We start from the raw sequence: 50704 nt of genomic DNA, 5'->3' as shown, positions 1-50704 counted from the left end.
GAGCATCAGCCGAAGAAGACCTCGGCCTCCTCGAAACGCTCGGCCGGGACCGTCTTGAGCGTGTCGGTGGCCTCGGCCAGGTCCACTCGGACGATGTCGGTGCCCTGGAGGCCCACCATCTTGCCGAAGGCCTTGTCGTGCACGGACTCGATGGCGTTCACACCCAGACGGGTGGCGAGTACCCGGTCGAAGGCGCTGGGGGTACCGCCGCGCTGGATGTGGCCCAGCACCACCGAACGGGCCTCCTTGCCGGTGCGCCGCTCGATCTCCTCGGCCAGGTTCTGGCCGATGCCGCCCAGGCGCACGTGCCCGAAGGAGTCCTTCTCGCCGGTGGCGAGCTCCATCTGGCCTTCCTTGGGGTGAGCACCCTCGGCGACCACGAGTATGGGGGCGTACTGCGTCTCGAAACGGCTCTGGACGTGCTTGACGACCTCCTCCATGTCGAAGGGCCGCTCGGGGATGAGGATGACGTTGGCGCCCGCCGCCATGCCCGAGTGCAGGGCGATCCACCCGGCGTGCCGACCCATGACCTCCACCACCAGGGCGCGGTGGTGGGACTCGGCGGTGGTGTGCAGCCGGTCGATCGCCTCCGTGGCGATGTTGACGGCGGTGTCGAACCCGAACGTGTAGTCCGTGGCGTTGAGGTCGTTGTCGATGGTCTTGGGAACGCCCACGACGTTGACGCCGCGGTCGTGCAGCTGACGCGCCACCCCGAGGGTGTCCTCGCCGCCGATGGCGATGAGGGCGTCCACGCCCAGCCCCGCCATGTTGTCCTTGACGCGCTCGACGCCGCCCTCGATCTTCATCAGGTTGGTGCGCGAGGAGCCCAGGATGGTCCCGCCGCGGGGCAGGATGCCGCGCACGGCGCTGACGTCCAGCGGCATGGTGTCGCCCTCCAAGGGCCCACGCCAGCCGTCCCGGAAGCCGATGAACTCGTAGCCGTAGTCCTTGATGCCCTTACGGACCACGGCGCGGATGACAGCGTTCAGACCAGGGCAGTCTCCGCCACCGGTCAGGACCCCGACTCGCATTCGACTTCTCCTCGACGTTGGATGTGTTCTGGTGCTCGGCACCATATGGTCTAGACCATAGTGGGAGCGGGGAGTCCGGGCCAACCCCGGAGGGTGATGGCCTTTCCGAAATCCACGGCCTATCAGGGACAGATGATGTCCGAAAGAGCCGGACGCCCCGGACGGTGGGAACCGACCGGGGCGTGCTCAGTCGTCCAGCCCCTGGTCAATGGCGTAACGCACCAGCTCCACGCGGTTGTGGAGCTGTAGTTTGGTCAGGGTGTTCTGCACGTGGTTCTGCACCGTGCGGTGGGAGATGGTCAGCCGCCGCGCGATCTGCTTGTAGGCCAGCCCCTTGGCCACCAGACGCAACACCTCGGTCTCGCGGGGCGTGAGCCGCGGCGTGCCGTCGTCCTCCTCCCGTGAACGATCGTGTTCGCTCGACAGTCTGCGGTACTCGCCGAGGACCAGACCGGCCAACCCGGGGGTGTAGACCGCGTCCCCGGCATCGACACGGCGCACCGCGTCCAGGAGTTCCTCGCGCCCGGCCGACTTCACGAGATAGCCCGTGGCGCCGGCCTTGACCGCGGCCAGGACGTCCTCGCTCTCCCCGCTCGCGGACAGCACCAGCACCCTCGGGGGTTCGGGCAGGGCGACCAGTGCGGCGGTGAGCTCCACCCCGGTGGTGTCGGGCAGGTGCAGGTCCACCACCGCCAAGGTGGGACGGGCCGCGGGTGCGATGCGCATCGCCTTGGCGCCGTCGCCCGCGGTGCCCACGACCGTCATCCCCGCCTCACCGAGGTCTCGGGCGACCGCGTCGAGCCACATGGGGTGGTCGTCGACCACCAGTACCCGGATGTTCTCGCCGTCCATGCCGCCGAGCGTAGCGGGAGCGGGCCCGTGAGCACAGCGGGCCGGCCGCCTCGGTCCGAACACCGGAAGAAGGGGCGGGGAGCGCGCGCTCCCCGCCCCTCCCGGCGATGGTGGACCCACCCCGGCGGTCAGTCGTCGTCTTCGTCGTCCTCGTCGATGACCACACCGCCGGGGGTCGCCGTGATCGTGATCTCGGTGCCCTCCGGGGCCTCACCGGAGTGCGACTGGTGACCGATGGTACGGCCGCCCAGGATGCGCTTCACCTCGACCTTGAAGCCGGCGTCCTCCAGGGTCTCGCGGGCGTCCTTGATCTTCTCGCCGAGCACGTCGGGGATCTCCACGTCCGGCGGGCCGGTGGACACGGTCAGGGTGACGGTGGACCCGGGGCCCACGTTGGTGCCGGTGTCGGGGGTCTGGTCGATGACCTGCCCCTCCTTGACGTTCTCGCTGTCCTCCTCGACGATCTCGACCGTCAGGCCCAGCTCCTCCAGGGTGGACTCGGCGTCCGCGCGTTCCTCACCGGCCAGGCTCGGCACGGGGATGCCCTTGCTGACGGTGAGCGTCACCGTCTCCTCACGATCGGCGGTCGCCCCCGCCTCGGGTTCGCTGGAGATGACCTGCCCCGGATCGTCATCGGGCGACTCGACCTCCTCCTGCTCGATCCGGTCGGCGACGAAGCCCAGGTCCTCCAGGTCCTTGAGGGCGTCGGCGATGTTCTGCCCGGCGATGTCGGGCATCTCCACCTCCTGCGGCCCCTTGGAGACGTACACGGTCACCGGGTCGCCGGGGGAGAGCCGCTCGCCCACCTCGGGGTCGGTGGAACCCACCTCGCCCACGGCGACATCGCTGTAGACCTGGTCCTCGGACAGGTCGTAGATCAGTCCGGCCGACCGGATCTCGTCCCGGGCGACCTCGGGCGTGGCGCCGACCACGTCGGGGACGGGTTCGTAGCGGCCCAGCAGGAACCACCAGCCGACCACGCCCATGAGCAGCGCCATGGCGGCCGCGCCCACCGCCGGCAGGCGATTGCGCGAGAACCAGGAGCCGCCCTCGTCGTCCGGGCCGTAGTCGTCGTAGTCGGCGGCGGCGTCCATGTCGACGACCATGGTGGCGTTCTCGGTACCCGGTCCCGCGCCGCCCGCGATCAGCTGGGGCGCGGTCATGGTGACGCCCGCCGCGCCGGTGGGCGCGACCGGGGCCATGCGCTCCTGGGCGCCCGAGGGCGACTCGGGCAGAGTGCTCAGGACCTCCAGCACCTTGGCCAGGTACTGACCGGCGTTGCCGGGCCGATACCTGGGGTCGCGCTCGGTGGCCTTGGTGACCAGGGCGTCCACATCGGGCGAGAGCCCCGGCAAGAAGTGCGAAGGCCTCGGCACGTCCTCGTTCACGTGCTGGTAGGCGATGGCGATGGGGGTCTCACCGGTGTGCGGCTGACCGCCGGTGAGCAATTCGTAGAACATGATGCCCGCGGCGTAGACGTCGCTGCGGGCGTCGGCGACGCCCTTCTCGATCTGTTCGGGTGCCAGGTAGGCGGCGGTCCCCATCAGGGTTCCGGTGCGGGTCAGTCCCTGGTTGGACTGCTCGACCGCGCGCGCCAGACCGAAGTCGGCGACCTTGACACGACCGTCCTCGGTGATGAGGACGTTCTCGGGTTTGACGTCACGGTGCACCATGCCGGCCTGGTGGGCGGCGCCCAGGGCGGCCAGCACCGGGGCCATGAAGTTCAGCGCCTGACGGGAGGGAAGCCGACCGCGCTCCTTGAGCAGGTCGCGCAGAGTGCGTCCCGGTACGTATTCCATGGCCAGGAACACGTGTCCCTGGTCCTCGCCCTGGTCGAAGACCTGGACCACGTTGGGGTGCGAGAGCTTGGCGACGGAGTGCGCCTCGTTGATGAATCGCTGGACGAAGGAGGGGTCCTGGGCCAGGGACGGGTGCATGACCTTCAGGGCGAGTCTGCGGTCCAGCCTGAGGTCGTGGGCGACGTAGACCGTCGCCATACCACCACCGGCGATCCTGGACTCGACGAAGTAGCGACGGTCCAGCGTCGCGCCTACAAGCGGGTCGGAAGTCGTCATGTCCACGGCGGAGTTGTGTCCTTGCTGCGGGGAGCGCGGGAGATCGCGGCCGATGGCGCGTACCCGACACCAGATGTCGAACCGACACGATAGCGGAATCCGGAGTCGGTTCTGCCCCGCGGTTCATGGTCGCGGCGGCCCCGCACCATGCGACACACGGGCCGTCCGTGTGCGCTCGGGGGGTGCGCGCGCCTGGGCTGTCTCGGTGGGTGCGGTGCCCTCTCACGGCACGCACATTCCATCCAAGGTAGGGGACGACACCAAACCTTCGCTTGGCGCCGCACCGGTCGACTCTTGACCGAAGGCCGAGACGACCGCTCCGACCTGCCCGGACACGGATCCCGGCCGGGCGGGGCGGGTGGTACTTCGCTCAGACCACGTCGGGGCTGGAGGCCAGGGCGTGTCGTCGGATCGGGATGCGCCCGGCACGGCGGGCGCCTCGGCCGGCCCGAACCGCGTCGCGCATGGCACGCGCCATCAGGACCGGGTCCTGCGCACGGGTCACGGCAGTGGCCAACAACACCGCGTCGCACCCCAGTTCCATGGCCAGGGCCGCGTCGCTGGCGGTGCCGATGCCGGCGTCGACGATGACCGGCACGCCGGCCTGTTCGACGATCAGCTCCAGGTTGTGCGGGTTGCGGATGCCCAGGCCGGAACCGATCGGAGCGGCCAGCGGCATGACGGCGGCGCAGCCGAGCTGCTCCAGACGTCGGGCCAGGACCGGGTCGTCGTTGGTGTAGGGCAGCACCGTGAAACCGTCGTCCACGAGTGTCTCCGCGGCCTCCAACAGCTCCACCGGGTCGGGAAGCAGCGTGTGTTCGTCGGCGACGACCTCCAGCTTCACCCAGTCGGTCTCCAAGGCCTCGCGCCCCAGCCGGGCGGTGCGCACGGCCTCCACGGCGGTGAAGCAGCCCGCGGTGTTGGGCAGCGGGCGGATGCCGTTGCGGGACAGGACGTCCCACACCGATCCCTGTGTGCCCGGGGCGACCCGGCGCATGGCCACGGTGGTCAGCTCCGTCCCCGAGGCCAACAGGGCCTCTTCCAGCACATCCAGGGAGGGCGCGCCGCCGGTCCCGGTGATGAGGCGGGAACCGAAGGGGACACCGGCGATGACCACGGGGTCCTCGACGGTGTCGACGTCGGGGCGGGTGTCGAGGGTGTCGGTCATGGTTCAGCCTCCCTGTACGGCGGTCAGGACGTCCACGCGGTCGCCCGGGGCCAGGTCCGTGTCGGCCCACGCGGTGCGCCGCACCACCTCGTCGTTGATCGCCACCGCGATCCCGCCGGGGATCGCACCGTCGCCGGCCGAGGTGAGGTCGCGTACGACCGCCTCGACCGTGGTGGCCGTGCTCTGGCGACTCTCGCCGTTGATGATCAGTTCCACAGTCACTCCCATGTCGTCGACTCGTCTCACGCGCCGCCACCGGACAACGGCCGGTCGGCGGCGAATCCATGCGCGTATTCGGGCAGGGCCCCGGTCGTGAGCGCCCGCACCATGACCTCTCCGGTCACGGGGGCCAACAGCACCCCGTGTCGGAAGTGGCCCACGGCAAGGTGCAGACCCGGCACCCGGGTGGGGCCCAGCAGGGGTCGATTGTCGGGGGACCCGGGGCGCAGACCCACGCAGGTCTCGGTGATCTCCAGTTCGGTGACCCCGGGGACGAGTTCACGCGCGTCCCGCAGGACTTGCCAGAGCCCGCCCGCGGTCAGGGCGGTGTCGTACCCCGATTCCTCCTGGGTGGCGCCCACGACGACCTCGCCGTCGGCGCGGGGCACCAGGTAGACCGGGAAGCCGCGGACCAGGCCGCGCACCGTCCGCTCCACGAGCGGGGGTTCACCCTCGCGTACCCGGGCGCGCAACAGCTGTCCCTTGACCGGCCGGATCGGCGGCAGCACCGGCGCGGGCAGGATGATCCGGCCGCTCAGGCAACCCGCGGCGAGGACGACCTGGTGGGTCGGCAGAACGGTGCCGTCGGACAGGTGTACTCCCAGTCGGGCCCCGTCGGGGCCGGGAGAGGAGACCTCGGTCACGGACCCGGCCACCTCGCGCGCGCCCGCGCGCTCGGCGGCCCGGGCCAGGGCCGGCAGCAGGCGGCGAGGGTCGACGGAGTGATCCTCGGGGGCCAGTACCCCGCCCCGCACCGAAGGGGCCAGGTGGGGTTCCAACCGGCGGCACTCTCGACTGTTCAGCCGCTCGGTGGCGATGCCCAGACGTCGTTGCAGGTCATGGAGTTCGTCGAGGACGGCCAGGTCGTCCCGGTCGAAGGCGACCAGGAGCGTTCCGGTGCGATGGTGACCCACCGACAGGTCGGAGTCCGCCTCCACCTCGGCGACGAAGGAGTCGTACATCCGCGCGGAGCGGACGCCGAGTCCCATGAGTTCCTCCTCACCGAAGACCGCCTCGGTGGCGGGCGTGAGCATGCCCGCCGCGACGACGGAGGAGGAACGCGCGTCGGCGGGTTCGGTGACGGGATCGGGTTCGACCAGGGTGACGTCCAGACCGTGTCGGGCCGCCCGCCAGGCGACGACCCTCCCGATGACGCCGCCACCGACAACGACCACGCCATCGGTGTGGGAACCGGCCCCGTAGTGGGAATCCTCGAAGTCGCGCATGGTGCGCGCTCCCCTCCCTTCGCCGGCATGATCCGGATCAGGTTCGTGCGGTCGGAGACTGTTCGGTCTCCCTCTCAGCCGGGTCCACCCGGCTCCCGCGGGACATGTCTGTTCGTTTCCCACCATCCTAGGCCAGACGACCCTTCACGGGTTCGGGCGGTCCTCGGTGGCCGGTGGGATGTGGCAGATTGGGAGGGTGACACACAAAGACCTCGACATCGACGAACTGGTCGGCGACTGGCTGACCCTGCGCGAGGCGGCCGAGCCGCTGGGCGTCAGCCCGAACCGGATCAAGACGTTCATCCGCGAGAACCGCCTCATGGGCGTGGTCCGCGGTGGAGAACTCTCCATCCCCGCCGCCTTCCTGGACGGTGACGACCTCCTCAAGGGGCTGCCCGGCACCATCGTGTTGCTCTCCGACGCGGGTTTCTCCACCGAGGAGGCCCTGCGCTGGCTCTTCACCCCGGACGACACCCTTCCGGGAACCCCGATCCAGGCCATGCACGAGAACCGGGGTACTGAGGTGCGCCGCCGCGCCCAGGCCATGGCCTTCTGAGCGGTCTGAGCGGTCGGTGCTCGCTCGGCGGGGCGAAGCGGGGGTGGGTCCTTGGGCCTCTCATCGTCCAGGGCCTAGTGTGTCGGGTGTGAGGACCAACCACGGAACCAGCCTGCGCGAGCGCCTGGACGCATCCCTTCTGTACCTGTGCACCGACGCCCGTACCGAGCGCGGTGACCTCGCCGAGTTCACGGACGCGGCCCTTGCCGGAGGTGTGGACATCGTCCAGCTCCGGGACAAGGGGCTGGAGGCCCGAGAGGAGCTCGCCGCGCTGGAGGTCATGCGTGAGGCGTGCGAACGCCACGGCGCGCTGCTCGCCGTCAACGATCGCGCCGACATCGCTCGCGCTGTGCGCGCCGACGTCCTGCATCTGGGTCAGCGCGATCTGCCCGTGTCCATGGCCAGGGACATCATCGGCGCGGACCCCGTCATCGGGCGATCCAACAACGACATCGAAGCCGCCATGGCCTCCGCCGAGGAAACCGGAAGCGACTACTTCTGCGTCGGACCGACCTGGGCCACCCCCACCAAGCCGGGACGCCCGGCCGCCGGCCCGGCCTTGGTGGAGAGGGCCGCCGCTCTGGGAACCGAACGACCCTGGTTCGCCATCGGCGGCATCGACCTGACCACCATCGACGAGGTGCTCGACGCCGGCGCCTCGCGTGTCGTCGTGGTGCGCGCCATCACCGAGGCGGAGGACCCCCGCGCCGCGGCGGTCGCCCTCAAGGAACGGCTCACCGCGCGGCTCTAAGGACCTGAACCGACCCGCCGGTTCAGGACGCCAGGAACACCTTGCCGACCACAGGCCGCTCGGAGAGCGCCAGGTGGGCCTCCACTCCATCGCCTGTGTCGACGAGCCTCCTACCTCGATCAAGGTCGAGGTCAGGTGTTCGGGGCGGGGAGGACGAGACCGCCGCGCACGCCGCACGGCGGTGCTCGGGAAGAGGCCGTCGAGGTCAGACCGCGACGTGCGCCAACGCGCTCGGATGACGGCGCAGGAAACCCTCGATGGATTGCGCCGGGTGCCCGGTCAGACTCGGCACGGTATCGGCCACCACGTCCATCTCCCCGTTCGCGATCGCCGCGTACGACGACGCCCACCCCTCGATCTCCCACTCCGCGGCTCCGGTGGGACGGCGTGACTCCAGTGCTTCCTCCCACGTCTGGGGCACGTAGTGGATGGTGCGGCCGGTGAGCCTGCCCAGCTTCTCCACCGTGGCGCCCACCGACAACGCCTCCGGGCCGGTCACGTCGTGGGTGGCCCCCTCGGACGCGGCGATCACCACCGGGTCGGTAAGGACGGCGGTGGCCACGTCCGCCACGTCGTCCCGGGACACCCACGCGACCCGACCGTCACCGGCCGGGCCGCGCACCACCCCCTCGTCATCCACCCAATGGGGCAGCAGGTCCAGGTACAGGCTCGGTCTCAGGAACGTGTGGGACACGCCGGTGGATCTGATGTGCGCCTCGGTGAAGAAGTGCGTCCGGGCGAAGGTGAAGGTCGAGGCGGGGCCCGCCCCGAGGAACGACAGGTACACGATCCGGGAGACCCCCGCCTCGACCGCCGCATCCACCGCGCTGACGTGGTTCTCCATCCGTTCCTCGGACTCGGTGGCCGAGACCAGGAACAGGGTGTCCACACCCCGGCAGGCCCGCGCGAACCCGACGCCGTCCTCGTAGTCGGCCATCGACGCGCTGCTGCCCGGGTACTCCGGGGCGCGGTTGATGTCGCGCACGATGAATCGCTGTGTCGACCCGAGGCGGGCGATCCGGGCGGCCACGCGCCCGCCCACCGCTCCCGTGGCTCCGGTCACCCCTATGGTGTGGTTTGTCATGTGATCGTCACCCATGACAGCCATCCTGGAGTATGGGGGCGTGCCGGCAGCTCATCGGCACGCCCCTTTTTGAGCTCATCGGTCAGCGGGTGGTGTGCTCTTGGGGAGCTTCCTCGTTCCCATCCGTGACAGGGGCGACCGTACGGGTGGTGCGCCGGTAGGCCAGGCGGCGCAACAGTACCTCGGCCGGGCCACGACGCCCCGCGCGCTCCAGGGTGTAGGCGCCCACCACGGTGAGCAGCCACACCCCGACCGCGTACAGGAACATCGTCCACGAGGACATGTGCGCGGCCAGCCCCAGACCCCAGGCGGTCAGCAGCGGCGCACACAGCACGGACTGGGCCAGGTAGGCGCTGAGGGAACGCTTCCCCGTGGCGCTCAGCGCGGTCACCAGGACGCCCCGGGTCCGTCCCCGCCCCTGGATCCGGTACGCCACCAGGGCGATCAGCGCGACGTACCCGAGCCCGCAGAACAAGCCGGTCAACATGTGCGGAATGACCAGCGCCTGCCCCTGGACCGGGGACAGGCCCCACACACCGGTCTGGGCCGACACCAGGGGGAGACCGCCGAGCCAGCCGACGGTGACGCCCACGATCGCGACCCCGCGCAGCAGGGGCAGGTTCCGCTCCGGCTCCTCCAGGATTCGGCGGCGCGCGGCCCAGAACCCGAGCAGGACCGCGGCGGGCAAGGCCGGGATCAGCAGCCCCTGCCCGACGCTGAGGGGCCAGGCCAGCATGCGCATGACCGCGGCGGACAGGATGGACGTCTCGACGACGTCGGTGGTCGTGATCAGAACGTCCTGATCGTCCATACCGACCTCGCCGAGGATGGGCAGGAGGAGGAGGGTGATCACGGACAGGAGCGCCAGCAGGCCGGTCAGCACGGCGCCCCACACGAGCAGTGTCCCGCTCCTGCGCCGGAAGAACAGCCATCCCAGGATCAGCCCGACCATGCCATAGGCGCCGAGGACGTCGCCCATCCACAGCAGCAGTGCGTGGAGGAAACCGAAGACGAGGAGCCACAGGTTGCGGCGGCGCAGCAGGGCGTCGGCGCTCTTGGCGTCGGCACCCGCCGCCTCCTGGCGCCCGGCCAGCTGCACCATGCCGTACCCGAACAGGAAGGCGAACATCGGATAGCTGCGCATGTCCACGGCCATGACCGTGAAGAACTGCACGACGTGGTCCAGTGCGCCTTGGGGGGTGGGATGCTCGGTGATGCCGGTGTTCGGCGCGGCCTCCAGGTACCAGACCGTGTTGGCCAGGGCGATGAAGAGCAGCATGAAGCCGCGGGCGAGGTCCGGGGCGAGTGCCCGTTCGACCGTGGTGGTCGGCCCGAGCGGGGCGGTGTTTCTGGCCATGGGAGGGAAGACTCCGGGTTCAAGATCTATCGTGGATTCCGATTCATGTCGGAATCGGGCTGTGGTCGTAAACGGGAAAAGGGTATAAAAAACCCCGAAGTCCCCGGAATCAATCCTTCGGGGCTTCGGGGTCGGTGCTCGGGTGGACCGCCGATCAGTGGGAGCGGCGGGTGGCCGCAACGACCAACTCGCGCAGCGGGCCACGCGCGCTCTCGTCCAGTTCCGGGTCCTCCAGCGCGGCGAGCGCCTGTTCGGAGTACTCCTCGACCAGCGACTCACAGGCGGTCAGGGCGCCGCTGGACTCCACCAGGGAACACATCCACTCCACCGAGTCCGTCGACAGGTCGGGGGCGCCCAGCAGTGAGCGGAAGCGCTCGGCGTCGGTCTCACCGGACCGCGCCAGGGTCTCGGCCACCACCAGGGTCCGCTTGCCCTCGCGCAGGTCGTCACCGGCCGGCTTGCCCATGGTGGTCGGGTCGCCGAACACGCCCAGCAGGTCGTCGCGCAGCTGGAAGGCGAGCCCCAGCGGGACGCCGTAGTCGGTGTAGACCCGGGCGAGTTCGTCGCCCCGTCCGGCCAACGCGGCCCCCAGGTGCAGCGGACGCTCCACCGTGTACGCGGCGGTCTTGTACCGCATCACCCGAAGGGCGGCCTCACGGGTATCGACGCCGCGGACCTGCTCCAAGGTGTCCAGGTACTGTCCGGCCATGACCTCGGTGCGCATCGCGTCGAAGGGGCCGCGCCCGTCCTGTAGCGTCCGCGGCACGAACCCACAGGCCTGGTACATCTCGTCGGACCAGGTCAGGCACAGGTCACCGATGAGGATCGCGGCGCCACGACCGAATCCGTCGCTGTCGCCGCTCCAGCCCTCGTCGGCGTGCAGCCGGGCCATGCGCTTGTGGGTGGCGGGGGCACCGCGCCGGGTGTCGCTGTTGTCGATCACGTCGTCGTGTACGAGCGCGCAGGCCTGGAGGAACTCCAGGGACGCGGCCGCACGGATCATCCTGGCGTCGCCCTCGGCCCCGCCCGCGCCGCGCCAGCCCCAGTAGGCGAAGGTGGGGCGCAGCCGCTTGCCGCCGGAGACGATCGTCTCCAAGGAGTCCATGGCGGGGGCCAGCTCGGGGCCGATCTCCAGCAGCCGGACACGGTGTTCGGCGCAGAAGTCGGACAGTTCGCGGTCCACGTCGGAACGGATGACGGACACGGCTGAAAAGGCAGTAGAAGGGGCCATGCCCAGCAGGTTAGTCCCTGGCGAAGAGGGGAGAGGCCCGGGTGTTCGGCGGCCGGGCCGGGCCTGCGGGGCGGTTCCCGGTGATGGAATTCTCGGTGTCCGAAATATGGACAAGACAGGACACGAGCGCGCCGCTCGGAGCGTGGGTCGGCGTCATTGAGAACCCTGATGAATAGGGGTTCTTGGGTCCATATCGGGTCTAACCGGAGGTTCCTGGTAAAAATCCTTCTGTCTCGCATGGTGGTACGTGAGACGGTATCGCCGATAGTGATCTTGGAGCATGAGATGAGGTGTCCGCGAATCGGAGGTCCTGGCCTAGGGTGTGAAGCATGCTCGCTGCACCCACGCGCCCCGTGGCGCCCCGAGGCCCGGCCCCCAGGCCGCGCCATATCCGAGACCTGCTCGACTCGGGCGAGCCGCTGTTCTCCTTCGAGTTCTTCCCGCCTCGCAACGCACGTTCGCAAGAGCGGCTGTGGCGGGCCATCCGGGAGATCGAGGCGTTGGGGCCCTCGTTCGTCTCCGTCACCTACGGAGCCGGCGGCGGTACCCGCGACCTCACGGTGGAGACCACCGAGCGCATCGCCACCGACACCACGCTGATGCCGGTCGCGCACATGACACTGGTCGACCACTCCGTCGCCGAACTGCGCCACCTCATCGGTCGCCTGTGCGACGCGGGCGTGTCCAACATGCTGGCCGTGCGCGGTGACCCGCCCGGCGACCCCGACGGCGCATGGGTCCAGCACCCGGAGGGCCTCACCTACGCCGAGGAACTGGTCCGCCTGCTCAAGGAGAGCGGCGACTTCTCCGTGGGCGTGGCCGCCTTCCCCTACAAGCACCCGAGATCGGCCGACGTCGAGATCGACACCGACCACTTCGTGCGCAAGTGCCGGGCGGGCGCCGACTACGCCATCACCCAGATGTTCTTCGACGCCGAGGACTACCTGAGGCTGCGCGACCGGGTGGCCGCTCGGGGCTGTGACGTCCCGATCATCCCCGAGGTGTTCCCGGTGGTGAAGACCGCCTCGATCCGGCGCTCGGAGATGCTGTCGGGCGCCCCGTTCCCGCCCGCGCTGGCCGAGCGTTTCGAGAGCTTCGGCGACGACGCCGAGGCGGTGCGGGCGTTCGGGATCGAGCACGCCCAGAAGATGTGCGAGCGGCTGCTCGCGGAGGGCGCGCCGGGCATCCACTTCATCACCTTCAACCAGTCCACGGCCACCAGGGAGATCTACCGGGAGATCGCTCCGGAGCGGCAGAGCTCGTCAGCGGCAGACGCGCGGCCATGATCGAGAAGGGCTGGTCCGGGCTCCCCGGGAAGGAGAACCGGTCCAGCACCTCGACGAACCCGCACGAGCGGTAGAGGTGGCGTGCCGCCGAAGGGCCCGAACGCGTGGACAACACGGCCGTGCGTTCGGGTCTTCCCTCGCACAGTCGGTGCAGCATGCGTCGGCCGATGCCCTGGTTCTGGGCGTCGGGGTGGACGTGCACCTCGGCGATCTCCAGGGGGTCGCTCAGATAGCGCTTGAGGTGACCCCGCTGCCCCCGGACGCGCATACCCGTGGTGACGACGTCGTGCCACCACTGGCCATTCGTGCCGTGGAAGGCGTAGGCGAACCCCACCGCGCGCTCGTCCTGGACGGCCAGGATGGCGCGGAACCCCGGGTAGCGGGTGTGGCCGTGCATGACGGAGGCCCGGCCCGGCAACTGTTCCGGGGGCGGTCGCATGGCGGCCTCGTAGACCTCCAAAAGCGCCGGAACGACGTGCGCGAAAGCGCCGGGGTCGAGTTCACGTAACTCGGTGTCGACTGCCACGGGTCCAGGGTAGGCGGTGGCGCCGCCGTTCGACCTGGTTTTCCCGGGGCCGGTGCGCCCGTTGTCCCCCCTGATCCTCCTTGACGCTCCGCTCGTGGGGGTGTTAACTGGTGCCTATCGAACAGGAGTTCGATGCGCCCGCCGATGTGCGGGTGGTGCGAGGCCGGGTCGGGGAGGGGAAGCCCTTACCCGGCCTCGTCGTACTTCCCGGACGCCGCCCGAGGGGGCCGGACACGCGAAGAGCCGGGTGTCGCCCTTACAGGCGGCGCCCGGCTCTTCGTAAACGATCGTGCTTGTTCTTCGTGCCCGGGGTCAGAAGGCGTCGACGGCGCGACGGGCCTCGGGGTCGAGGACGCCCCAGTTGATGAGCTCCTCGGTGAGGTCGCCCGGGGACTTGTCGTAGATGACCGCGAGTGAGCGCAGGTCCTCGTGACGGATGGACAGCACGCGCCCGTTGTAGTCGCCCCGCTGGCTCTGGATGGTGGCGACGTAGCGGGAGAGCGGACCGGCCTTCTCCTGCGGGAGTTGCTGCATGCGCTCCAGGTCGATCACCAGCTTGGGTGTCGGGCCGAGCGGAGTGGGCGCGGCGCCGCCGGGCAGCAGCTCCGACATCGGCACGCCGTAGAAGTCGGCGAGCTCGGCCAGCTTCTGGACGGTGACGGCGCGGTCGCCGCGCTCGTAGGAGCCCACCACGACGGCCTTCCAGCGTCCGTGGGACTTCTCCTCCACTCCGTGCAGGGAAAGGCCCTGTTGGGTGCGGATGGCACGCAGTCGCGCACCGAGGGACTTGGCGTATTCGGATGGCATCTTTTTGTCGCTCCCGGCCGTGACGGTGGCTGGCGTGAGTGGGGGAGACGTCCGCTCGTACTCGGCGGGCCGCCTGGGCGGTCCAGCGGATGGTCACGGGGTGCAACCCCACCCGGTAGTGGTTACAGACAGTGACGGTAGAGGGGTGTCGGTGTCCAGGTCAAGCCGTTGGTGTGAAACGCGACTAATCAGTGGCCAAACCGTGCGTAGGTGAGACGCCTCTCATTTGTGGAGGAGTCGGGGCGAGCGGGGCGCTCCATGGGGTCGGAAAGCCCACTCCTACAGGGAATTTCGTGTCTCCCGCGGATTGGGTGCGATTCCGAAGTGTCATGAAATGGATACTCTTTGCTGGGCAATCCGTGGCATGTAATGTGATGAGCATCACAGTCACCCTTTCGGGGGTGGGGGCGCGCCCAAAGGTGCCGGAGTCCTCGCTGGTAGCGTGGGCCCGATCGACATCCTTTAACGACCTGTTCTGTGAGGCAGGGAAGGGGTCACTATTTTGCATGCGCGAAAACCCGCGCGGGACGACAACGAGATCTCACCCCCCGCGTCGGTGCCCGAGGTACCCGAAGGCACACGAGCCGTCCTCGACGGCAACGAGATCAACCGGGCGCTGACCCGGATCGCCCACGAGGTGCTCGAACGCACCAAGGGCGGCCAGGACGTCACCCTCCTGGGCATCCCCTCCAGAGGCGTCCCCCTCGCCGAACGCCTGGCACGACGGATCGAGCGGGTCGAGGACCTCGACGTTCCCGCCGGTTCCCTCGACATCACCATGTACCGCGACGACCTGCGGCTCGCTCCCGCCCGCGCCCTCGGCAGGACCGAGATCCCCGCCGGTGGCCTCGATGATCGCGTCGTCGTCCTCGTCGACGACGTCCTCTTCTCCGGACGCACCGTGCGCGCCGCGTTGGACGCCCTCGGCGACCTGGGTCGCCCCCGCGCCGTTCAGCTCGCCGTCCTCGTCGACCGCGGCCACCGCGAACTGCCGATCCGCGCCGACTACGTGGGCAAGAACCTGCCCACCTCCCTGCGCGAGAGCGTCACCGTCCAACTGGAGGAGAGCGACGGCCTCGACGCCGTCCTCCTCGGGCCCTCGCCCGCCGCCACCCTCAAGGAAGGGACGCGGCCCGGTTCCCTCCAGCGCTCCAAGGACACGGAAGGGGACCTTTGATGCGTCACCTGCTCTCCGCCGGTGACCTCGACCGGGACGAGGCCACACTCATCCTGGACACCGCCGGCGAACTCGCCCAGGTGGGGGACCGCTCCGTCAAGAAGCTCCCCACCCTGCGCGGTCGCACCGTGGTCAACCTCTTCTACGAGGACTCCACCCGCACCCGAACCTCCTTCGAACTGGCCGCCAAGCGCCTGTCCGCCGACGTCATCAACTTCTCGGCCAAGGGCTCCAGCGTCTCCAAGGGGGAGAGCCTCAAGGACACCGCGCTCACCCTCCAGGCCATGGGCGCCGACGGCGTGGTCATCCGACATGGCGCCTCCGGCGCGCCCCACCGCCTGGCGAACTGGGTCGACGGCTCCGTGCTCAACGCCGGCGACGGCACCCACGAACACCCCACCCAGGCGCTGCTGGACGCCTTCACCATGCGCGAGCGCCTGGGGCGGCTCGAAGGGCTGCGCGTGGCCGTGGTCGGCGACATCCTGCACAGCCGGGTCGCCCGCTCCAACGTCCTGCTGCTCACCACCCTGGGCGCGCACGTGACCCTGGTCGCCCCGCCTACGCTGCTGCCGGTCTCGGTGCACACCTGGCCCTGCGAGGTCTCCTACGACCTCGACGAGGTACTGCCCGAATCCGACGTGGTGATGATGCTGCGCGTGCAGGCCGAGCGCATGCACGACTCCTTCTTCCCCTCGGTGCGCGAGTACAGCCGCAACTACGGCCTGGACGGAGAACGCCTGAGTCGGATGCCGGAGGAGGCCATCGTCATGCACCCGGGCCCGATGGTGCGCGGCATGGAGATCTCCGCCGAGGTCGCCGACTCACCCCGCTGCACCGTCACCGAGCAGGTCGCCAACGGTGTCAGCCTGCGCATGGCCGTGCTCTACCTGCTCCTCGGCGGTTCCTAGGGGAGACGGGTGCCCGAACGCGCCACCGCGGGTTCGCAGGCCCCTCCCGCCGCCCACGAACTTCAACGAACACGAGAAAGCCGACATCTCCATGCCCGAAAACCAGGGAACCCACCTGATCCGCGGCGCACGCCCGCTCGGTGACGACCCGGTCGACCTGCTGTTCGAGAACGGCCGGATCACCGCGATCGGTCCCGACCTGCCGGCCCCCGACGGGGCAGAGGTCGTGGACGCTACCGGTCTGATCGCCCTTCCCGGCCTGGTCGACCTGCACACCCACCTGCGCGAACCCGGCCGTGAGGACGCCGAGACCGTCGCCTCCGGCTCCCGTGCCGCCGCGATGGGCGGCTACACCGCCGTGCACGCCATGGCCAACACCGACCCCGTCGCCGACACCGCCGGCGTGGTCGAGCAGGTCTGGCGTCTGGGCCAGGAGGCCGGATACTGCGACGTGCGCCCGGTCGGCGCCGTCACCGTCGGTCTGGCCGGTGAACGACTCTCCGAGATCGGCGCCATGGCCGACTCCGCCGCCCGTGTCCGGGTCTTCTCCGACGACGGAGTCTGTGTCTCCGACGCGCTGCTCATGCGCCGCGCGCTGGAGTACGTCAAGGCCTTCGACGGCGTCATCGCCCAGCACGCCCAGGAACCGCGCCTGACCGAGGGCGCCCAGATGAACGAGGGCCGCGTCTCGGACCGACTCGGCCTGCCCGGCTGGCCCGCGGTCGCCGAGGAGGCGATCATCGCCCGCGACTGCCTGCTCGCCCAGCACGTCGGCTCGCGTCTGCACGTGTGCCACGTCTCCACCAAGGGCTCGGTCGACATCATCCGGTGGGCCAAGGAACGCGGCTGCGACGTCACCGCGGAGGTCACCCCCCACCACCTGATCCTCACCGACGACCTGGCCGAGAGCTACGACCCGGTCTACAAGGTCAACCCGCCGCTGCGCACCGCCGAGGACGTCCAGGCGCTGCGCGAGGGACTGGCCGACGGCACCATCGACATCGTGGCCACCGACCACGCCCCCCACCCGGTCGAGGCCAAGGAGACCGAATGGTCCACCGCCGCGATGGGCATGATCGGACTGGAGACCGCTCTCGGGGTGGTCCACAGGACCATGGTCGAGACCGGTCTGCTCACCTGGGCGCAGGTCGCCGAGCGCATGTCCGCCGCTCCCGCCCGTATCGGTCGTGTCGGCGGGCACGGCCGTGAGCTCGCCGTGGGCGAACCCGCCAACATCGTTCTGTACGACCCGGCCGCGCCCGTCGAGGTCGACGCGGCCGCCATGGCCGGCAAGAGCGGCAACACGCCCTTCCGAGGCATGAGCCTGCCCGGTCGGATCATCGCCACGTTCCTGCGCGGCGTCCCGACCGTCCTGGAGGGGAAGATCAAGTGAGTTACCAAGCCCAGGCCGGACCTGGCACGACAGAGGGGGCAAACGTGTCCGAGGAGATCGGTGGACCGGCGATTCTGGTGCTCGAGGACGGTCGCGTGTTCCACGGCCGATCCTTCGGCGCCGTCGGTGAGACCTTCGGCGAGGCCGTCTTCAACACCGGCATGACCGGCTATCAGGAGACGCTCACGGACCCCTCCTACCATCGCCAGATCGTCGTGATGACCGCCCCGCACATCGGCAACACCGGGGTCAACGACGACGATCCCGAGTCGACCCGCGTCTGGGTCGCCGGCCTCGTGGTGCGCGAGCCCTCCCGCATCACCTCCAGCTGGCGCTCGAAGGGCGCCCTGGACGACGAGATGCACCGCCAGGACGTGGTCGGCATCGCCCTGACCGGGACCCGCGCCCTCACCCGCCACCTGCGCGACAAGGGTGCCATGCGCGCCGCGATCAGCAGCGTGGAGACCGACCCGAAGACGTTGCTCGCGCGCGTCCTCGAACAGCCCCCCATGGTCGGCGCCGACCTGGCGGGCGAGGTCAGCACCGACACCGCCTACGAGATCCTGCCGCCCGAGGGCGTCGAGACCCGACACCACGTCGTCGCCGTCGACCTGGGCATCAAGTCCATGACGCCCCAGCGCCTGACCGAGCGGGGCTGCCGGGTCACGGTGGTGCCCTCCACCACTACCGCCGAGGACATCCTCGCCCTGGACCCGGACGGCGTCTTCTTCAGCAACGGACCCGGCGACCCCGCGGCCGCCGACGGACCCGTGGCGACCATGCGCGGGATCCTGGACGCCGACAAACCGCTCTTCGGCATCTGCTTCGGCAACCAGATCCTGGGCCGTGCCCTGGGCCTGGGCACCTACAAGCTGCCCTTCGGGCACCGAGGCGCCAACCAGCCGGTCATCGACACCCGTACCAAGAAGGTGGCGATCACCAGTCAGAACCACGGTTTCGCCGTGGACGCACCGCTCGACACCCCGTTCGACACCCCCTACGGCCGGGCCGAGGTCAGCCACATCGGCCTCAACGACCAGGTCGTCGAGGGCCTGCGGTTGCTGGACCGCCCCGTGTTCAGCGTCCAGTTCCACCCGGAGGCCGCCGCGGGCCCCCACGACGCCGCCGATCTCTTCGACGAGTTCGTCGACCTGATGTCCGCCCAGCCCGCACCGGCTGCCAAGTAGTAAGAGGTACAGAGCATGCCGCGCCGTAGTGACCTTTCATCCGTCCTCGTGATCGGCTCCGGCCCGATCGTGATCGGGCAGGCGGCCGAGTTCGACTACTCGGGAACCCAGGCCTGTCGCGTCCTCAAGGCCGAGGGTCTCCGGGTCATCCTGGTCAACTCCAACCCGGCCACGATCATGACCGACCCCGAGATCGCCGACGCCACCTACGTCGAGCCGATCACCACCGGGATGATCGAGAAGATCATCGCCAAGGAACGCCCCGACGCGCTCCTGCCGACGCTGGGCGGACAGACCGCGCTCAACGCCGCCGTCGCCCTGGACGAGGCGGGGATCCTGGCCAAGTACGACGTCGAACTCATCGGCGCCAACATCGAGGCCATCCAGTCCGGTGAGGACCGCGAGACCTTCAAGGGCATCGTGGAGCGCATCGGCGGCGAGTCCGCGCGTTCGCGTATCTGCCACACCCTCCAAGAGTGCCTGGACGCCGCCGAGGACCTGAACTACCCCGTCGTGGTCCGCCCCTCCTTCACCATGGGCGGCGCCGGCTCCGGCTTCGCCCACGACGAGAACGAGCTGCGCCGCATCGCCGGCCAGGGCCTGGCGCTCTCCCCGACCACCGAGGTGCTCCTGGAGGAGTCCATCCTCGGTTGGAAGGAGTACGAGCTGGAGCTGATGCGCGACGCCAACGACAACGTGGTCGTCGTCTGCTCCATCGAGAACCTCGACCCCATGGGCGTGCACACCGGTGACTCCATCACGGTGGCCCCCGCCATGACCCTGACCGACCGCGAGTACCAGGAACTCCGCGACATCGGCATCGCGGTCATCCGCGAGGTCGGTGTGGAAACCGGCGGCTGCAACATCCAGTTCGCCGTCCACCCCGAGACCGGCCGGATCATCGTCATCGAGATGAACCCGCGTGTGTCCCGTTCCTCGGCGCTGGCCTCCAAGGCCACCGGCTTCCCGATCGCCAAGATCGCCGCCAAGCTCGCCATCGGCTACACGTTGGACGAGATCCCCAACGACATCACCAAGGAGACCCCGGCCAGCTTCGAGCCCACGCTCGACTACGTCGTGGTCAAGGTGCCCCGCTTCGCCTTCGAGAAGTTCCCCGGCGCCGACGCCGGCCTGACCACCACCATGAAGTCGGTGGGCGAGGCCATGGCGATGGGCCGATCCTTCCCCGAGGCGCTCCAGAAGGCCATGCGTTCCCTGGAGAAGTCCGGGGTGGGCCTGACCTGGGCGGGTGAGCCCGGCGACAAGGACGAGCTCGTGCGCGAGGCCGCCCGACCCACCGAGCACCGCCTGCGTCAGGTCCAGCAGGCCCTGCGCGCCGGAGCCACGGTCGAGGAACTGCACGAATCCACCAGGATCGACCCGTGGTTCCTGGACCAGATGCTGCGGCTGGAGGAGGCCGCGCGCGCCCTGGCCGTCGCGCCCAAGCTCGACGCCGCGCTGCTGCGCGAGGTGAAGGGACTCGGTTTCTCCGACGTCCAGATCGGTGAGATCACCGGCAAGTCCGAGGACGTCGTCCGCGAACTCCGGCACGCCCTGGGCATCCACCCCGTCTACCTGACCGTGGACACCTGCGCCGCCGAGTTCGAGGCCGAGACGCCGTACCTGTACTCCAGCTACGACGAGGAGACCGAGGTCCCCACCGGGGACCAGCCCAAGATCATCATCCTGGGCTCGGGACCCAACCGCATCGGTCAGGGCGTGGAGTTCGACTACTCCTGCGTCCACGCCTCCTTCGCGCTCTCCGACGCCGGGTTCGAGACCGTCATGGTCAACTGCAACCCCGAGACCGTCTCCACCGACTACGACACCAGCGACCGGCTCTACTTCGAGCCGCTCACCCTGGAGGACGTCCTGGAGGTCGTGCGCGCCGAGCAGGCCGCCGGACCGGTCGTCGGGGTCATCGTCCAGCTCGGCGGTCAGACCCCGCTGGGCCTGGCCCGGCGCCTCAAGGACGCCGGAGTGCCCATCATCGGCACCAGCCCGGAGGCCATCGACCTGGCCGAGGACCGCGGCGAGTTCGGCAAGGTCCTGGACGCCGCCGGACTCCCCGCGCCCAAGTACGGCACCGCCTACTCCTTCGAGCAGGCCAAGGCCGCGGCCGACGAGATCGGCTACCCGGTCATGGTCCGACCCTCCTACGTACTGGGCGGCCGCGGCATGGAGATCGTCTACAGCGAGGCGATGCTCGCCGACTACATCGAGCGCAACGCCGAGGTCAGCCCCGAACACCCGGTGCTGATCGACCGCTTCCTCGACGACGCCATCGAGATCGACGTCGACGCCCTCTACGACGGCAAGGACCTCTACCTGGGCGGCGTCATGGAGCACATCGAGGAGGCCGGCATCCATTCCGGCGACTCCGCGTGCACCCTGCCCTCCATCACGCTGGGCAGCGAGGACATCGAGCGCATCCGCTACTCCACCGAGGCCATCGCCCGCGGCACCGGGGTGCGGGGGCTGCTCAACGTCCAGTACGCGCTCGCCTCCGGCGTCCTCAACGTCCTGGAGGCCAACCCGCGGGCCTCTCGAACGGTGCCGTTCGTGTCCAAGGCCACGGCGGTCCCGCTGGCCAAGGCCGCCGCCCGGGTCATGGCCGGCAGCAGCATCGCCGAACTGCGCGCCGAGGGCATGTTGCCCGCCAAGGGCGATGGTGGCGACCTGCCCGCCGACGCACCGGTCTCCGTGAAGGAGGCGGTGATGCCGTTCAACCGCTTCATCGACAAGCACGGTGAAGGCGTCGACACCATCCTCGGCCCGGAGATGCGCTCCACCGGTGAGGTCATGGGCCTGGACGTGGAGTTCGGGGCGGCCTTCGCCAAGTCCCAGCTGGCGGTCGACAGCTCGATGCCCACCCAGGGCAAGGTGTTCGTGTCGGTGGCCAACCGGGACAAGCGTTCGATGATCTTCCCGGTCAAGCGCCTGGCCGACCTCGGCCTGGAGATCCTGGCCACCGAGGGCACCGCCGTCGTCCTGCGCCGCAACGGCGTGCACGCCACCGTGGTGCGCAAGCACAGCGCCGGCCCCGGCCCCGACGGCGAGCGCACCATCGTGCAGCTCATCCACGACGGGGAGGTCGACCTCATCGTCAACACCCCGTTCGGCAGCGCCGGGCAGGCCGGCCCGCGTCTGGACGGCTACGAGATCCGTACCGCCGCGATAGTTCGGAACGTTCCCAGCGTCACCACGGTCCAGGGCCTGGCCGCCGCGGTGCAGGCCATCGAGGCCGGCGTGCGCGGGGACGTGGGGGTGCGCTCCTTGCAGGAGCACGCCCGAGCGCTCACGGCGAGTCGCGAGGACTCCTAGGCTGTAGCGGAACGTCCGGGCGGCGGCAGGGTTTTGCAGGACGAGTCGAGCCGGTGGCGAGGAACGAGCCTTAGGCGTGGACGAGGACGAAGAATCCCTGCTCATCCGCCGCCTGGACACGGGCGGACGCCCGAATAGTGCACGATCCGGGTGCCGTGGGAACGACCCCGCGGTACCCGGACCGTACCGCCGCGAGTCCAGAGAGGCTGCTACCACAGATGAGCGACAACGGACCGGTGCAGGTCAGGTGCCCCGTGCTGAACGTACGCAGGGTGGACGCCTACTATGCCATCACCGTCGTCGCGCCGGGTATAGCCGAGCGCTTCCGTTCCGGGCAGTTCGTCTCGGTGGCGGTGGGCGGCGACCATTCCAGCACGCTGCTGCGTCGCCCCTTCGCCATCCACGACGTCAAACCCGACTACGGCGGAACCGTGGAGTTCCTGTTCGCGGTGCGCGGTACCGGGACCGCATGGCTGGCCGAACGAAGGTCACGCGACCTGCTCGACGTGGTGGGCCCGCTGGGTCGACCCTTCCCCCTGCCCCGGGACCCCGTCAACTGCGTGCTGGTGGGCGGGGGATCGGGGAGCGCACCGCTGTTCCCACTGGCTCAGTCGCTGCGTCGGCGCGGCTGCCGGGTGGACTTCGTCCTGGGCGGCGCCTCCGCCGACCGGGTGTTCAGCGCGATCACCGCCCGCCGGATCGCGGAGACCGCGGAGTTCACCACCGACGACGGTTCCTTCGGTACCCGCGGGCGGGTCACCGACGTCCTCGGTCGGGTGATCGAGGACGCCCGCTCCGACGCCGTGTACGCCTGTGGGCCCATGCCGATGCTGCGCGCCGTCACCCAGGTGGCCGGTAGGCACGGCGTCCCCGTGCAGGTCGCGGTCGAGGAGACCATGGCCTGCGGCATCGGGATCTGCATGACCTGTGTGATCCCGGTGGTGGGGGAGGACGGGATCACGCGGATGGTGCGGTCCTGCGTGGACGGTCCCGTCTTCCGGGGCGAACGGGTGCGGTTCGACGACGTGGGCACCATCCCCTTCGACGCCTTGGGCGCACCCGGTTGGAAGGGGTCGGGGGCCGCCGGCGCGGCGGAGTCGACCCGCGACATCGCCTGACCGGCAATGATGAGTCACCCCAGGTCCCGGGCGCGGGTCGTCCGGGCGAGCACGAGCGAGCGAAGACACGTGAACGCAGACATCAGGACCCGACTCGGATCCCTGAAACTCCCCAACCCGGTGGTGACCGCCGCCGGGTGCGCGGGCTCGGGGCGGGAGTTGGCGCAATTCTTCGACGTTGCGGAGATCGGCGCCATCACCACCAAGTCCCTGATGTTGGAGCCGCGGGCGGGCCGTCCGGCCCCGCGTATGGCGGAGACCCCCAGCGGGATGCTGAGCACCATCGGCCTTCAGGGGCCCGGAGTGGACGTGTTCCTCGAACGCGACCTGCCGTGGTTGCTGTCCCGGGGCGGCCGGGCGATCGTATCGATCGCGGGCTCGGGGACGGGGGAGTTCGGTGAACTGGCCCGCCGGGTCTCGGACACCGAGGGGGTGGCCGCCATCGAGGTGAACCTGTCCTGCCCCGACCCGACCGACCCCGCCGGACGACACTTCGCCGACGACCCGGACCAGGCCGCCGCGGTGGTACAGACGGTACGCTCGCACGCCCGATCCGACCTGCCCGTGCTGGCCAAGATCGCGGTGGACGTCCCGGACGTGCTGAAGCTGGCCGAGGCCTGCGTCGGCGCGAGGGCCGACGGACTGACCATGATCAACACCCTGCGGGGCATGAGCGTGGACACCCGCACGTTGCGCCCCGCGGTGACCGGTGGGATGGGCGGGCTCTCCGGACCGGCGATCCGTCCGCTGGCCGTGGGGTGTGTCTATCGGGTCCACGAGGCCTTTCCCGACGTGCCCATCGTCGGGGTGGGAGGTGTGCGCACCGGATCCGACGTGTTGGAGTTCATGGCGGCGGGCGCGAGCGCCGTGGCCGTGGGGACGGTGAACTTCTCGGACCCCTCCGCGTGCACCCGGGTCCTGCGCGAGTTCACCGAGACGCTGGAGACCCTGGGGGTGTCCAAGGCCTCGGACCTGGTGGGCGCCGCGCACCGTTCGGGGTCGTGATCCGCCGGCCACCGGGCGGAAAGGCTCTGACCGGCCTGAACAGCGTTGAGATGGCTCTGTGTGGCCGAACGGGCGCGCCCGGCATCCAGAGTAGGGATCAAGGAGAGCGACCGCCTACGGCCGGCTGAAAGGCCGTTACGGGGAAGTGACGCGGGTCGGGTGCATGAAGCGCCCGATCCAGGGAACCGCACACCATGCGGTGTGCACATGACAGTGGATGTGCATTCGTAAGCACGTTCGTGAGAACGGCGGACGAGTGCCCGACCCCGGGCTCCGGCCGGGTCACACGATTGGAGAGACCGACATGACCGCTCCTTCCGCGCCCATCGCCGTCGCGATCGATGCCGGTGACATCGAGACCGCGGCCACTTGGGCGTCCGCCGTCGCACCGCATGTCAGCACGGTGAAGGTGGGCCTGGAGCTGTACCTGCGCTACGGGCCCCAGGTGATCAGCGCCGTACGCGGGGCCAACCGCGTCGGTGTCTTCCTCGACCTGAAGCTGCACGACATCCCCGCCACCGTCGCCGGCGCGGCGCGCAGCGTGGCGGGGCTGCGTCCCTCGATCCTGACCGTGCACGCGAGCGGGGGAGCGGACATGGTCCGAGCGGCGGTCGATGCCGCCCCGGACATCAAGATCGCGGCGGTGACCGTGCTCACCTCCATGAACGAGACGGATCTGGAGCAGGTGGGGCTGCTCGGTCCGGCACGGGACGCGGTCCGTCGCCTGGCGGCGCTCTCGGTGGGCGCGGGAGCGCGCGCACTGGTGTGTTCGCCACAGGAAGTGGCGATGGTCCGCGCAGAGGTGGGCCCGGACGTCACCCTCATCACCCCGGGCGTGCGCCCGGCCGATGCGGACAAGGGTGACCAGTCTCGGGTCGCGACCCCGGAGGAGGCGATCGAGGCAGGGGCGGACCTTCTCGTCATCGGTCGCCCGATCACCCGTGCCACGGACCCCGGTGCGGCGGCGGCCTCCATCGCGGCGGCCGTACGGCGCGCCGGGGTCCGTGTCTGAAATCCGGTGGTCGGTCCCGGAGCCGCTGCGCTGCGCGGATCCGGGACCGACCGCACGGATCGATCCCGGGTCTTCGCATTCGCCCCATCACGCACAGTTGTGGGTCACGGACGGTGATCAAATAGGCGTGTCCGAAACCCCGACATCGTGGCGAAGAGTGACCCGGGTCACCCCTGCGTGACCTGCGCTGGTCGTACGCTTCGCCTGCTCGGCAATCGGGACGAAAGTCCTGGTTTTCGTGCCCGCACGCAATTGAGTGACTACCCTGGGTAGTTCCTTCAATGAAATAGCCTCTGAAAGGGCACTTTACGTTGCCTAACAGGGGTCGGACCTACTAACTTTCGCAGGCGTCCGCCCTCTACAAACGAGTAGAAATCCGAGGTGACCCGGCGTGGCCCTTCCTCCCCTCACACCCGAGCAGCGCAGCGCGGCTCTCGAGAAAGCCGCCAAGGCCAGAAAAGAGCGCGCTGAGGTCAAGAACAAGCTGAAGAACGGCGGCATCTCGCTGTCCGAGGTGCTTTCCAACGGCCTCAAGGACGACGTCATCGGCAAGATGAAGGTTTCGGCTCTGCTGGAATCCCTCCCCGGTGTCGGCAAGGTCCGCGCGAAGCAGATCATGGAGCGGCTCAACATTGCTGAGTCGCGCCGTGTCCGGGGTCTGGGCACCAACCAGCGTGCCGCCCTGGAGAGCGAGTTCGGTGACCTCACCAAGTAGCTCGGAAGTACGGAGCAGATAGCCGAACACCGGACGTCGCGTCCCCCCACAGACGCGCGACGAGCCCCCGCATCCGGTGGGGTCTCATCGGTGAGAAGCGGGATCCGAGGCCGCGGCCGACGGACAAGGAGTGGGCCCTGGGTCACACTCCGTCCATCGCGCCGCGGCCTCGGTGGTATAAAGGGATCTCCCGCGACCGTACGCGGCCCGCCCACCGGTGGCCGCGTGAGCCGCCCGCGCGGTACCGTGCCGGACCTGGCCGGTCCCGGCGGACCGATGGCCCACCGCGCGGCGAACACGCCGAATGGAATCCTGATCTACATGCCTGCGCAGAACGCGGACCCCGCCCGCCCCACCGCGAAACGGCTGACCGTGCTGTCCGGACCCTCGGGCGTTGGCAAGAGCACCGTCGTCGCGCACCTGCGAGAGGTCGATCCCGACGTGTGGCTGTCGGTCTCGGTGACCACCCGTGCCCCCCGCCCCGGTGAACGGGACGGTGTCCAGTACCACTTCGTCTCCGACGAGGAATTCGATCGCCTCGTCGTCGAGAACCAACTGCTCGAATGGGCGGAGTTCGCCGGCAACCGCTACGGCACCCCGCGTGGTCCGGTCCAGGAACGCCTGGACTCGGGCACCCCCGTCCTGCTCGAGATCGAACTCCAAGGCGCCCGACAGGTCCGCGAGTCCATGTCCGACGCCCTGCACGTCTTCCTCGCCCCTCCCTCCTGGGAGGAGCTGGTGCGCAGGCTCTCCGGTCGCGGCACCGAGAGCGAGGAGGTCATCCAGCGCAGGCTGGAGGTGGCCAAGGTCGAGCTCGCCGCGGAGAAGGAATTCGACACGACCCTGGTCAACACCTCCGTACAGGACGTGTGCGACGAGCTGCTAGCGTTGATGACCGCGCCCAAGGTGTGATAATCGGGGTGACAGCGGCCGCGCCGGACATCGGTGGTGGCGCACACCCGCCTCACCGGGGCCCGAGAACCATTCCATCCAATCAACGTCACGGCTTATCGACGAGCCGGAGACCGTCCCTGGGGGTAACAAAGTGGCTGGTACCGAGCCCGTCGCCGAAGGCATCACCAACCCGCCGATCGACGACCTGCTGGAACTGGTGGACAGCAAGTACAGCCTGGTCACCATGGCCTCGAAGCGGGCCCGCCAGATCAACGCCTACTACGCTCAGCTGGGCGAGGGCCTGCTGGAGTACGTCGGCCCGCTGGTGGAGACCCAGGTCCAGGAGAAGTCCCTGTCCATCGCCCTGCGCGAGGTCAAGTCCGGTCTGCTCACCGCGGAGCCCTACGAGGGCCTCTGAGCCCGGTTCCGTTGCCGAGGGCCTCGCCCGCCCGTCGCCGACCACCGTCCTCGACGGACGCCTGCGGCGTAGCCTTTTCAGGTGTTCGGGCGCCGATCAGGTCGGGAATGGGTTGAAGGAAACACCGTGGTGCCCACGGTGTGATCCTCGTTCCTCGGATCCCGACCACGGCACCTCCCCGGGTCTCCAGGGCGGCAGGGCCTGACGGCTCCCGAACTGCGACCCTTCCGGGGTTCGGCAGAATCGAGTCCGAGCATCGCGGCGCCCGTCGCACACCCCGCCAGGGGCGTGCGACGGGCGCCTCCTGGTAGAACAACTGGTGTGAGTGACACAGAGAACGTTCCCCAGGTGGTCCTCGGCGTCGGCGGTGGCATCGCCGCCTACAAGATCTGCGAGCTCCTGCGCCGACTGACCGAGTCCGGCCACCGAGTCCGTGTCGTGCCCACCGAAGCCGCCCTGCGCTTCGTCGGAGAGCCCACCTGGGCGGCCCTGTCCGGGCAGCCCGTCGAGACCGGTGTGTGGGACCGGGTGCACGAGGTTCCGCACGTGCGCATCGGCCAGTCCGCGGACCTGGTGTTCGTCGCCCCGGCGACCGCCGACATCATGGCCAAGGCCGCCGCCGGGATCGCCGACGACCTGCTGACCAACACCCTGCTCACCGCCCGCTGTCCGGTCGTGTTCGCCCCGGCGATGCACACCGAGATGTGGGAACACCCCGCCACCCGGGCCAACGTGGCCACGCTGCGTTCGCGCGGCGCCATCGTCCTCGACCCGGCCGTGGGCCGACTGACCGGCGTCGACACCGGCCGAGGCCGACTCCCCGAACCCGCCGAACTGTTCGAGGCCGCCCGCCTGGTCCTGCGTCGCGGGACCGCCGAACCCGACCTGGCCGGTCGCCGAGTGCTCATCTCCGCGGGCGGTACCCGCGAGGCCATCGACCCGGTGCGCTTCATCGGCAACCACTCCTCGGGACGGCAGGGCTACGCGCTGGCCCGCACCGCCGCGGCGCGCGGCGCCGACGTCACCCTGGTGGCCGCCAACGTCTCCCTGCCCGACCCGGCCGGCGTGAGCCTGGTGCGGGTGTCCTCGGCGCTGGAACTGGCCGAGGCCATGGAGGCCGAACGCGCGGCGGCGGACATCGTGGTGATGACCGCGGCCGTCGCCGACTTCCGTCCGGTCGACAGCGCCGCGTCCAAGATCAAGAAGTCCGGCGCGGCCCCGGCCCCGCTCGAACTGGTCGAGAACCCCGACATCCTCGCCGGTCTGGTCACCACCCGGGAGAGGGAGGGCACCGACCAGACCATCGTGGGGTTCGCCGCGGAGACCGACGACGTGATCGCCAACGGCCGCGCCAAGCTGGCCCGCAAGGGTTGCGACCTGCTCGTGGTCAACCAGGTCGGTGGTGGACGCGCCTTCGGCACCGAGGACAACCAGGCGACCGTCCTGGGCGCCGACGGCACCGTGGTGGACATCCCCACCGGTCCCAAGGAGGACCTCGCCGACCGTGTGTGGGACCTGGTGGTGGAACGTTCGCCGGGGCGGACCCCCTGAGAGAGGGCGTGCTCGAACACCGGTGGGAATCCGGTCTCCTTCGAGGTGGACGCGTGAAAATCCCCATGTCATTACGCTAGATTCCTACCGCCGAGTACGTCACACTTCGAACGGGCCCTGTGTGCGACCTGCCAGGTCGACCAACGGGCGACCGTCCCCACTGGTCCCGTTACAGTGGACGAATAACCAACCCCGTCGGTCGGCATTGACCGCCCTCGGCGCGCAGCCGGGGCGAGCCGGACCGCACCGACCATGTCAGCCAGCAGCCGCTGCAAGGAGTCACGCAACGTGTCCCGCCGCCTTTTCACCTCCGAGTCCGTCACCGAAGGCCATCCGGACAAGATGGCCGACCAGATCAGTGACGCGATCCTCGACGCGATGCTCACCACCGACCCCGGCAGCCGGGTCGCGGTCGAGACGCTGATCACCACCGGTCAGGTCCACATCGCGGGTGAGGTCACCACTCAGACCTACGTCGACATCCCCGCCATCGTGCGCGAGAAGATCCTCCAGATCGGATACGACTCTTCCGCCAAGGGGTTCGATGGTGACTCCTGCGGGGTCAACGTCTCCATCGACGCGCAGTCCCCCGACATCGCCCAGGGCGTCGACACCGCCTACGAGGCGCGTGTCGAGAACGAAGAGGACGCCCTCGACCGTCAGGGCGCGGGTGACCAGGGTCTGATGTTCGGCTACGCCAACGGTGAGACCCCCGAGCTCATGCCATTGCCCATCAAGCTGGCGCACGCGCTCTCGGAGCGGCTCGCGGGTGTCCGACGGGACGGCACGGTGCCCTACCTGCGCCCCGACGGCAAGACCCAGGTCACGGTGGAGTACGAGGGCCAGACCCCGGTCCGTCTGGACACCGTGGTGGTCTCCAGCCAGCACTCCGCCGACATCAACCTCGAGGAGATGCTGACCCCGGACATCCGGGAGCACGTCATCGAGCCGGTCGTGGCCGCCTACGGCCTGGACGCCGACGACTACCGCCTCCTGGTCAACCCGACCGGTCGCTTCGAGATCGGCGGCCCGATGGGCGACGCCGGTCTGACCGGCCGCAAGATCATCGTCGACACCTACGGCGGCTACGCCCGCCACGGTGGCGGCGCCTTCTCCGGCAAGGACCCGTCGAAGGTGGACCGTTCGGCCGCCTACGCCACCCGCTGGGTCGCCAAGAACATCGTCGCCGCCGAGCTGGCCGAGCGCGTGGAGGTCCAGGTGGCCTACGCGATCGGCAAGGCGCACCCGGTCGGTGTGTTCCTGGAGACCTTCGGAACCGAGCGGGTCGCCCCGGAACTGATCGAGAAGGCCGTCAAGGAGGTCTTCGACCTGCGTCCGGCCGCCATCGTGCGCGACCTGGACCTGCTGCGTCCGATCTACTCCAACACCGCCGCCTACGGTCACTTCGGCCGTGAACTCAAGGAGTTCACCTGGGAGAGCACCGACCGGGCCGCCGCGCTGCGGTCATTCGTCGGCGCCTAGGGACTCCGAGAGGGGGCGTGCGGCCGTGACGGCCGCACGCCCCCTCGGTGCGTCCATCGGACATTTCCCCGCATGCCTCCCACACTCGGTGACTACTCAGTGTTACAAAATACGTGCTTTGAGTCATTGACGTGATGCTTCACGAGGGAGAACACCATGGCCGTGCCATCGGCGGTGTCCGCGGTCGGACTGGCCGCACTGATCGCTCTTCCCGGGCAACCGGCCCCGGACGAGGAGGGGCCGGTGCCCGGAGCGGGGAGTCTGCACGTCACCGTCGGCGAGCGCTCCGAGGAACGACTCCAGGTCGGTGACCGGGTCGAGTACACCATCAGGGTGCGCAACGCCGGCTACGAGGCCGTACCCGACGCCCAGATCGTGCAGTTCCTACCGAAGTCGATGCGTTACGTCTCCGGAGTCCCCGAGGGCGTCGAGGAGGGTCGGGCCGTCTGGGAGCGCCCACTGGAGCCGGGACAGCGGGACGTCCTCACCGTGACCGCCGAGGTCACCGCCCTGCCCGAACGCGGCGTACAGCCGGTCTCCACCGTCTGCATGCGCCCGGCCTCCGACGCGCGACTCGCCTCCTGCACCGCCAGCGTCCACCGAGTACACCACGAGCCGCCCATGGTCTGGGTGGTCGCGGGAGTGGCGCTGGTGGTGGCCCTGGCCACGGGCGTCGGCGGTTACCTGCGCTACCGGGGGACACGCCGGCCACGGGTCGAACCGGAACCGATCAACGACCACACCCCGGAGCCGACGCCCGAGGTCGGGACCACCCCCGACCACGCGCCGGTTTTCCACCTGGACGCACACCGCTGATCGCACGTGCGCATACCTGCACACGCGAACGGGCCGCACCCGCCCCGTGAGGGGGTACGGCCCGTTCGCGTGTCCTCGCCGTGAGAGGTGCCTCAGCTCATGTCGTCGAGGGCCTTCTCGGCCTCGGCGAGCCAGGAACGACGTGCCTCCAGGGCGGCCTCGTTCTCCTCGATCCGACGCTCGTCACCGGCGGCCCGGGCCTTCTCCAGCTTGGCCTCCAAGCCCTGGATCGCCGTCGACAGCTGGTCGACGGTGTCCTTGGCGCGAGCCCGGGCCTCGGGGTTGGTGCGATCCCACTCGGCCTCCTCGGCCCGGCGCACACCGTCCTCGATCTGCCGGAAGGCGCCCTCCAACTTGTCGCGGGCGTCGCGCGGCAGCTCACCCGCCTCCTCCCAGGCCTCCTGGAAGTCACGCAGCCGGGCGCGTGCACGACGCGGGTTCGAGATGCCGGGGATCTCCGCCTTGGCCTCGGCCAGGATCTTCTCCTTGGCGTCGGCGTTGACCCTTAGTTCGGCGTCACGCTCGGCGAAGGTGGCGTTGCGCGCGTCGAAGAAGGTGTCCTGGGCGGCCTTGAAACGCGCCCACAACTTGTCCTCGCTGGTCCGGTCGGCACGGCCGCTGGCCTTCCAACGCTGCATCAGGTCCCGGTAGGCGCGGGCGGTGGGCCCCCACTCGGTGGAACCCGACAGAGCCTCGGCCTCGGCGACGATGTTCTCCTTGTCGGAGCGCACTCCTTCGCGCTGCTGGTCCAAGTTGGCGAAGTAGGCCTTGCGTCGCTTGGAGAAGGAGTTGCGCGCCGCCGACATGCGCTTCCATAGCGCCTGCTCGGTGGGGCGGTCGGCCCGAGGGGCCTTCTTCCACTCCTCGATCAGCTGGAGCATGCGCTCGCCACCGGACTTCCAGTGGGTCGTCTCGGCGGCGACGCGTTCGGCCTCGGCGACGATGCGCTCCTTGACCTGGCGAGCCTGGCCACGGGCCTGCTCCTGAGCCTGCTTCTGCTCGACCTTGCGCTCCTCGGCGCGGTCGGCCAGCTTGTCCAGGCGCTTCATCAGCGAGTCCAGGTCACCGACGACGTTGGCGTCCTTGATCGAGTCACGGAGCTTGTCGATACTGCTCATCGCGGCGGAGGCCGACAGGTCGGTGCTGCGAAGCCGCTTCTCCAGCAACCCCACCTGGGTCACCAGGGCGTCGTACTTGTTCCGGTAGAAGGCGAGGGCCTCCTCTGGAGCACCCGCCTGCCACGATCCGACGACCCTCTCGCCATCACCTGTGCGCACATAGACCGTGCCGTCGTCGTCTACGCGGCCCCAAGGGTCCGTGGTCACCGTGTCCTCCTGCTGTCGTGAACCGGGCCGGGCGGGGCCGGGTTCGGGTCGTCGCGGCGGCGTCCGGGCCTCTGCGTGAGGGGAAGGCCACCGTGTCCTGCACGATATCCCCACGCTCCGGTGGACAACGACGCGCCGTGTTCAACGTCTGAGCAGAACTTTCGGGTCTGCTTTCGTCCTCGTCCGGTCGGTCCGATCCCGCCACCTCGGAAAAGAGACGCAGGTCGCACGGCCCGACACGACACGACGACGGTGACCAATATGGCATTACCACGCGCTTTGGCAAAGAGCCCGGGCATGCGGGGTGATCGAATGGTGATCAAACGCCTTCTCATATGTGCTTTTCGGTTCGCCGCCCCTCCTCGCTCTCGATAGGCTCTCCTGGACAGGTCCGTGGCACCCGTGTCCGGGCCGACCACGCACAGACCACGAACGCTCCACGAACAGGACGACCACCGCCGTGCTCATCGCCGCTCTCCCCACCGGGCCCCTCGCCGCGAACTGCTACGTGCTCGCACCGGCCCCGGGCGGCGATTGCGTGATCGTGGACCCCGGCCAGGGGGCCACCGCCCAGGTGGCCGAGGTCCTGGCCGAACACGACCTGACCCCGGCGGCGATCCTGCTCACACACGGGCACTTCGACCACGTCTGGTCGGCTGCCGAACTCGGTGAGGCCCACGGGGCCCCGGTGTACCTGCACGCCGACGACCATGGTCTGCTCTCCGAGCCCGCAGCCGGCGTGGACGCCGGTTTCGCCGCCCAGTTGCAGATGTTGCTGGGACCAGGGCCCTACCCGATGCCCACCGACCTGCGCGAGGTCGAGGGCGGTCAGAGCCTCACCCTGGCCGGGGTGGAGTTCGCCGTCGAGCACACGCCCGGCCACACCCCGGGTTCGGTGGTCTACACGGTGACCGCCGAGGACGGGGAGCCGGTCATGTTCGCCGGTGACCTGGTCTTCGCCGGATCCATCGGCCGCACCGACTTCCCCGGTGGCAGCACGGAGGCGATGAACCGCAGCCTGGCCTCCGCGGTCCTGAACCGTCCCGACGCCACCCGGATCCTGCCCGGGCACGGCCCGGCCACCACGGTCGAGCGTGAGCGCGCCACCAACCCCTACCTGCGCGATATCGCCGGCTGACCCCGAGTCCATACCGGCCCTCCTCGTGGGAACGACATGACCATCGAGCAGAACCGCAGCGTTGACCACCGCACTGCGGGCACCCGCCCGTACGACGGACGAGATACCCGCACCGGACCCCGCCCGAAGCGGGTTCCGGTGGTCTCCACACCGCGCCGACCGACCCCGCCGACGGTGGCGGATCACGATCGCCGGTGTGCAAAGGATCGGCCCGTATCCCTGCGCAGGTCGGGCACACTTGACATGAACGAAGACGCTGAAGGAGAAGTTCGTTGATCCGCACGCATGAGGCAGGTGCGCTGCGCGCCGAGCACACCGGCGCGACCGTCGTCCTGGCCGGATGGGTGGCCCGCCGCCGTGACCACGGCGGCGTGGTCTTCCTCGACCTGCGCGAGGCCTCCGGGGTGGTCCAGGTCGTCGTCCGCGAGGACGACCTCGCCCACGACCTCCGCGCCGAGTACTGCATCAAGGTCACCGGTTCGGTCCGGGTCCGACCCGAGGGGAACGAGAACCCCGAGATCCCCACCGGCTCCGTCGAGGTCGTCGCCGACGAGATCGAGGTGCTCAGCGAGGCGGCCCCGCTGCCGTTCCAGCTGGACAACGCCGCGGACGTGGCCGAGGAGACCCGGTTGCGCTACCGCTACCTGGACATCCGCCGCGACGAGATGGCCGAGAACCTGCGGATCCGGTCCAAGGCGACCTACATCGCCCACGAGACCATGCGCGACCTCGGGTTCACGTACATCGAAACCCCCTATATGACCCGGTCCACCCCCGAGGGTGCCCGCGACTTCCTGGTCCCGGTCCGCCTGCAACCCGGGCACTGGTACGCGCTGCCGCAGTCCCCGCAGTTGTTCAAGCAGCTGCTCATGGTCGGCGGCATGGAGCGCTACTTCCAGCTCACCCGTTGCTTCCGCGACGAGGACCTGCGTGCCGACCGTCAGCCGGAGTTCACCCAGATCGACCTGGAGATGAGCTTCGTCGACGAGGAGGACATCTTCGCCGTCGGTGAGCAGCTCTTCACCCGCCTGCTGCGCGAGGTCCGCGACATCGAACTGCCCGAGCGGTTCCCGCGGATGAGGTACGCCGAGGCCATGGACCGCTTCGGCTCGGACAAGCCCGACCTGCGCTTCGGCAACGAGCTGGTCGAGATGACCGACTACTTCGCCGACACCACCTTCCGCGTCTTCAAGGCCCCCTACGTGGGCGCCGTGATCATGCCGGGCGGTGCCGGGCAGACCCGCAAGGAGCTCGACGCCTGGCAGGAGTGGGCGCGTTCGCGCGGTGCCAAGGGCCTGGCCTACGTGCTCGTCCAGGAGGACGGCACCCTGGGCGGCCCGGTCGCCAAGAACCTGTCCGACACCGAGCGCGAGGGTCTGGCCGCCAAGGTCGGCGCGGCCCCCGGCGACGCGATCTTCTTCGCGGCGGGCAAGCGCGCCGAGGGCCAGGAGCTGCTGGGCTCGGCCCGTCTGGAGATCGGCAAGCGCTGCGACCTGATCGACGCCTCCCGCTGGGAGATCCTGTGGATCACGGACATGCCACTGTTCGAGGAAGCCGACGAGGAGGGTTCCTGGAAGCCGGTGCACCACCCCTTCACCGCCCCGGCCGTGGAGGACGAGAACGACTTCCAGGACCACCCGGGCACCACGAACTCCCGGGCCTTCGACCTGGTGCTCAACGGATACGAGCTGGTGTCGGGTTCCATCCGTATCCACCGCGCCGAGATGCAGCAGCGCGTCTTCGACACGATCGGTCTGAGCAAGGAGGAAGCCGAGTCCAAGTTCGGCTTCCTGCTGGAGGCGTTCAAGTTCGGCCCTCCGCCGCACGGCGGCCTGGCCGTGGGCTGGGACCGGATCATCATGCTGCTGGCCGGTCAGCCCACCATTCGTGAGGTCATCGCCTTCCCCAAGACCGCGTCCGGCGGTGACCCGCTGACGGGGGCGCCCACGCCGATCACCGAGGCCCAGCGGGCCGAGGCCGGGGTGGACGTGGACCCGGAGGCGGAGAAGGCCGAGAAGGCCGCGAAGGCCGAGTAGAGCGGCTCAGGGCTTTTCACGGGGCGGTGTGCGGGGGGCGACCCGCGCGCCGCCCCGTCCTCGTGTACGGAAGGGACGGGGCGGGCGGAGCGAGACGCGTCAGCGTTTGCCGGCGCCGCACCGCTGACAGCAGATGTCCTCGTCGTCGGGGTTGCTGTGGGTGCAGAGGGGACAGGTCCAGTTCCGGATGACGTCGGATGGGCGGGTTCTCGGAGCGGGGCGGCCGGTGACAGGGTCCATGAGTGTGTCCTCGGAAGGGGGCGGCGAGTTCTCCGCTGCAGAATCGGTGCCCGCAAAGCCTCCTCTTTGAACTTTCCACATTCAGTCATATACCTGAAAATGGTGATTAAGTGACCAAAATGCGCGTCCGGAAAGCGGATGTGGCACGTACGTGGATGCGGTCGGGGCCGTCATCCCCTACCGTTGGGGGCGAATCACCCTCCCATACCGAGAACGGCACGCGTCCTGGAGTGAAGACGGTGCACCGGTGGGGCCGACCTCCTTTGGAGGCGCGGAGGGTGCGGAGTGCATTTGTGCGCCACACAGTCACGCGAGCGTAACGATTCACGCCCAGGTGTCGTCCGGGAGGGACATTCCTAGGTGGGGCCGACCGTGGATCATCCGTGTCGGCGGGGAGTGCGTCGGTACGTCGAGCGAGGTGACGCGCTCGAAAGCGAACGGAAGCCATCGTGCCCGTTCCGGTCCCTGCCCGGGCCGGGTCCGCTTTCGGACACTACAATGAGCCGAATCGGAACGTTCCAGGGGTGACCGCGTCTGAGCGCGGGTGTGGCGTCCGAGACGACATGAGGATGAGTCATACGTGAACGGAAAACGTGCTTCAGGCGATGGCTCCGAGGCAGCACTCGCGGGAGCGTTCCGCCATGCGCCCGAGCCCATGGCCCTCACCGCGGCGGACGGTGCGATTCGGCACGCCAATCTCGCGTTCACCGAGCTGTTCGGCCGCACCGTCGCCGAACTCGCCGGTACGGCCTGGTTCGACCTCTTGGAGGGTGAGGAGAGCACGCGCGGCTGCGAACTGCAACGCGGCGCCGTCAACGGCGACGTCCGCCGCGTCCGTCTGCGCCTGGCCATCACGGAGAAGGCCTCCCGCCTGGCGGAGGTCGAGGTCCGTCCGGTCCGGCCCGAGGCCGACCACGACGCCACCGTGCTCTTGGTCCACACCCTCTCCACCGAGGAAACCGACCTGAGGGTCGTCGGGGACCTGCGCACCGACAACTCCGACTCGGTCCTGTGGAGCCTGGACCTGAGCAGCGGACGCATGCGCGAGCTCTTCGGCCCCACCCCGCTGGGAGCGCTCTTGGCCGGCAACGACTGCGAGCTGGAGAACATCCTGGAGCGCATCCACCCGGACGACACCGCCCGGGTCCGCGACGCCATCTCCGCGTCCTTCAACGGACGCGACTACGAGCAGCGCTTCCGGGTCTTCGACCGCCTCGGCGACGAGCGTTCGCTCCATGTGCGCGCCCGCTTCGTCCCCGGAACCCCCGACCGCCTCGTCGGGATCGTCGACGACGTCACCGAGCACGTCCAGCTGGTCCGCCGGTTGGCCGATCGTCGTCGCACCGAGGCCGAACACGGCCGCCTGGTCACCGAGCTCTCCTCCAAGCTGGTCTCGGCCACCACCGTGGACAAGGTCATGGACCTGCTCAGCGAGGAGTTCCTGCCGATCTTCGGCGGGTTCAACGCGGTGGCCTTCTACGTCGACGAAGGTCTGCTGCGCGCCTCGCCCAGCGTGCTGGAACGCGGCGGCGTCTCCCACATCGACGGGCGACGCGCCGACGACACCGACTACCCGATGGGGGCGGTCATCCAGGACCGGCAACCCCGTTTCTTCGAGAGTCGCGCCGAGATCGTCAGCCGCTTCCCGTCCGCCGCCGAGATGATGCACAACGTCCGAGGCCAGGCCTGGGCCACCGTGCCGATCTTCGGTGACGGCAAGATCGCCCTGGGCGTGTGGCAGATGATCTGGGACCGTCCCCACCACGCCAGTCGCGACGAACGCGCTCTCATGCTCACCTTCGCCGGTCTCGCCGGGCAGGCGTTGCAGCGGATAAAGGCCCAGCAGGCCGAACTGGAGTTGGCCGACGCCGTCCAGCGCCGCATGCTGCCCCGCCAGGTCGCCAGCTTCCCCGACATGGACATCGCCACCAAGTACCTGCCCTCGCGTGCCGAGTGGCGGATCTGCGGCGACTTCTACGACGTCATCGAACTGCCCGACAACAAGGTGGGGCTCCTGGTCGGCGACGTGCAGGGCCACGGTGTGGAGGCGGCCGCCGCCATGGGGCAGATCCGTGTGGCCTTCCGCGCCTACGCCACCAATCAGTCCGACCCCGGCGTCGTCCTGGGGGAGACCAACCGGTTGCTCACCGAGACCGGTGAGATCGTCTTCGCCACCTGCGGGTACCTGGTCGTGGACCGGGAGAGCGGAGTCATGCAGGCGGCCTGGGCCGGGCAGCCTCCCGCGGTGCTCGCCTCCAATGGGGCCTACGAGCTGTGGTCGCCCGAGACCGGTCCGCCCATGGGTGTCATGCCCGACACCGAGTACACCGTCACCACCCGTGTGCTCGCGCCCGGTACCACCCTGCTGCTGTGTTCGGACGGGCTCGTGGAGAGCTCGGAGATGCCGATGAGCGAGGGGCTGGCCCTGGTGGGGGAGGCGCTCGCCGAACACGAGGAGAGCCCCAAGGCGGCCGCGCAGGTCCTGGCCGAGATGGCACCCGCCGGGCGCGGTGACGACATCGCCCTGCTCATCACCCGGATGCCCCCGCGCGCCGCGGCCCCTTCCGAGTAGGGGAGAGCCCGGACCGTCTCCGTTCTGGCCTACTCTGAATCGATGTCCGAAACACTGTTCGACGCCGCCGGGGACGAGGCGGCCAAGGGCCAGGAGCCGTTGGCCGTGCGCATGCGGCCGCGCACCCTCGACGAGGTCGTGGGCCAAGGTCACCTCCTGGGCGAGGGCAGTCCGCTGCGCCGCCTGGTCGAGGACGACGCTCCCATGTCCGTGTTCCTGTGGGGTCCGCCCGGCACCGGAAAGACCACCCTGGCCACCGTGGTCAGCCGGGTCACCAAGCGTAGGTTCGTGGAGCTGTCCGCGGTCAACGCCGGGGTCAAGGACGTGCGCGCGGTCGTCGACGAGGCCAAGCGACGCATGGGGATGAACGGTACCCGCACCCTGCTGTTCGTGGACGAGGTCCACCGGTTCAACAAGACCCAGCAGGACGCGCTGCTGCCCGCGGTGGAGAACCGTTGGGTCAGTTTCATCGGCGCCACCACCGAGAACCCCTTCTTCTCGGTGGTCAGCCCCTTGCTGTCGCGTTCCCTGCTGCTGTCCCTGGAGTCGCTCGACGACACCGACGTCAGGACGCTGGTGGATCGGGCGCTGACCGACGAACGCGGATTGGACGGGCGCTACACCCTCACCGAGGAGGGCGCTGACCACCTCGTCCGCCTGGCGGGGGGAGACGGCAGGCGGTCCCTGACCTACCTGGAGGCGGCGGCCCTGGTCTCCGGCCCACCCGTCGCCCGCCAACAACCCTCAACGGACGCCTCCGGCGCAGTGGTCCCCTCCGCCAGGGAAGCGGTACGGATCACCGCCGACCACGTCGAACGCGCCGTGGACCGGCACGCGGTCCGCTACGACCGCTCCGGGGACCAGCACTACGACGTCATCAGCGCGTTCATCAAGAGTATGCGCGGGTCCGACGCGGACGCCGCCCTGCACTACCTGGCCCGCATGGTGGAGGCGGGGGAGGACCCCCGGTTCATCGCCCGCAGGCTGATCGTGCACGCCAGCGAGGACGTCGGCATGGCCGATCCCAGCGCCCTTCAGACCGCCATCGCGGCCGCCCACGCGGTCGAGCTCATCGGGATGCCCGAGGCCCGGATCAACCTGGCCCAGGCGGTCATCCACATCAGCCTGGCGCCCAAGTCCAACGCGGTCATCGCCGCCATCGACGAGGCGATGGCGGACGTGAGGGCCGGAAGGGCCGGGCCGGTCCCCGCCCACCTGCGCGACGCCCACTACAAGGGCGCCGCGGACTTGGGCCACGGCAAGGGGTACCGCTACGCGCACGACTACCCGGGTGGGGTCGCCCCGCAACGACACGCTCCGGACGGGCTCACCGACCGCGAGTACTACCGGCCCACCCAGCACGGCACCGAACGTCGCCTGACCGAGGTCCTGAACAAGATCAAGGGCGTCCTGCGGGGCGGCGGGAACTAGTCCGAGAACAGCTCGGTCACTCGTACGACCTCCCGGGGGCCGTCGCCCTCCTGCTCCTCGGCGAAGGTGATCTCCACGATCAACGCCGGACCCCAGGACAGGTAGCCCTCGAAGTCGGCGCCGGTCAGCTCCCAGGTGCCGCGCCCCTCCTCATCGAGGAACACGTGCTCGGGCGCGGCGCAGAACCTGGCGCACAGGACCTCGGCGTCGGGGCTGATGATCGCCTCACCGGGTTCTCCGTCCTCGTCCCACTCCTCGGACCAGGCCTCGTGGCTGGGGATGCCCTGGTTGCGCGGGATCTCGCCCTCCCGTGTGACCGGCGTGTACACCCAGGAGCGCTCCTCCTCTCCGGGGTCGGGCTCCTCCTGCTCGGCGGGGTCGAAGCGCACCACCAGGGTCAGCGGGTCCTCTTCCTCCTCCGCCGCACTCGCGTCCTCGGTGGGGTCCTGCTCTGCGTCGTCGGCCACCGGTCCCGCCTCGGCGCTGTCACCGACGAGCCGGCCGATGCCCCAGATCCCGCCGCCGATCAGGGCCGCGGCCAGGACGGCGGAGCCGACCACGAACAGGGTGCGGGTCGGGCGCTTGTTGGACATCCGACCCTCCAACCGGATCACCTCGGGGACCCTGGGCGGTGGTTCCACCCCGTGCCACTCCCGTTCCAGGAGCCGGTTGATCTCCTCGCGATCGCCCGGGCCCGGGAGCGCGTCGTCCTCCGCGGTCTCGGTCTGCCACACCGCGATGACCGCGCCGATCACCTCTCGCAGGCTGGGGCGGCGATCCGGGGCGGGGTCCAGGGCGCGACCCACGACGGGTACCAGTCCCTTGGACAGGCCGTTCAGGTCGAAGGATCCCGAGGCCACCCGCTGGGCGATCTCCTCCGGTTCCCCGGTGCCGAAGGGCAGCCGCCCGGTCCCGGCGAAGGCCACCACCGCACCCCAGGCGAACACGTCCGCGGCGGGGGTCGGGGGGCCGCCCCGGTAGCGTTCGGGACCGAGCCAGGTGGCCCCCGAACCGAGCAGCCGCTCGGAGTCGGCGGCGATGGCGCACTCCATGATGTGCGGGCCGTGCGACTCCAGGAGGATCTCCCTGGGCCGAAGCGAACCGTGGGACACCCCCCGGGCGTGCAGGGACGTCAGCCCCTCGGCCAGCCCGGTGGCCAACGCGATGAGCTTGCCGAAGCCCAGGCCGCCCCGTTTGGTCACGAAGTGCGAGAGTCGCTCCCCCGCCAGGTAGGGCATGGCCACCCACGGAGGGTTGGCGTCGGCGTCGAAGGTCAACGGCACCACGACCCGCTCGGGGTCGGCCGCCGACAGGTTCCGCAATCGTCGTGCCAGTTCGACGTAGGCGCCGGGAACGTCGAGTTCGGGAGCCTTGAGCAGCTTCACCGCGACCAGGCGGTCGCCCGTGCTGGAGGAGGTGTCCACCGCGGCGTAGACGGTGCCGGTGGCCCCCTGCCCCAACCGACCCAGGACGAGGTAGGGGCCGATTCGCGACGGGTCGTCCGGATACAGGGGCGCGAGATCCGGTGGTACCAGTACGGAGATCTCTCGGGGAGAACGAGGGCTCATGGGTGTCCTGTCGGTGCTTCCATTGGCAGGCGGGCGGCGTGGTGTCCGGACATCGTAGTGAAGATCCCGCTCTGGAGTGATCCTCGCGGAAGACCGTGATCTCGTCGATCCCCGCGACCTCCACCGGTCAGGGGGAAGGCAGGGTGGTGGGCCTCTCGCCCCAACGGGTTCCCGGCACACCGTGGTGAGCCCGAGCGGACGTGGGGTGGACACGATAGGGTCGGCCGAAACCGGCTCGTCCCCGGCCCCTACCGGGCCCCGCGACGTTCCCGGACCGGGAGATCCGACCCGGCGCGATCGTCGGTTCCCCTCGCCCCCGTGTGCCCCGTACTCGCCCAAGGCGCGTTCGCACACCCTCGAAGCAACCCTGTCTATCTGCCTACGGAGCCTCAATGCTGACCGGAGGAGAGGTCGCCGCGCTCGTCGCCGCGGTGGTCTGGGCGGTGCTGGCCACGTTCATGTGCGTGGCGCTCGTCAAACTGATCAAGCTCATCAACGAGACCACCAAGGTCGTCTCCGAGTTGGGCGAACGTACCCCGCCGCTCCTGGACGACGTGGCCTCCACCATGGAACGCACCCACACCTCGCTGGAACGTGTGGAGGAGATCACCGCCAACGTGCAGGCCTCCTCCGAGGACGTCTCCACGATGACCGCGCTGACCCGTTCGGTGTTCACCGGGCCGTTGGTGAGGGTCGCCTCGTTCTCCTACGCCATCCGTCAGGTCCTGGGGCGGCGCAAGGCCTTGGCCGTGATGCGGGGACGTCGACGGAAGGAGAACCGGTGATCGGCCGACTGTTCTACGTCGCCGCGGGGGCGGTGGTGGGCGGTTACGTGGTCCACCGCCTCAACCGGGCCCGCAACGCGCTGACCCCCAATGGCATCGCCGATCGGGTGGAGAACCGTGTCGGCGAGTACAAGGGCGCCCTACGCGAGCTCAACGACGACCTGGCCGAGGCCGTTCGGGAGGAGGAGGCCGCGCTGCTGCGACACTACTCTCCGAAGGCGGGTAGGCGTTCGGTGCGTGGGAACGAGGAGACCGACGTCGCCGAGCGGTGACTGATGGTGAGTGGAAGCTCTGGAAGTTATTGCGAGATGTCCAGAATTGTCATCTGGTCGGTCTCACCCTGGGTAAGAGTGCCTCTATAGGGTTCTGGGAGTAGCCGTAGAACAGACGGAGGTTCGCATGTATCCGCCGCAACAACCCGACGACCCCTACGCCGCTGGAGCGTACGCCTACCAGCCCGGCCCGCCGGCTCCCACGGGGATGCCCGGGACCGCCATCACCGTGCGGGTCCTGATGTTCATCGGTGGTGTGTGCGGGCTGCTCTTCGGCGCGCTCTTCTGGCTCGCCGCGGCGATGGCCTCCGGCGAGGGGCAGTTCAGCCGGGACTTTCTCGACGGGATGGGCGAGGCCGGATTGCCGCTCTCCGGCGGTGAAGCCGGGGTGTTCTTCGGTGTCATGGGCGCGATCCCGTTCGTCTACGGGGTGGTGTCCATCGTCCTGGCCTCGATCATGGGCCGTCGCAGTGCCGGCGTGATGTGGTCGATCGTGGTCTTCCAGGGCCTGTCCGCGCTGCTCCTGGTCCTGGCCGTGATCACCGGCGGCTTCGCCTCGATCATCCCGCTGTTCTTCACCATCGGCATGATCGTCCTGATGGTCGTGCCCAACACGCGCGCCTTCTACGAGAACAAGCCGGCCGCCCCCGGGTACCCGGGCTACCCGGGCGCCTACTGAGCCGGTGTGGATTCGCGCGGGGGCCGACCCACGGTTCGGCCCCCGCGCGCCGAAGTCCCGCGCCGACCACCCCCGCCGATCCCGCCTCCCATGACGGTGTTCCAGGGCGTGAGCGTCATCCCAGGGCAGGGGAGAGTGGTCCGCACCCTGATGTTCATCGGCGGCACCATCGGAATCGTCCTCGGACTGTTCCTCGGAGCCCTGTACCTGTTCGGCTCCGAACTCGCCTCCTACGGGGCATGGGGCGTCGTGTCCGCCCTCATCGCATCGGGCTACGGCGTCTTCTCGGTCACGCTCGCCGCGCTCATGGGCCGTCGGAAGAAGGGCGTCTTCCGGGGCGTTGTCGCTTTCAACGTCGCCGCCTCCCTCTTCCCACTGCTCTTCGTCGTCACAGGGGACTCCTCATCGGGGGTCCCACCGGACTTCCACACCGTGATGACGGGTCTGACGTTCACACCGCGGGTGCGCGCCCACTACGGCCTCTGAACGATGCCGGTGACCACCCCGTGGAACCCGCTTCGGCGGGCCCCACGGGCGTTCCACGGTCCGGCGGCGGTGCTCGACGGCGATAGCCTGGTGGAACGACCGGACCGTCGATGTCGTCCCGGCCCACGGGACCCTCGGCGGCGGTGACAAACCATGCGCGCCGGCGCGGGGTTCCCCTCTACGATGGGCCCCTATCGACCATGCGTGACCACGGTCCCACTCAGGGACGACCCCGCCGCCGTCCGCAGCGGCGGAGCCGAAAACAGGAGGGCATCACAATGGAGACGGCAGAGATCGCGCGCCGCTTCCTCGGTTTCTTCGAGAAGAACGGACACACCGTGGTGCCCTCGGCAAGCCTGATCGCCGAGGACCCCACTCTGCTGCTGGTGCCCGCAGGCATGGTCCCCTTCAAGCCCTACTTCCTGGGTCAGCGCACGGCCCCGTGGGACACCGCGACCAGCGTTCAAAAGTGCATCCGCACCATCGACATCGAAGAGGTCGGCAAGACCTCCCGGCACGCCACCTTCTTTCAGATGCTGGGCAACTTCTCCTTCGGTGACTACTTCAAGGAGAAGGCGATCCCGCTGGCGTGGGAGCTCCTCACCTCCCCCGTCGAGCAGGGTGGCTTCGGCATCGACCCGGAGAAGCTGTGGGTCACCGTCTACCTCGACGACGACGAGGCCGCCCAGATCTGGCGGGACGTGGTGGGGGTGCGCCCCGAGCGCATCCAGCGCCTGGGCATGGACGAGAACTACTGGGACATGGGGGTGCCCGGCCCCTGTGGCCCCTGCTCCGAGATCTTCTACGACCGCGGCCCCGAGTACGGCGTCGAGGGCGGTCCGGCGGTGGACGACAACCGCTACATCGAGATCTGGAACCTCGTCTTCATGCAGTACGAGCGGGGTGAGGGCAGCGGCAAGGACTACCCGATCCTCGGCGATCTGCCCAAGAAGAACATCGACACCGGCATGGGCCTGGAGCGCCTGGCCTCGGTCCTGCAAGGCGTCGACAACATCTACGAGACCGACATCATGGGTCGGGTGCTGAACCGCGCCGCGGAGCTCACCGGAACCACCTACGGTACCGACGGTGACACCGACGTGATGTTGCGTGTGGTCGCCGACCACGTGCGCAGCGCCGTCATGCTGGTGAGCGACGGAGTCAAGCCCGGCAACGAGAAGGCCGGCTACGTGCTGCGCCGTATCCTGCGCCGCTCGATCCGCAACCTGCGTCTGCTCTCGGGCACCGACTCCTTCTTCCTGCACGAGCTGACCGCGGTCGGCATCGACGCGATGAAGGACATCTACCCGGACCTGCTCGACAAGGCCGACGTGGTCCACAGTGTGATCGACAACGAGGAGAAGAACTTCGCGGAAACCCTGCGCGCGGGCACCACGCTGTTCGGCCGGGCCGCCGAGCGCACCCGCACCGCGGGCGGAACCGTCCTGTCCGGATCCGACGCCTTCCAGCTCCACGACACCTACGGCTTCCCCATCGACCTCACCCTGGAGATGGCCTCCGAACAGGGTCTGAGCGTGGACGAGGTCGCCTTCCGCGAGCTCATGCAGCGCCAGAAGGACACGGCCAAGGCCGACGCCAAGGCCAAGAAGCTCGGCAACGCCGACATCTCCCTCTACGGGCGGATGCACGAAGAGGCGGGCGACACCGACTTCCTGGGCTACTCCGACTCCGACAGCGAGTCCCACGTCAAGGGCATCGTCGTGGACGGTGAGGGCGCGCCGGCCGCGAAGGCGGGTGAGCAGGTCGAGATCGTCCTGGACCGCACCCCGTTCTACGCGGAGAGCGGTGGTCAGCTCGCCGACAAGGGCACCCTGACCGTGGACGGGCGCGGTGTCGTCGACATCGAGGACGTGCAAAAGCCCCTACCGGGTCTGTTCGTGCACCGCGGCACCGTGCGCTCGGGCGAGGTCGTCCTGGACGACACCGTGCACGCGTCCATCGACACCGGACGCAGGCACGCCATCGAGCGCTCCCACTCGGCCACCCACCTCATCCACTCGGCGCTGCGCAACGCGCTCGGCCCCACAGCGGGCCAGGCGGGTTCGGAGAACAGCCCCGGCCGGCTGCGCTTCGACTTCACCGCGGACAGCGCTCTGGGCGGCGGCCGCCTGGCCGAGGTCGAGGACGAGGTCAACACCGTCCTGGGCGGGGACATCTCGGTCCAGACCGAGGAGAAGAGCCTGGACGAGGCGCTGAAGATGGGCGCCCTGGCCATGTTCGGCGAGAAGTACGGCGACCGGGTCCGCGTCGTGGAGATGAGTGACTACTCCGTCGAGCTGTGCGGCGGCACCCACGTGGGTTCCACCGCCAAGCTCGGCATCGTCAAGCTGTTGGGGGAGTCCTCCATCGGTTCGGGCGTGCGACGTGTCGAAGCGGCCGTGGGCGTGGACGCCTTCAAACGCCTGTCCAAGGAGTCTGCACTGGTCGGTCAACTCTCCGAACAGCTCAAGACCCCGCGTGAGGAGTTGCCCGAGCGGATCGACTCCATGGTCTCCCGGCTGCGCGCCGCGGAGAAGGAGATCGAGAAGCTGCGCGCGACCCAGGTGCTCCAGGCCGCCGGCGAGATCGCCAAGGGCGCGCGCCGGCACGGTTCGACGCTGGTCGTGGCCACCGAGGCACCCGAGGGCGCGAGCGGGGACGACCTGCGCAAACTGGTGCTGGACGTGCGTGGCCGTCTGGGTGAGGACGAGCCCGTGGTCGTCTCGATGACCGCGGTGCCCAAGGACCGCCCTGTCGTGGTGATCGCCACGAACAAGGCCGCCCAGAAGGCCGGGATCAAGGCGGGTGACCTGGTGGGCGTCGCGGCCCGTGCCCTCGGCGGCGGTGGTGGCGGCAAGCCCGACATCGCCCAGGGCGGTGGCAGCGACGCGAGCAAGGTGGACGAGGCCCTGCGCGCCGTCGAGGCGCGCGTGGCCGGCGCCTGAGACACCTGAGACGCCCCGCGTGGATCCGGGAGGAGACCGCGCGGGGCGTTCGCCACTCCGGAGGTCCACGCTCCATGACCAAGACCCGAACCACCCGTATTGTGACTCTCCGTGGTTATGTGGTTGTTCTCATGGGCCGAATCCGTGACCGTACCGAACCCGACCGGGCCTGCCGGTCCGACTCGATGTGGAGCCCGGGTGATCTACACTCGGACGGTACGTGTTCGCCTTGGACACCCGCCGCAGCCCGACACGAGGCCCTCCACCCGGTCGGAGAACCCCGAGCCGACGGTTGCCGAGACCGAGGCTGCGCACCGTCATCGAATCGGGCATACTGTGGCGCGCCACAGCCGAACCCCATGGCTGTCTGCGCGGCCTTCCCGCGATCCCGCTGATGAACAGGACCACCGTGTTGAGGATCTCCCAACAGCGGTGCTGTGCCGTCGACCGCACAGCCCCTCCGCACTACGCCACCGCATCGGAAGAGGCGTCCTCGTGAGGCATGGAGTCCGATTGGCGGTCGACCCCGGTGACGCCCGTATCGGCGTCGCGGCCAGCGACCCGAGCGGAATGCTCGCCAGCCCCGTCGAAACGATCCCTCGCGGGAAGGGGGACACCCAGCGCATCGCCCTTCTCGTACTGGAGAAGGAGGCCCGCGAGGTCGTCGTGGGTTACCCTGCATCACTGTCCGGCAAGGAGGGACCGGCGGCCCGGTCCGCTCGCGAGTTCGCGAACTCCTTGGTCCGGCTCCTCGACCCCGTCCCCGTCAGGCTCGTGGACGAACGACTCACCACGGTGACCGCCCAGGGCCAACTGCTCGCCGGAGCCTCCTTCGGTAAGAAGGGCGCCAAGGGCGGCCGTGCCCGCCGTTCCGTGATCGACCAGGCGGCGGCCACCGTCCTGTTGCAGAGTGCCTTGGACCAGGAACGGTCGACAGGCCATCCCCCGGGCGAGATCGTCCGTGCCAGCCAGGGAGATTCATGACCGACAGGGATGACTACCCCGATAGTCCCTACCGTGGCCGTGCCGACCGGCAAGGTGGCTACGACTACGACCCGTTGAGCGACCCCCTGCCCGCTCAACCTCCGTCACGAGGACGCCGGGCACGCCCCGAACCAGGACGGAACGCCTGGAACGAAGCACCGGGCACGGGTGAGTTCCGGCATACCGGTCCCCCCACCCCCGGTGAACAACCCCCGCGCCGTTTCGGTGCCGCCGACGCGCTGCGCGGCAGCCGCGCGGCCCGCGGCGGGCAGCGATCCCAGCCCGGGCCCGTCGACACGGGGAGCCACCAAAGGCCCGGAGCCGACCCCACACAGGAGGCACTCGCCGCCCTGGCCGGCCTGGGCGGAGCCCCCCAGACGCCCGGACGCCCCCGCCCCGAGGAGCCCCCGGCGGAGCAGCCGCCTCGAAGGGCCCGTCGCGCGCGCCAGGAGGAGCCCCCCGAGGCCCGCTCGCCCCTGTGGGGCGACGACGAGGACGAACCCACCCCCGCCTTCTTCGCCGACGAACCCGAGGAGCAGCCCAAGGGCCGTCGCGCACGCCGTCGTCGGGCCAAGGACGACGAACGCCCTCGTGAAACCGGCGCGTTCGAGGCCGTTCCCGAGGAGCCGACCGGACGTCGTGGCCGACGCCGCGCCCGTCGCGCCGCCGAGGAGGAACCCACCGACACCGGGTCCTTCGCGGCCTCCGGCGGAGCCCGTAACGACACCGGTTCCTTCGACACCGGTTCCTTCGAGAACGGGCCGGACAGCGACGCCTTCGTCGAACCAGGACCCCGCCGCGGCCGCCGTAGGCGCGCGGCCGAACCGGGTAGCGGTGCCTTCCCCCTTCCCGATCTTCCCGAGGACCCCCGTGACCAGGAGGAGCCTCGCACCTCCACCGGTGCCCTTCCTCTGCCCGACGAGGAGGAGGAACCCCGGCCCCGTCGTGGCCGGCGCCGAGGCCGCCGAAACGAACCCGAACCCGAACCGGAGCCGATCGAGCCGGAGCCCGAAGCGGAAGCGGAGGAGGACGACTACGAGGAGGACAGCCTCGAGGACATCGCCGCCTCCTACGGCAACAGCCGGGCCAATCGCAAGCGTCTCAAGGCCGCGAAGAAAGCCCAGGCCAAGCGGCACGGATCGGGCAAGGGCGGTGGCCGTGCGCCGCGCCGCAGGCGCAAGGGCCCGACGATCCTGCTCGCCCTCGTCCTGATGCTGGTCATCGCCGGTGGCGGTTTCGTGGTCATGCGGAACTACGTTTTCCCGGAGGACTTCGATGGGACCGGTTCCGGCGAGGTCGTCATCACCGTCGAGAGCGGGCAGAGCGGCGGTTCCGTCGCCGCCGTCCTGGTCGACCAGGGCGTCGTGGCCAGTAGCCGAGCCTTCACCAACGCGCTCGGTGAGTCCGGCGGGGAGCTCACCCCCGGCACCTATTCCCTGGCCGAGGGCATGAGCGGGGAGGCCGCCGTGGCCGCCCTGTTCGACCCCGACAGCCGTGTCGGCGGTCGGGTCACCATCCGTGAGGGGCTGCGCGGCGACCAGATACTGGACGCGCTGGCCGAGAACACGGGTGTGAGCCGGGAGGAGCTGGAGGAGGCCTACGCCCGAACCGACGACCTTGGTCTGCCGGACTACGCCGTCGAAGGGCCCGAGGGTTACCTGTTCCCGTCCACCTACCGGTTCGAGCCCGAGACCGATGCCGCGTCCATGCTGCGCACCATGGTCACCCAGCACCGTCAGGTGAGCGAGGAGCTGGACCTGGAGGGAGAGGCCGAGACGCTCGGCTACGACGCCAACGAGGTGATGGCGATCGCCTCCATCGTCCAGGCGGAGAGCGGCAGCGCCGAGGACATGCCCAAGATCTCCCGAGTCGTCCACAACCGGCTCGACATCGACATGCCGTTGCAGATGGACAGCACCTGCTTCTACGCGATCGGTGAGTACGGCATCGCGCTGAACAGCGAACAGCTGGCCGCCTGCGAGGCCGACGACAGCGGATTCGACACCTACCACAAGACCGGTTTGGTCCCGGGCCCGTTCGTGGCCCCGGGTGAGGACGCCATCAGGGCGGCCTTGGAACCGGAGGAAGGGGAGTGGCTGTACTTCGTGGCCACCGACCCCGAGAACGGTGTCACCGAGTTCGCCGAGACCCACGAGGAGTTCGAGGTCCTCAAGGATCGTTTCGAGGAGACCTGGGGCGGTGACGGGAGCTGATGCGAGCCGCGGTCCTGGGGTCGCCGGTCGCGCACTCCCTGTCCCCGATCCTGCACACCGCCGCCTACGAGGCCATGGGCCTGACCGAGTGGTCCTACGGTCGGCACGAGTGTGACGAGAAGGGGCTGGCCCCCTTCCTCTCCGGGCTCTACGACGACTGGGTCGGTCTGTCCCTGACCATGCCGCTCAAGCGTCGGGCCATGGAACTGGCCGCGCGGGTCAGTGACCTGTCCACCCAGGTGGGCGGGGCCAACACGATGGTCCGGGACGACGACGGGTGGTCGGCGTACAACACCGACGTCGAGGGCATCGCGGTCGCGCTGAGCGAGGCGGGCGTCACCGCCCCGCGCGACACGGTCGTCCTGGGGGCGGGGGCCACCGCGGCCTCCGCCCTGGCGGCACTGCGTGAGCTGGGGGAGGTCGGCGCCGTTACGGTGCTGGCCCGCAGCACCGCCCGTACCGGAGAGGTGGTCGCGGCGGCCGGGCGACTCGGTGTTCCGATCGAGGTGGCCCCGCTGGCCGAGGCGGAACGGTACCTGGACGCCGACCTGGTGATGTCCACCCTGCCCTCCGGTGCTACCGACGCCCACGCCGAATCCTTGTCCGCGAGCCGCGCCGACCTGTTCGACGTCGTCTACGCGCCCTGGCCCACCAAGGCGGCCGAGTCGGTGAACGACCGGGGCGGACGTGTGGTCGGCGGGTTCCCGATGTTGCTGCACCAGGCCGTGGCCCAGGTCCGCCTGATGACGGGGACCACGGACGTTCCGGTCGCCGCCATGCGCGCCGCCGGCGAGACCGAGCTGAAGCGTCGGGCCGCGCTTCCCTAGATGAGTGATTCCAAGGGGTGGGTGTGGATGTCGG

General features: G+C 69.5%; 43 protein-coding genes and 1 riboswitch. Of the genes, 29 read left to right on the top strand and 14 right to left on the bottom strand.

Annotated features, from left to right (window positions below; genetic code table 11):
• Window positions 1–5: 5 nt before the first annotated feature.
• From NLI01S_RS18815 to thiO, 6 genes are all read right to left on the bottom strand, one after another.
• Window positions 6–1031, bottom strand: coding sequence for a 6-phosphofructokinase (locus NLI01S_RS18815; protein ID WP_067606421.1), 1026 nt, complete (start codon window positions 1029–1031; stop codon window positions 6–8).
• Between the two features lie 186 nt (window positions 1032–1217).
• Window positions 1218–1883, bottom strand: a complete 666-nt coding sequence (locus NLI01S_RS18810; RefSeq protein WP_067606419.1) for a response regulator — start codon at window positions 1881–1883, stop codon at window positions 1218–1220.
• A 128-nt stretch (window positions 1884–2011) separates the two neighbouring features.
• Entirely contained in the window at window positions 2012–3964 is a 1953-nt protein-coding gene (gene pknB / locus NLI01S_RS18805; RefSeq protein ID WP_067606417.1) for a Stk1 family PASTA domain-containing Ser/Thr kinase, read from the bottom strand.
• A gap of 364 nt (window positions 3965–4328) precedes the next feature.
• Window positions 4329–5126: a thiazole synthase gene (locus tag NLI01S_RS18800; protein ID WP_067606416.1), complete on the bottom strand. Its 798-nt coding sequence runs from the start codon at window positions 5124–5126 to the stop codon at window positions 4329–4331.
• A gap of 3 nt (window positions 5127–5129) precedes the next feature.
• Window positions 5130–5342, bottom strand: a complete 213-nt coding sequence (thiS, locus tag NLI01S_RS18795) for a sulfur carrier protein ThiS (RefSeq protein ID WP_190318520.1) — start codon at window positions 5340–5342, stop codon at window positions 5130–5132.
• 26 nt (window positions 5343–5368) lie between these two features.
• Window positions 5369–6571, bottom strand: a complete 1203-nt coding sequence (thiO, locus tag NLI01S_RS18790; RefSeq protein WP_067606427.1) for a glycine oxidase ThiO — start codon at window positions 6569–6571, stop codon at window positions 5369–5371.
• A riboswitch (TPP riboswitch) is annotated at window positions 6569–6680 on the bottom strand. Its footprint overlaps the gene before it by 3 nt.
• A gap of 69 nt (window positions 6681–6749) precedes the next feature.
• Here thiO and NLI01S_RS18785 point away from each other — a divergent pair.
• Complete coding sequence (locus tag NLI01S_RS18785) at window positions 6750–7127, top strand: Rv2175c family DNA-binding protein (RefSeq protein ID WP_371850621.1); 378 nt, start codon at window positions 6750–6752, stop codon at window positions 7125–7127.
• An 88-nt stretch (window positions 7128–7215) separates the two neighbouring features.
• Window positions 7216–7878 carry a thiamine phosphate synthase gene (gene thiE / locus NLI01S_RS18780; protein ID WP_067606426.1) on the top strand — a complete coding sequence of 221 codons (663 nt, stop codon included), beginning with the start codon at window positions 7216–7218 and terminating at the stop codon, window positions 7876–7878.
• A gap of 205 nt (window positions 7879–8083) precedes the next feature.
• Here thiE and NLI01S_RS18775 read toward each other — a convergent pair whose 3' ends face one another.
• The 3 genes from NLI01S_RS18775 to NLI01S_RS18765 all read right to left on the bottom strand — a co-directional run bounded on the left by NLI01S_RS18775 (window position 8084) and on the right by NLI01S_RS18765 (window position 11550).
• A complete protein-coding gene (locus tag NLI01S_RS18775; protein WP_067606410.1) occupies window positions 8084–8977 on the bottom strand; it encodes an SDR family oxidoreductase in 894 nt (297 codons plus the stop codon).
• Window positions 8978–9044: 67 nt separating this feature from the next.
• Window positions 9045–10319, bottom strand: coding sequence for a DUF418 domain-containing protein (locus NLI01S_RS18770; protein ID WP_067606408.1), 1275 nt, complete (start codon window positions 10317–10319; stop codon window positions 9045–9047).
• A gap of 154 nt (window positions 10320–10473) precedes the next feature.
• Window positions 10474–11550, bottom strand: a complete 1077-nt coding sequence (locus NLI01S_RS18765) for a polyprenyl synthetase family protein (RefSeq protein ID WP_067606406.1) — start codon at window positions 11548–11550, stop codon at window positions 10474–10476.
• Window positions 11551–11903: 353 nt separating this feature from the next.
• Here NLI01S_RS18765 and metF point away from each other — a divergent pair, with 353 nt between their 5' ends.
• Window positions 11904–12836, top strand: coding sequence for a methylenetetrahydrofolate reductase [NAD(P)H] (metF, locus tag NLI01S_RS18760; RefSeq protein WP_067606405.1), 933 nt, complete (start codon window positions 11904–11906; stop codon window positions 12834–12836).
• Here metF and NLI01S_RS25385 read toward each other — a convergent pair.
• A complete protein-coding gene (locus tag NLI01S_RS25385) occupies window positions 12751–13362 on the bottom strand; it encodes a GNAT family N-acetyltransferase (protein WP_190318519.1) in 612 nt (203 codons plus the stop codon). The genes metF and NLI01S_RS25385 overlap by 86 nt on opposite strands.
• 312 nt (window positions 13363–13674) lie before the next feature.
• Complete coding sequence (gene bldD / locus NLI01S_RS18750) at window positions 13675–14169, bottom strand: transcriptional regulator BldD (protein ID WP_067606402.1); 495 nt, start codon at window positions 14167–14169, stop codon at window positions 13675–13677.
• 502 nt (window positions 14170–14671) lie between these two features.
• Between bldD and pyrR the strand changes: the two genes are divergently transcribed.
• The 14 genes from pyrR to NLI01S_RS18680 all read left to right on the top strand — a co-directional run bounded on the left by pyrR (window position 14672) and on the right by NLI01S_RS18680 (window position 31169).
• Window positions 14672–15346 carry a bifunctional pyr operon transcriptional regulator/uracil phosphoribosyltransferase PyrR gene (pyrR, locus tag NLI01S_RS18745; RefSeq protein ID WP_067606400.1) on the top strand — a complete coding sequence of 225 codons (675 nt, stop codon included), beginning with the start codon at window positions 14672–14674 and terminating at the stop codon, window positions 15344–15346.
• On the top strand, window positions 15346–16254 hold the full coding sequence (locus NLI01S_RS18740; protein WP_067606398.1) for an aspartate carbamoyltransferase catalytic subunit: 909 nt from the start codon (window positions 15346–15348) through the stop codon (window positions 16252–16254). The genes pyrR and NLI01S_RS18740 overlap by 1 nt, the downstream gene beginning before the upstream one ends.
• A 91-nt stretch (window positions 16255–16345) precedes the next feature.
• Window positions 16346–17647 carry a dihydroorotase gene (locus NLI01S_RS18735; RefSeq protein ID WP_067606396.1) on the top strand — a complete coding sequence of 434 codons (1302 nt, stop codon included), beginning with the start codon at window positions 16346–16348 and terminating at the stop codon, window positions 17645–17647.
• Window positions 17648–17691: 44 nt separating this feature from the next.
• Window positions 17692–18834 carry a glutamine-hydrolyzing carbamoyl-phosphate synthase small subunit gene (gene carA, locus NLI01S_RS18730; protein WP_067606394.1) on the top strand — a complete coding sequence of 381 codons (1143 nt, stop codon included), beginning with the start codon at window positions 17692–17694 and terminating at the stop codon, window positions 18832–18834.
• Window positions 18835–18849: 15 nt separating this feature from the next.
• Window positions 18850–22158, top strand: a complete 3309-nt coding sequence (carB, locus tag NLI01S_RS18725) for a carbamoyl-phosphate synthase large subunit (RefSeq protein WP_067606392.1) — start codon at window positions 18850–18852, stop codon at window positions 22156–22158.
• A 218-nt stretch (window positions 22159–22376) separates the two neighbouring features.
• On the top strand, window positions 22377–23276 hold the full coding sequence (locus tag NLI01S_RS18720; protein ID WP_067606390.1) for a dihydroorotate dehydrogenase electron transfer subunit: 900 nt from the start codon (window positions 22377–22379) through the stop codon (window positions 23274–23276).
• 69 nt (window positions 23277–23345) lie between these two features.
• On the top strand, window positions 23346–24281 hold the full coding sequence (locus NLI01S_RS18715) for a dihydroorotate dehydrogenase (protein ID WP_067606388.1): 936 nt from the start codon (window positions 23346–23348) through the stop codon (window positions 24279–24281).
• Window positions 24282–24585: 304 nt separating this feature from the next.
• A complete protein-coding gene (gene pyrF / locus NLI01S_RS18710; RefSeq protein ID WP_067606386.1) occupies window positions 24586–25293 on the top strand; it encodes an orotidine-5'-phosphate decarboxylase in 708 nt (235 codons plus the stop codon).
• A gap of 391 nt (window positions 25294–25684) precedes the next feature.
• A complete protein-coding gene (gene mihF, locus NLI01S_RS18705) occupies window positions 25685–26008 on the top strand; it encodes an integration host factor, actinobacterial type (protein WP_017546565.1) in 324 nt (107 codons plus the stop codon).
• 321 nt (window positions 26009–26329) lie between these two features.
• Window positions 26330–26920 (top strand): guanylate kinase, encoded by a 591-nt coding sequence (gmk, locus tag NLI01S_RS18700; protein ID WP_067606424.1) that lies wholly within the window; start codon window positions 26330–26332, stop codon window positions 26918–26920.
• Between the two features lie 133 nt (window positions 26921–27053).
• Window positions 27054–27320 (top strand): DNA-directed RNA polymerase subunit omega, encoded by a 267-nt coding sequence (rpoZ, locus tag NLI01S_RS18695; RefSeq protein WP_067606384.1) that lies wholly within the window; start codon window positions 27054–27056, stop codon window positions 27318–27320.
• Window positions 27321–27668: 348 nt separating this feature from the next.
• A complete protein-coding gene (coaBC, locus tag NLI01S_RS18690; protein ID WP_067606423.1) occupies window positions 27669–28871 on the top strand; it encodes a bifunctional phosphopantothenoylcysteine decarboxylase/phosphopantothenate--cysteine ligase CoaBC in 1203 nt (400 codons plus the stop codon).
• 288 nt (window positions 28872–29159) lie between these two features.
• Complete coding sequence (gene metK / locus NLI01S_RS18685; RefSeq protein ID WP_067606382.1) at window positions 29160–30353, top strand: methionine adenosyltransferase; 1194 nt, start codon at window positions 29160–29162, stop codon at window positions 30351–30353.
• A 156-nt stretch (window positions 30354–30509) separates the two neighbouring features.
• The gene (locus NLI01S_RS18680) at window positions 30510–31169 is read left to right on the top strand and encodes a DUF11 domain-containing protein (protein ID WP_067606380.1); all 660 of its coding nucleotides are present in this window, start codon (window positions 30510–30512) and stop codon (window positions 31167–31169) included.
• A 92-nt stretch (window positions 31170–31261) separates the two neighbouring features.
• Here the strand turns inward: NLI01S_RS18680 and NLI01S_RS18675 are convergent, their stop codons facing one another.
• Window positions 31262–32494 carry a DUF349 domain-containing protein gene (locus NLI01S_RS18675; RefSeq protein WP_067606378.1) on the bottom strand — a complete coding sequence of 411 codons (1233 nt, stop codon included), beginning with the start codon at window positions 32492–32494 and terminating at the stop codon, window positions 31262–31264.
• A gap of 460 nt (window positions 32495–32954) precedes the next feature.
• Between NLI01S_RS18675 and NLI01S_RS18670 the strand changes: the two genes are divergently transcribed.
• Both NLI01S_RS18670 and aspS read left to right on the top strand, forming a co-directional pair.
• Window positions 32955–33632: an MBL fold metallo-hydrolase gene (locus NLI01S_RS18670; RefSeq protein ID WP_067606376.1), complete on the top strand. Its 678-nt coding sequence runs from the start codon at window positions 32955–32957 to the stop codon at window positions 33630–33632.
• 272 nt (window positions 33633–33904) lie between these two features.
• On the top strand, window positions 33905–35668 hold the full coding sequence (gene aspS / locus NLI01S_RS18665; RefSeq protein ID WP_067606374.1) for an aspartate--tRNA ligase: 1764 nt from the start codon (window positions 33905–33907) through the stop codon (window positions 35666–35668).
• Window positions 35669–35767: 99 nt separating this feature from the next.
• Here aspS and NLI01S_RS26465 read toward each other — a convergent pair whose 3' ends face one another.
• On the bottom strand, window positions 35768–35908 hold the full coding sequence (locus NLI01S_RS26465; protein ID WP_223809296.1) for a hypothetical protein: 141 nt from the start codon (window positions 35906–35908) through the stop codon (window positions 35768–35770).
• Between the two features lie 580 nt (window positions 35909–36488).
• On the opposite strand from NLI01S_RS26465, the gene NLI01S_RS18660 reads away from it, so the two are divergent.
• Complete coding sequence (locus NLI01S_RS18660) at window positions 36489–38480, top strand: SpoIIE family protein phosphatase (protein ID WP_067606372.1); 1992 nt, start codon at window positions 36489–36491, stop codon at window positions 38478–38480.
• A 42-nt stretch (window positions 38481–38522) separates the two neighbouring features.
• A complete protein-coding gene (locus NLI01S_RS18655) occupies window positions 38523–39911 on the top strand; it encodes a replication-associated recombination protein A (protein WP_067606370.1) in 1389 nt (462 codons plus the stop codon).
• On the opposite strand, the gene NLI01S_RS18650 is transcribed toward NLI01S_RS18655, so the two are convergent.
• Complete coding sequence (locus NLI01S_RS18650) at window positions 39908–41479, bottom strand: serine/threonine-protein kinase (protein WP_067606368.1); 1572 nt, start codon at window positions 41477–41479, stop codon at window positions 39908–39910. The genes NLI01S_RS18655 and NLI01S_RS18650 overlap by 4 nt on opposite strands.
• 392 nt (window positions 41480–41871) lie before the next feature.
• Here NLI01S_RS18650 and NLI01S_RS18645 point away from each other — a divergent pair, with 392 nt between their 5' ends.
• The 8 genes from NLI01S_RS18645 to NLI01S_RS18610 all read left to right on the top strand — a co-directional run bounded on the left by NLI01S_RS18645 (window position 41872) and on the right by NLI01S_RS18610 (window position 50670).
• Complete coding sequence (locus NLI01S_RS18645; RefSeq protein WP_067606366.1) at window positions 41872–42264, top strand: DUF948 domain-containing protein; 393 nt, start codon at window positions 41872–41874, stop codon at window positions 42262–42264.
• Window positions 42261–42536: a hypothetical protein gene (locus NLI01S_RS18640; protein ID WP_067606364.1), complete on the top strand. Its 276-nt coding sequence runs from the start codon at window positions 42261–42263 to the stop codon at window positions 42534–42536. The genes NLI01S_RS18645 and NLI01S_RS18640 overlap by 4 nt, the downstream gene beginning before the upstream one ends.
• Before the next feature lie 127 nt (window positions 42537–42663).
• Window positions 42664–43215 (top strand): hypothetical protein, encoded by a 552-nt coding sequence (locus NLI01S_RS18635; RefSeq protein WP_067606361.1) that lies wholly within the window; start codon window positions 42664–42666, stop codon window positions 43213–43215.
• A gap of 90 nt (window positions 43216–43305) precedes the next feature.
• Window positions 43306–43701 (top strand): hypothetical protein, encoded by a 396-nt coding sequence (locus tag NLI01S_RS18630; RefSeq protein WP_157091074.1) that lies wholly within the window; start codon window positions 43306–43308, stop codon window positions 43699–43701.
• 278 nt (window positions 43702–43979) lie between these two features.
• Window positions 43980–46646: an alanine--tRNA ligase gene (alaS, locus tag NLI01S_RS18625; protein WP_067606357.1), complete on the top strand. Its 2667-nt coding sequence runs from the start codon at window positions 43980–43982 to the stop codon at window positions 46644–46646.
• 495 nt (window positions 46647–47141) lie between these two features.
• The gene (gene ruvX, locus NLI01S_RS18620; RefSeq protein ID WP_067606355.1) at window positions 47142–47630 is read left to right on the top strand and encodes a Holliday junction resolvase RuvX; all 489 of its coding nucleotides are present in this window, start codon (window positions 47142–47144) and stop codon (window positions 47628–47630) included.
• Window positions 47627–49843, top strand: a complete 2217-nt coding sequence (gene mltG, locus NLI01S_RS18615) for an endolytic transglycosylase MltG (protein WP_067606354.1) — start codon at window positions 47627–47629, stop codon at window positions 49841–49843. Before ruvX ends, mltG begins: the two co-directional genes overlap by 4 nt.
• Window positions 49843–50670, top strand: coding sequence for a shikimate dehydrogenase (locus NLI01S_RS18610; RefSeq protein WP_067606352.1), 828 nt, complete (start codon window positions 49843–49845; stop codon window positions 50668–50670). The genes mltG and NLI01S_RS18610 overlap by 1 nt, the downstream gene beginning before the upstream one ends.
• The last annotated feature ends 34 nt before the right edge of the window (window positions 50671–50704 follow it).

Origin of the sequence: Nocardiopsis listeri NBRC 13360, assembly GCF_001570765.1 — a bacterium.
In the GTDB taxonomy this organism is placed as follows: Bacteria; Actinomycetota; Actinomycetes; order Streptosporangiales; family Streptosporangiaceae; genus Nocardiopsis; species Nocardiopsis listeri.
The sequence above is the reverse complement of the archived record's forward strand: the minus strand, read 5'-3'. Positions and strand labels throughout refer to the sequence as shown.

What these genes read in the sequence shown, in the direction of transcription:
- NLI01S_RS18610 (WP_067606352.1), top strand. Translation starts at nt 49,843, where the DNA reads ATGCGAGCCGCGGTCCTGGGGTCGCCGGTCGCGCACTCCCTGTCCCCG.
- NLI01S_RS18765 (WP_067606406.1), bottom strand. Translation starts at nt 11,550, where the DNA reads ATGGCCCCTTCTACTGCCTTTTCAGCCGTGTCCGTCATCCGTTCCGAC.
- NLI01S_RS18735 (WP_067606396.1), top strand. Translation starts at nt 16,346, where the DNA reads ATGCCCGAAAACCAGGGAACCCACCTGATCCGCGGCGCACGCCCGCTC.
- pyrF (WP_067606386.1), top strand. Translation starts at nt 24,586, where the DNA reads ATGACCGCTCCTTCCGCGCCCATCGCCGTCGCGATCGATGCCGGTGAC.
- thiO (WP_067606427.1), bottom strand. Translation starts at nt 6,571, where the DNA reads ATGCGCGACTTCGAGGATTCCCACTACGGGGCCGGTTCCCACACCGAT.
- NLI01S_RS18815 (WP_067606421.1), bottom strand. Translation starts at nt 1,031, where the DNA reads ATGCGAGTCGGGGTCCTGACCGGTGGCGGAGACTGCCCTGGTCTGAAC.
- gmk (WP_067606424.1), top strand. Translation starts at nt 26,330, where the DNA reads ATGCCTGCGCAGAACGCGGACCCCGCCCGCCCCACCGCGAAACGGCTG.
- NLI01S_RS18810 (WP_067606419.1), bottom strand. Translation starts at nt 1,883, where the DNA reads ATGGACGGCGAGAACATCCGGGTACTGGTGGTCGACGACCACCCCATG.
- carB (WP_067606392.1), top strand. Translation starts at nt 18,850, where the DNA reads ATGCCGCGCCGTAGTGACCTTTCATCCGTCCTCGTGATCGGCTCCGGC.
- NLI01S_RS18630 (WP_157091074.1), top strand. Translation starts at nt 43,306, where the DNA reads ATGACGGTGTTCCAGGGCGTGAGCGTCATCCCAGGGCAGGGGAGAGTG.
- NLI01S_RS18785 (WP_371850621.1), top strand. Translation starts at nt 6,750, where the DNA reads ATGTGGCAGATTGGGAGGGTGACACACAAAGACCTCGACATCGACGAA.
- mltG (WP_067606354.1), top strand. Translation starts at nt 47,627, where the DNA reads ATGACCGACAGGGATGACTACCCCGATAGTCCCTACCGTGGCCGTGCC.
- NLI01S_RS26465 (WP_223809296.1), bottom strand. Translation starts at nt 35,908, where the DNA reads ATGGACCCTGTCACCGGCCGCCCCGCTCCGAGAACCCGCCCATCCGAC.
- NLI01S_RS18800 (WP_067606416.1), bottom strand. Translation starts at nt 5,126, where the DNA reads ATGACCGACACCCTCGACACCCGCCCCGACGTCGACACCGTCGAGGAC.
- alaS (WP_067606357.1), top strand. Translation starts at nt 43,980, where the DNA reads ATGGAGACGGCAGAGATCGCGCGCCGCTTCCTCGGTTTCTTCGAGAAG.
- NLI01S_RS18775 (WP_067606410.1), bottom strand. Translation starts at nt 8,977, where the DNA reads ATGGGTGACGATCACATGACAAACCACACCATAGGGGTGACCGGAGCC.
- bldD (WP_067606402.1), bottom strand. Translation starts at nt 14,169, where the DNA reads ATGCCATCCGAATACGCCAAGTCCCTCGGTGCGCGACTGCGTGCCATC.
- NLI01S_RS18645 (WP_067606366.1), top strand. Translation starts at nt 41,872, where the DNA reads ATGCTGACCGGAGGAGAGGTCGCCGCGCTCGTCGCCGCGGTGGTCTGG.
- NLI01S_RS18680 (WP_067606380.1), top strand. Translation starts at nt 30,510, where the DNA reads ATGGCCGTGCCATCGGCGGTGTCCGCGGTCGGACTGGCCGCACTGATC.
- NLI01S_RS18720 (WP_067606390.1), top strand. Translation starts at nt 22,377, where the DNA reads ATGAGCGACAACGGACCGGTGCAGGTCAGGTGCCCCGTGCTGAACGTA.
- NLI01S_RS18655 (WP_067606370.1), top strand. Translation starts at nt 38,523, where the DNA reads ATGTCCGAAACACTGTTCGACGCCGCCGGGGACGAGGCGGCCAAGGGC.
- NLI01S_RS18770 (WP_067606408.1), bottom strand. Translation starts at nt 10,319, where the DNA reads ATGGCCAGAAACACCGCCCCGCTCGGGCCGACCACCACGGTCGAACGG.
- NLI01S_RS18650 (WP_067606368.1), bottom strand. Translation starts at nt 41,479, where the DNA reads ATGAGCCCTCGTTCTCCCCGAGAGATCTCCGTACTGGTACCACCGGAT.
- NLI01S_RS18635 (WP_067606361.1), top strand. Translation starts at nt 42,664, where the DNA reads ATGTATCCGCCGCAACAACCCGACGACCCCTACGCCGCTGGAGCGTAC.
- NLI01S_RS18740 (WP_067606398.1), top strand. Translation starts at nt 15,346, where the DNA reads ATGCGTCACCTGCTCTCCGCCGGTGACCTCGACCGGGACGAGGCCACA.